We start from the raw sequence: 56048 nt of genomic DNA, 5'->3' as shown, positions 1-56048 counted from the left end.
GCAAAGAGCACTTTCGCTCATGCTTCACTTCTACCGGTGAGTGCCCGGGTCCCGCGCTTCCCGGTATCTTCGGAGACGATTGAAGCGCTTTGGAACGCGATTCCCAGATTAGGAGTGCCAGGTGAGAGCGGCAAGTTTCGCCGGGATAGGATGAAGCTACTTCTCTCGTGCGCGGAGCAGACAGGAGCACGACGTATCGAGTTGTCGCGTTTGACAGTGAAGGATATTGAAGAGGCTAAGCGCCGTTTGGAGGAACAGAGGCGCAGCCCCGAGAGTCAGCAGAGCGTCAGAGTTGCCATGACAGTCGCGAAGTCCGGCATCGTTAACGATGAGCGAGTTGTCGCTTTTGCACCGGAACTGATCATGCGAGCGATCCGCTGGATCAAGGGGCCGAGAAAGCGGGCGATCTTACGTGGCAAGACTAACGGTATCATAGATGCCGATCCCGGACTCCTTTTCGTCGCAAGCGATGGCCGGTCATGGGCGACGCGCTCGTTCAGCGATGAAGTGCTACAACTGAAGAAGCTGGCCGGGTTGCATGAGCCTGCGCACCTTCATCTGCTGCGCCATAACTGGATCGACATCCTGGCTTGCGCCTATGCCCTGGACACCCGGGGATCTGCGGCGGCCCAGGCCGGTATAGGCGTGCGGCTGATGAGCCAGACAGGCCACAAATCAATGCAGGGCGTAGCGCCATACCTGCATATGGCCCATGAAAAGGCAGGCTACTTCAGCAGTGCCGAAAGGATGGCCTATTTCGAGCGGCAAATTGCTGCCTTCTCTCACGAGCTTCAAGGCTTACGCAACGCTCTTGAGTCGGCTACCTCGCTTGAGGAGGCCAAGTTGCTCGGCAGGAATATTGATACATTACTGAGCGCTGCGAAAGAAACCCGCCCCATCGCGAGAATTAAAGACCAGAGAACGCCTGAGTTTTGAGGAGTGCTCGGGCTTGGTGCGGCTAATATACACGGCGTTAATTGCACATAGGTTGATCCAAGCGGGTTTCAGGCAGAACCGCCATAAATACCTGATCCCCTGTACGACACCGGCGGAGCTGGCTCAGTACGGCCGGCTTGGCCACTCCAGCGGCCAGCAGGAGGTGACCCATGGGGCAGCTTGAGCTGACCGTCGGGCGCTACCGCAGCCTGCGCCTGGGCGCCATCGCCGGCGGCCTCACCGCGCTGCTGGCTCAGGCCGAGGCTAACGAGGTCTCCTACCTGGCCTTTGCCGACATGCTGGTCGAGCACGAGCGCCAGACCCGCGAGGCGAAGCGCATCGACCTCTACCGGCGCCAAGCCGGCTTCCCCAGCGACAAGCGGCTGGAGGGGTTCGACTACCGGCACCAGACCACCATCACCAAGCGCCAGATCAACGCCCTGCTGGACTTCTCCTTCCTCGATAACCGCGAGAATCTGGTGTTCATCGGCCCGCCAGGGGTGGGCAAGACTCATCTAAGCATCGGTATCGGCCAGAAGGCCATCGAGGCCGGCTACCGGGTGCTGTTCCGCAACGCCCTGGACCTGGTCGAGGAGCTGGAGCTAGCGGAGATGAAGGGCGAGCTGAAGAAGACGCTGCACAAGCTCGCCAAGGTCGACGCCCTGGTGATCGACGAGCTGGGCTACCTGCCGATGAGCCGGCAGGCGCGCTACGCGCTGTTCCAGCTGATCAACCGGTTCTACGAGCACCGGTCGCTGATCATCACCACCAACAAGGACTTCACCAGCTGGGGCGAGTTCTTCCACGACGACAACGTGGCGGTGCCGATCGTCGACCGGATCATCCATCACTCGCACCTCTACCTGCTCGGCGGGGAGAGCTACCGGCTGAAGCAGAAGACGCTCAGCTGACGATCACGGGTGGGTCAGTTCTGATGGCCATTGACAATGCTCGTCCAACAGCGTTCTATGCAGACGTTCGACAAACCCGTTGCTCTTCGGCCGGTGTACCTTGTTCGTGCGGTGCTCTTCTCAAGTTGGAGGAACCGCTCATGCATGCGGGCAGATTGACGGGGTTACTCTCGAGCCTTTCGGATCAGTCGGTGACCCAATCAGATGTCGAGTCGAAAGGGGTACGTGGCAACACTGGGCAGGGGCCGCGTCATGAATGAATCTCTGGCCATGCCGGGGCCCGGACGTGATCGCTCGAACACGATGCCCATGATCGAATGGCACGTACTGAAACGGAGACAAGGTGCGCTTATGAATCACGGCAACGGCGGTCACGGCCATGCGGGGCACATGCCTTCCAGTGGATCTGGAATGGCGATTTCGGCCTGGCTGACGGGGATCTACTTCTTCATCGAGATGGGCATCGGTCTTTGGACCGGCTCGGTCGCGGTGATCTCGGACGCCTTCCACACCTTCTCGGCGGTGGGTGGCGTGCTGGTGGCCATCACCGCTGCCCGGCTCGCCCGCCGCCCGGCTGATGAGGACCGCAGCTTCGGCTGGTATCGCGCCGAGATCGTGGGTGCCCTGGTCAACGGCGGCTTTTTGCTGGGCATGGCGCTGATCGTGGTCGTGATGGCCGGCATGCGGATGACCGACCCCATTGATCTGTCCACGGCACCCATGCTGTGGGCGGCGGCTGGCGGCCTGCTTACCGAGATCGTCTCGCTGGGCCTGATCTGGAAACAAAGCCGCAGCGACCTGAACGTCAAAGGCGCATTGTGGCATATCATCCAGACTTTCGTCGGCAGCCTGCTCATCATCGTCACCGCGCTGGTGATTCGCTTCACCGGGTTCTTGCTGATCGACCCGCTGCTTGGCATGGCCTTCGGCTTCGTACTGTTGTGGGCGAGCTGGGGTATCCTGCGCGATGCCACCCATTTGCTGATGGAGGGTACGCCCTCCGAGATTCGACTGGCCGAGGTGACGGAAGCACTGATAGCGCTTGACGGCGTGGAAAATGCTCATCACGTGCACGCCTGGGCACTGACCAGCGGCCGTTACGTATTCTCCGGTCACCTGCGAATCTCCGACGGCACCGATCCACAGGCCGTGCTCAAAGCCGGCTATAGCATGCTCAAGGATCATTATGGCTTTTTCTTCGCCACACTGCAGGTGGAGACCACCTGTCTCGACGAGTCAGGTGCCGAAGTGATCGATGTCACGCGACCGGCGAGCAAGGGAGGGCAGGCATGAACACCCTCCTTCTGCTTGCGCTGATCACGGTCTCCGAGGCGACCATCGGTGTGTTCGTTAAGCTTACCGACGGGCGGATTCCGATCCAAACTTTGACCTTCTATGCCATGGCCTTCGCGGCGGCCTTCCTATTCATAGCGCGGGCCCTGGCAACTCGGCAATGGCCTCGGTTTCCCAAAGGCAACGTCAAGGATACCGCCATCATCGGCGTACTGATCGCCGCCCAGGGCGGCGTCTTCAACTTCGCCATGTCACTTGTGCCGATCGCCAACGCGGTGATCTTCTGGAGCATCGCGCCATTCTTCGTGTTCATCTTTTCGGCGCTGTTCTTGGGCGAGAAGGCGCGCAGGAGCTATGTCTTGATCTTCGCCATCGCCCTGATCGGTATCGCGCTCGCCAATCCGCTCGGCGGCGGCCATATGCTGGGCAACCTCGTGGCGCTGGCCACCGGGGCGATCTACGCCGCGATGGTTACCTACATGCGCTATGAGGGCAAGACCGAGACCGGGAATGACATCGCCTGGTCGCTGCTAGTCGCGGCGCTGGTGCTCTCGCCGTTCCTGTTGATCGCGGGTCCCGGCCAGGTGGCGATGACGATCGCCTATCCGGCACTCGGCGTGGAACTGCCGGTGATGCTCTGGGCCGCAAGCCTGGGCATCGTGTCCACGGGCTTCGCCTATTTCGGCATCTCCATCGTCTTGAAGTCGCTCAATGCCAACGTCTATGCCCTGGTCGATATCATCGTCTCGCCGGTGGTGGCCTCGAGCCTGGGTTTTCTGATCTTCGCAGAGGTGCCGGGCCGAGGCATGATCTATGGCGGCGCCTTGCTGCTCGGCGCCGGCTTCTGGCTGACCCGCGAGATGTCGCGGGGTCGGGAAAGCCAGGCCGTGCATCCCTGTCAGTGCGTATAGATTTTACCGAGGACGAAATACTTCGGCTGTTTGCCGCGAGCCTCGCCGGTGGGCACGCACCAACGGGTGCGTACCTGGGGATTCGGACGCTGCGGCACCAGCCCGCACTCGGTGAACAGCAACCCGACCCTGAAAGGGTCGAGCCCGATCGACTGTCGCGCCTGCAGGCTGAGTCCTACCGCGAAGGCCCCAAGGCCGAGCATCGCCAGCAGCGTCAGCGTCAGGAAGCCACCGATGAGCCGGCTGTTCGTGAACATGATGGTAGAGCAACAGCCACATCGCACCGGCGAGTCCTGCCGTGACCACGAAGGGCCAGGCCACGGGCCCGCCGAGCAGCCTCTCGGATTGCGGCATCACCATCGGTATGCTGGCGAGCCAACCGTTGAGCATGGGGCCGGACAAAAACCCCAGTGTGGAGGCGGCACTGAGCCAGGCAAATGCCACGGTCCATCAACGGCTCAGCCAGCTGGACCATGAGGATCAGCGAATGGCAGGACACCGTCATCGATTCCACGAAGCCCTCGGCCGAGCAATCGGTGAGGCGTCCATGCAGCTCCTCCTTGCGTGCCCAGGCGGTGGAGTGTATGAGGAAGTCCAGCCCCCCAACGCTGGTAGATCGCTTCGAATACCGCCTCCAGTTGCCTTGGCACCGTCCCGCCCTATGGCGGCCGCGGCGGTTGACAGCAGGGTTCCGTCCAAGCAATAGCCCACGCCGTGGACAGGCTGCGCCGGGTAGATGGCCGTGATCGCGTCGAGGGCCGCGTAGTGCACCAAGGTTCAGCCGTCGACGATGGCCAGACGGTCGTCCTGCTGGTCGATGCGGCCCGGCTCGGTGATGGATGAAGATATTTCATCTTTTCGACGTGGACTCATTCGACGCTTCCAGCAGTGCTGCCAGTTCGAGTCCCGCTTGTTGGGCCAATCGTTCTATCTCCCGGTAGTGACGACGATACTCGCTGGAATCCAGCGGGGCGTAGTTGAGGTTCTTCATCTCGCTGGCCAGGGCGGTGAAGTACTCGCGAATGGCGTCCTTCTCCTCGAAGGCGTATGTCGCGTTCACCAGCGGATGGATCAGTTCCAGGCTGCGCCGCTGGCGCGCCGGGGAGGTGCTGCCATCCACCGCATCGAAGGCATCCTGCTGGAGATAGACCAGATCGAGGAAGGCGGCCTTGTGGTAGGTGAGGAAGTCCTCGAGTGTGATGCCCTCGTCCCCGGTGACCTGCATCATCTGGTTGACGTCCTCCCCATCGTGAAGCAGCTGTAATAATTCGTCGATTCGCCCCGGCCACTCCTTGCCGAGACGCTCGGCGATGGCGGGTTCGAGCTCGGCTCGATAGCGTGACCAGGAGAGCAGGGGATCTACCGCCGGATAGAAGCGCTTGTAGGCGCGCTCGGATGACAGACCGAGAAACGCCTTGACCGTACTCAGGGTCGCCTGGGTCACCGGCTCCTCGAAGTTGCCGCCGGAGGGGGAGACGGTGCCGATCAGGGTCAGGCTGCCGCTGTCGCCGGCGTTGTTCCGAATCACGCCGGCGCGTTCGTAGACGCTGCGCACCGCCGAGTCCAGGTAGGCGGGGTAGGCCTCCTCGCCGGGAATCTCCTCCATGCGTCCGGAGGTCTCGCGCATCGCCTGGGCCCAGCGCGAGGTGGAGTCGGCGATCAGCAGCACGTCGAGCCCCATCTGACGATAGTATTCGCCGAGGGTGATGCCGGTGTAGATGGAGGCCTCCCGGGCGGCCACCGGCATCGAGGAGGTGTTGCAGACGATCACGGTGCGGTCCATCAGCGAGCCGCCGGTGGTCGGGTCGCTGAGTCGCGGGAACTCGGTGATGGTCTCCACCACCTCGCCGGCCCGCTCGCCGCAGGCGACGATGATCACGATATCCACGGTGGAGTAGCGGGCGATAAGGTTCTGCAGCACCGTCTTGCCGGCGCCGAAGGGGCCGGGAATGCAGGCGGTGCCGCCGGTGGCGATGGGGAAGAAGGTATCGATCACCCGAATGGTGGTGTCCAGGGGGCGGTCGGGATAGAGCCGCTCGCTGGCGTGGCTGGCGAGCAGGCGCTGCGGCAGCGGTGTGCGCACCGGCCAGCGCTGGGCCAGGGTGACCCGGCGCTCGACGCCCGCCTCGTCGACGAGGCGCGCCACCGGTACGTCCACGGCGAAGCTGCCCTCCTGGATCCAACTCACCTCCTGCTCCCCCCGGGTGTCGAAGGGCACCATGATGCGGTGGGTGAAACGCCCCTCCTGCACGGTGCCCAGGGTGTCCCCGGCGCGCAGTTTGGCGCCCATGCGCACCCTGGGGGAAAAGGACCACTTGGTGGTCCTGTCCAGGGCCGCCAGGTGTAGCCCCCGAGGCAGGAAGAAGCCGGACTGCAGGGCGATCTGCTCCAGGGGGTTCTGCAGGCCGTCGTAGATCTGCCCCAGCAGACCCGGGCCGAGGGTGACCGAGAGCATCTCGCCGGTCTGCTCCACGCCGTCGCCCACCTTGATGCCGCCGGTATCCTCGAAGACCTGAACGTCCGCCCGCTTGCCCTGGACTCGCAGCACTTCGCCCTTGAGGCGGACGTCCCGTTCCTCCTCATCCTGGGCGGGACGGATATAGACCACCTCGTTCTTCATCAGCCCCTTCGAATCTTCAAGAGCCTCGATGACCACGATATCGTCCTGGACATTGACCACCCGGCAATCCTTATCCATCACTCTCGACCTCCTGAAAAAGCACTCCGTAGTCGCCGAGCCCCCGCGCGATATCGGCTCGCAGACGACGCTGTGCCGCCTCGGCGTTGTAGCGCCGCCAGGCGGCGATCAGTCGCCAGCGCAGCCAGTAGATGACGACCTCGCGAAAGTCGAAGCGGTCATAGCGCCGCGCCCGCTCCAGCCGCCGCCAGTTCTCCTCGATGAGCCGTCGCTCCAGCTCCCGGGGACGGTCCTGCGCCAGATGCTCCCGGGCCTCGGCGAGCCAGGGAAAGACCGCTCCCAGGCCGAACAGCGCTGCCTGCCAGTGGGCGCCGATATGCGCCAGGCGCGGGCCGATTCCCCAGGTTTCGCCCAAGGCCGGAGCAGGGTCGCCGGACCGGCGTCGACGCAGGGCCGCCACCAGGGTGCACTGTTCGAGCTGGGCCTCGACGAGATCTTTCACACCCTGCTCCGCCAGCCGAGGCGCCGCCTGCCGGTAGCGATGAATATAGGCCACGGTGGACAACTCCAGGCCCAGATGCCGCCAGTCGAGCAGGCTCTCCAGCGCCTCTAGCGTGTCGCGATGGGCGTCGCTCAGAGTCTCCAGGCGACGCTCCAGACGAATCGCCGAGATCGGCAGGGGCTCGCGGCCGAAGGGCGTGGCGGGCAGGGCCGGCAGGCTGGCGAGCAGGTCGACGTACTGGTGGCGTTTGGACATCGTTGTTAATGACATCGCTACTTGACGATGCCTTCGAGCATGGCGCGAAAGCGCGGCTGCAGATGCTGCAATAGCAGCTCCGCCACCGCCTCGTCGCTGAAATCGAGCTCCATCTCGTGCTCGTGCAGGCGGATGCGCAGGCCGCTTGCGTGCTCGCCTGTGGTGAAGCGTACCCCCTCACGCAGCACCTCCCGGGCCTGGGCGGCCACGAACCAGGAAAGCGTGCCCTCCTTGAGCGCTTCCGGGCGGCGACGCAGCTCCTCCAGCCCCACCGCGTCCCGGGGCAGCATCACTTCGATGTCGTTCTCCGCCTCCAGCGGCGACTCGGCCCGGGTGCGGGCGGCGAGTTCGAGAATCAGCCGCTGCAGCAGGTCCTCCCGGGACAGGGCCTCGCCCACCAGCCAGCGTAGATGATCGCGAAAGCGGTGGGTCAGGGTGGCCTGCATCTCCAGCACCGCGTCCCGGGCGGCGACCCGCAGCGCTTCCCTGGCGGCGTTTTCCAGGCGCCCGGCTTCCTCTCGGGCCTCCCGACGCAGTTCCTCGGCGTCCCGCTCCGCCTGCTCGATCATCCAGGTGGCGCGACGCTCCGCATCCCCCACGATGCGCCGGGCCTCTTCCCGGCCCTGCTCGACCCCCTCGCCGCGCAGCCGCTCGATCAGCGCCTCGACGCCGGAGGAGGCGCCCTGCAGGGATTCCGCTTGACTCATGAGGATCTCCTCGAACTCATTGGGCCGGAATATTGCCGCCGATCACCAGGGCGAAGATGAAGGCGAACACCCCGAAGCCTTCGACGATGGCCGCCGGGGCGATGGACAGGCCGAAGATCTCCGGCTTGCTCTTCGCGCTGTTGATCGCCGAAGCACAGCAGCTGCCCTGGTAGACCGCACTCAGCAATAGGGCCACCCCGGCGAGGATGCCCACGGAGAACAGCCCCGCGGAGGTCTCGAGGGTGATCGGGCGCTGCAGGGTGAACATCACCACGATGCCATAGATGCTCTGGGAGGAGGGCATCGCCGAGAGCCCGATGAAGCGCCCGTGGCCGGACTCGGTCTCGAGCAGGGCACCGATGGCCGCCTGGCCGGCGATGGCGCAGCCGATGATGCTGCCGATGGCCCCCAGGGCCATGGGGCCGTAAAGGCCCGCCCAGCCCAGGGCGAGAATCAGTTGCTCCATGGTGTGGTCTCCGTTTTTGCGAATGCGGTAAAAGGGTAGCCCTCGTCCGAGATGCCCCAGTGGTAGAACTCGATCAGATTGAGCCGCAGTCCGTGCACCACGCCGCTGACCACCGCCAGCACGAAGTTCAGGGCGTGGCCGACGATCAGGATCAGCGCGTTGAGCAGGATGCCGAGCCCCGGAAAGGCCGCCGCCGCGTCCGCGGCGAGCTGGTTGAAGGTGACCGCGAGCGACGCGCTGGCGAGCCCCAGGGCGAACAGGCGCAGGTAGCTCAGCACGTCGCCGAAGGCCCGGGTCACGTCGGTCAGGGCGTAGAGACCGCCACCGACCCGCTTGAGCAGGTCCAGCGGTTCACGTATGGGGCGGGTATCGGTAAAGACGAAGACGCCGATCAGCCCCAGGGTCATGGCGACGGCACCGCCGGTCATGCCGTAGAAAAGCATGACACCGGCCAGCAGGGCGACAATCCAGCCCAGCGGCGCCAGCATGGCGGCTCGCCCCCGGTGGTGCCAGGCCACGGTGGCGTTGGCGACGATCAGGTGCGCCAGGCCGATGCCGATCGCCAGCTGCATCATCTGACCGAAGTCGTTGACGTCGAGGAGCCTCGAGTGAGAAAGCCAGCTTTCCGGTGGCGGGCTCCAGCCGAAATAGCTGCCCGCAAGCACGCCGTAGGCGAAGGCGAAGCCGACCAGGGCAAAACCCAGAGTGCGCACTCGCAATCCCGTACGACTGCGTTTGAGGCGTGGTGAGAAGAACAGCAGCGCGCCGAGCAGCAGCAGGGCGTAGCCGGCGTCCGCGAGGATCATGGCGAAGAACGCCGCGAAGGAGAAGAAGATCACCCGGGAGGGGTCCCAGCTGCGATAGCCGGGCATCTGATAGAAGTGCACGATCTCCGCGCCGCCGGCGGTGCGCTCGTCGTTGTCGAGCAGAGTGGGGGGCTGATCCTCGGGACCCACCGGCTCGTCGAGCAGGGCAAGCCCTTGCTGCTCGGCGAGGCGTCGAACGTCCTCGATCGCCGCCTCGGGCACCCAGCCCTGCACGGCGAAGATCGCATCCGTGTCGCGGGTGAGCTGCTGGGCCTGAGTCAGGCGGGTGGCATCCTCCGCCCGGGCCTGATGGCGATGGAGCAGATGAATCCAGCGGGTCAGCGCCTCTCGCTCGGCGGTGCACTCATCGAGGCGCACCACCAGGCGCTGCAGCTGCTCACGCAGCCGCCAGCGCGGCACGCTGCCGGTATGGGTGCGCGGCACCGGCAGGGCGTCCATGGCGGGCTCTTCCCGACTGATCACCGCGATATAGCGGTTGCGGTTGTCGCGATGCACTTCCTGCCAGGGCAGCTCGACTTCCGCGAGCTGGCGCGCCCTGTAGTGGGGTACCTCGTAGAACCACAGGCGATGCCCGGCGAGGCTTTCCAGGGGCGGGAAGTCGAAATCTCCCCAGGGCTCGAGATCCTTGAGACGCCGCCGGGCGAAGTCGATGCTGTCCTCCAGATCCCGCATCCGGCGCTGATTCTCCAGGGCGCGCTCGACGATGGCCTGATGATCGAAGTCCGGGTCGCTGGGCACCTGATGGCGCTTGGCCGGGCAGTCGAGCAGGTAGGCCAGCGCCTTGCGGGTGTCGCCGGCCACCGCGCCGGTGGGGGTGTCGCGCCTTGTCTCTCCCAGGTCGATCAGGTGCATGACGCCCAGGCGCTGCAGCTCGCGCAGCGTGGCCGGCTTGTCGCCGTGGCTGCCGACCAGGGTCACTCGGCGCAGGGACACGATGCTCATCGGCGCGCTCCCTGAGCCTGCTTGCGCTTGGCGAGCTTGGCCCGCACCACCGCGGAGCGCTCGCCGTCGGCGAGATGGATGCGAATGCGGCGGATATGCTCCCGGGTGCGCGGAATCAATACCTTGTCGAACAGGTTGACCCGCTGGGTGACCCGCCTGACCGCCCGCTCCAGGCGATGCAGCCGCTCCCACTCCACCTGCAGGCGCACCGTCAATGCGAGCGCGTCGCGCAGGACTTCCCGATAGCGATCCAACCAGTGGGGCGTGGTCAGCGCCGGATAGTCGGCGAGGTCGATATCGATACCCTCCAGCATCGGCAGATGCACGCCGAGCAGGTTGTGCTCGCGCAGCCGCACAGCCGTCACTTGGGCCAGATTCTCGATCTTCAGGGTGTCGTCCCCGGCCATGGGTAGCCGCTCGCGCACCCGGGCCACCAGGGCGTCCAGCTCCGCCTCGCTGGCCTGCACTGTTTCCCGGGCGCGCCGGCGCTCGGCGATCAGCTGGCGGCGCTTGAGGTCCAGGGACAGCAACAGCCGCTGGAACTGCCGGAGCCGGGACTGTTCCCGGTGCAGGGCGGTCTTGTTTAATGAGAGTCGTGCCACGCCACCACATCCTTTTTCCGATGACTACGCCATGCTATCGGCTGGCGTCTCCTCGCCGGGCTGTTGCTGCTTGCCGGGAAAAAACTTGTCGATCAGCTGCTGACGCATGAGCAGTTCCTGGGGCTCGAAGCATTCCGCCAGGGTCTTCCAGGCCAGGTCCAGGGCGCGCTCCAGGGGCAGGGAGACCGAGACATCCATGAAGCGGGTCTCGAACAGCTCACCGAAGCGCAGCAGCTTTTCGTCGAAGCGGGAGAGTTCGAAGGCCATGGCGCGCTTCTGCTGGGCGTCCCGTGCGCCGGCATACAGCCGGATCATGGTATTCATCAGCGCGCCGTGATCCTCCCGGGTGCTCTTGCCGATCACGTGCTGCTTGAGCCGGGACAGGGAGCCGAAGGGATCGATCCGGCCGTCGCGCAGGTAGAACTGGCCCTCGGTGATGTAGCCGGTGTTGTCCGGTACCGGGTGGGTGATGTCGTCGCCGGGCATGGTCGTGACGGTGAGCACCGTGACCGAGCCGGCGCCGTGGAAGTCGCAGGCCTTCTCATAGCGCCGCGCCAGTTGGGAGTAGAGATCCCCCATGTGGCCGCGATTCGACGGCACTCGCTCCATGCTGATGCCCACCTCCTTCAAGGCGTCGGCGAAGGCGGTCATGTCCGTGAGCAGCACCAGCACCCGCTTGCCCTCCTCCACGGCGAAACGCTCCGCCACCGCCAGTGCCATGTCCGGCACCAGCAGGCGCTCCACCACCGAGTCCGAGGCCAGGTTGGCGAACATCACCGTATGGGCGAACACGCCGGCGTCGAGGAAGCGCTGGCGAAAGTAGGGTATCCGGATTATCTGGTTGGTATGCGAGAGCGAAAGGTGGCCGACAAACTCAACCCACAACGGATTGGCTGGTTGATGGCTCGCTGAGTACGCTCACTTGCTAGAGAGCAGATACTTCACCAAACAGGCGATGCCCAGGACCAGTAGCAATAGTAGGGCAATTCCGATCACTGGCATTATCCAGCCCATCGCCCCCATCATCCCGCAATCTGGTAGTGTCGTGTTCATCGTGACAGGGCTCCCTGTGGTGTCCATGCCCAAAACCCGTGGTGCCGCCGCCCAGTGGCACCACGGTCGCGCTCATATCGTTCACCCGGCACAGCAGGACAACTGCGTCACATCCTTGGTGAAAGTCTGGGCACAGAGCTTGAGCCCTTCCACCATGGTCAGGTAGGGAAACAGCTCATTGGCGATGTCGTGTACGGTCATGCGTGCGCGTAGCGCCATCACCGCCGTCTGGATCAGCTCACCGGCTTCCCCCGCCACCGCCTGCACCCCCAGCAACCGGCCCGAGTCGCGTTCGGCCACCAGCTTGATGAAACCACCGGTGTCGAAATTCACCAGCGCACGCGGCACGTTTTCCAGGTCCAGCTCACGGGTATCGACGCTGAAGCCTTGCTCGATGGCCTCGGCTTCCGTCAGGCCGACGGTGGCCACCTGGGGGTCGGTGAAGATCACCGCCGGCATGGCGCTCAGGTCCAGGGTGGCTTCGCCCCCGGTCATGTTGACGGCAGCCCGGCTGCCCCCGGCGGCGGCGACATAGACGAACTCCGGCTGATCGGTGCAGTCACCGGCGGCATAGAGCCCCGGCACCGTGGTGTGCAGATGCTCATCGACCAGAATAGCCCCATGTGCGGTTTCCACGCCGAGGCTCGCCAGGTTCAGGGCCTCGGTATTGGGTGTCCGTCCGGTGGCCACCAGCAGTTGATCCGCCCGCAAGGTGCCGGCGTTGGTGTCGACAATGAATTCATTGTCGGTGTAGTCCACACGGCTCGCCTGGGTCTGCTTGAGGACCTCGATGCCCTCGCGGCGAAACGCCGCCTCCACCGCATCCCCTACCGCCGGGTCTTCCTGGGAGAGCAGGCGGCTGCGGGCCAGCACCGTGACCCGGCTGCCCAGCCTGGCGAAGGCCTGGGCCAGTTCCAGGGCCACCACCGAGGCGCCGATCACAATCAGCCGCTCGGGAAGAGTGTCCAGGGCCAGAGCACTGGTAGAGGTCAGGTAGGGGGTGTCGGCAAGACCCGGGATCGGCGGTACTGCCGGTCGGGCGCCAGTACCGATGAAGGCGCGGTCGAAGTGGACGACCTGCTCGCCGCCCTCGTTCAGCTTGACCATCAGGCTATGGGCATCGATAAACCGGGCCTCGCCGTGCAGGACAGTGATGGCCGGGTGGTCGCGCAGAATCCCCTCGTACTTGGCGTCACGCAGTTCCTCGACACGTCGCTGCTGCTGCTCGAGCAGCTTGGCCCGATCCACCACCGGCGCCTGGGCGCTCAGGCCTGCATCGAAGGGACTTTCCGTACGCAAGTGGGCAATATGGGCCGCGCGAATCATGATCTTCGAAGGCACACAGCCTGTATTGACACAGGTACCGCCGACGGTGCCGCGTTCGATCAGGGTGATCCGGGCGCCGCGCTCGGCGGCCTTCAGGGCCGCCGCCATGGCGGCGCCGCCGCTGCCGATCACCGCGATGTGCGGGGCGTCTTCATCACGGCCCTTGGACACCGATGCGCCTGCCGGGGAAGTGGGCCCACTGTTGGCCAGTCGAGCTTGGTAGCCAAGTCGGGTCACGGCAAACGTCAACGCCGAGGCCGGTGTCCCCGGATCAACGGCTACCGATGCCGTCCTCTGAGGATAGGATACCTCCACCGACTGCACGCCGGGCAGCTTCTCCAAGGCTTCCCTGACATGATCCGCACAGCGGTCACAGGTCATGCCGCTCACGTTGAGTTCAATCATCACGTTTCTCCGAGTCTTCATTAGTAAAGCCGGCATCCTGCTTCCGCTTGTGGTATCGCGCGTAGAGAGGTAAGCCGATGACGATGGCCAGGACGGCAAACAGCAGGTAATCGAGATAGCCTGCCAACGCGGCCAGGCCCGCCGTACCGAATAGCACCAGGGCGATTGGCCCGGCGCAACACAGCACCATCAACCCGGTGCCAAGCACGACGCTTATAAATTTCTGCGAATCTTTCACGCTTATTCCTTCACCGTGACGGACAAGCTCGTAAACAACTCACCCGATGACCGCGATGTGCAGCTGCTTGATGTCACTCAGGGGGCGTATTCCTTGATTTGATAGAGCCGTTGTCACAACAGGCGTCGAACTGCTTCTTACGCCAAATCGCATAAATGGTCAGGCCGATGAAGAAGGCCAGGGCCGGCAATAACACAACGTCGAGATAGCCCGTCAGCGCCGCCAGGCCCACCGTGCCAAGCAGGATCACCAGGATCGGCGTAAAGCAGCACAATGCCACCAGGACGGTGCCGATCACGCTCACGCGCAGCAGGGTCTTGGGATTCTTCATGATCACTCTCGATCCGCTTGCGAGGATGTCGGGGTTGATGGATACCCAGCGTTGGTGGTGGCCTCGGTCAATGCCTCCACCGACGTTCGGGCGTCGTCAAAGGTGACCACGGCCTCGAGATCCGCGTAGCTCACGTCGACTTGCGAGACGCCGTCCACCTTGTTGAGGGCGGCCTTGACGGTGATCGGGCAGGCGGCACAGGTCATGCCCGGCACCGACAGCTTCACGGTCTGCAAGGCCGCTAAGGCGGGCGTGCTGAGCAGGGCGAGTAGCGCGATGAAGGCGAAACGAGCTTTCATGGTAGATCTCCTTTTAATAGAACAAGGGCAAGACGTAGGGGAATACCAGGGCGATTAGCACCAGCAGCGATACGAGCCAGAAGATCGCCTTGTAGCCCGTCCTGACCCGTGGCACGGCACACACCTCTCCCGGCTGGCACTTTTCCACTGGCCGAAAGACGCGACGCCAGGCGAAGAACATCGCCACCAGCGCGACGCCGATAAAGAGCGGGCGATAGGGCTCCAGCGACGCCAGATTGCTGATCCAGGCGCCGGAAACGCCCAGCGTGATCAGAACCAGCGGGCCGAGGCAACACGCCGAGGCCAGGAGGGCCGCGACTCCTCCGGCGGCCAGGGGCCCTCGCCCCGTTTTAGGTGTCCGCATTGACGATTCTCCTTTCGGGATGGGGGGAGCTACGATAAGGTTACTTCCGTAGCTTGGTACGGAGTCAAGCATCATGAAGAGACATGCAGATAAAGTGGCGGACACCATGACCATTGGCGGCCTGGCCAAGGCGGCCGGCGTCAATGTCGAGACAATCCGCTATTACCAGCGACGAGGGCTATTATCGGAGCCCGAACGACCTCCCGGAGGTATTCGACGCTATAGTGCCGCCGATATCGACAGGTTGACGTTCGTGAAAACGGCGCAGCAGCTGGGCTTTAGTCTGGATGAGATCAGTGACCTACTTCGGCTGGAAGATGGCGCCCACTGTCAAGAAGCCAGTGCTCTCGCAGAGCACAAGTTAGGGGACGTTCGCGAGAAGATCGACAGGCTTGAAAGAATTGAGAAGGTGCTGAGCGAAATGGTCGACCGATGCCATGCACAACAAGGCAATATCACTTGCCCGCTAATTGCGTCATTGCATGAAGGGCTCAGAGAAGCAGAAGACCCAAGGGAGTAAATCACCTTCAGTTCGTAGAAAACAACGCGGTCAAAGAGTCGCAATCATCTATGGACCATGTCGACAAGGAAAGTTTGCATGACCAGCTTGCCTGACAACATCCTGCACCTTCCCGAGTACCACGTCCTAGCCACCAAGATGGAAGAGCATGATCTCCACTACCAGGTCGAAGCTCCTGAGCCTCTAGCTTGCGAGGAATGCGGCGTTGAGAGTGAGTTTGTCAGGTTCGGCAAGCGCGATGTGGCCTATCGCGACCTACCCATCCACGGAAGGCGGGTCACCCTCTGGGTGGTCCGTCGCCGCTACACCTGCCGGGCGTGTGGAAGGACGTTCCGGCCAGCTCTTCCGGAAATGGTAGACGATCACCGCATGACGCGGAGGCTTTACAACCACGTCGAGAAGGAAGCCTTCAATCACCCCTACGCCTACGTGGCTGATACCACGGGCCTCGACGAGAAGACTGTCCGCGAGATATTCAAGAAGAAGGCTGAGTTCCTGGCAGCCTGGCATCGCTTCGAGACACCCCGCTGCCTGGGGATCGACGAGCTGTACCTGAACCGCCGCTACCGCTGCATCCTGACCAACCTGGAGGAGCGTACCCTACTGGACCTGCTGCCCGGTCGCCAGCAGGACGCGGTGACGAGGCGCCTCATGAGCATGACCGAGCGCCACCAGGTCGAGATCGTCAGCATGGATATGTGGAAACCCTACCGCCGTGCTGTCCAGGCGGTGCTGCCGCAGGCTCGCATTGTGGTCGATAAGTTCCACGTCGTGCGAATGGCCAACGAGGCCTTGGAAAAGGTCCGCAAGGGGCTCAGGAAAAAGCTGACGTCCAACCAGCGCCGAACCCTCAAGGGTGACCGGAAGATCCTGCTGAAGCGCGCTCACGATGTCTCAGATCGCGAACGGCTCATCATGGAGACCTGGACAGGGGCATTCCCCCAGCTCTTGGCGGCCTACGAGCACAAGGAGCGGTTCTTCCACATCTGGGACGCCACAACCCGGCGTGACGCCGAGAAGGCGCTGACTGCCTGGATTGACGACATCCCACAGGGGCAAAAGGAGGTCTGGAAAGATCTCGTCAGTGCTATCAGTGGCTGGCATGAGGAGATGCTGACCTACTTCGAGACCGACATCCCGATCACCAACGCCTTCACGGAGTCAATCAACCGGCTGGCCAAGGATAAGAACCGCGATGGCCGTGGCTACTCATTCGAGGTGATGCGGGCCCGGATGCTCTACACCACCAAGCACAAGAAGAAGGTGCCGCAGACCAAGGAATCCCCCTTCCTGGGCAAGGCCACCATGACCTACAGCATGGGTCTTCCCGAGCCTGAGAAAAACTACGGCGTCGATCTATCAACCTTCTGGAAGAGTTAAGGGTTCGAAGGAGCAAGGGGCTCCATCTACCACTTAATCCGGATACCCCGAAAGTAGTGGTAGTCGTCGAAGATCAGCCCCATGCCGCCGAACACCACCACGTCCGCATCGGCGTGAATGGCGATGCGAGCAAGCAAAGCATTGTAGGGCTCCCCGGCCACCGAGAAGATGGGAATCTTCTGGCTCTCCACCAGGGTGTTGAAGACGTCGATCATCGGCACGTCGGTGCGGATCATGCGGCTCGGCATCACCCGGCGCATGGGATTCACCGAGGGGTCGCCGATGTCCACTCGACGATCCTCGCCGAGCGCCGGGCCGCGATCCATGGGCTCGCCGAGGCTGTTGAAGGCCCGCCCCAGCACATTCTGGGAGCAGATGACCCGCATGGGGTGACCGAGGAAGCGGATCGAGGCCTGGGTGGTCAGGCCGGCGGTACCGCCGAAGACCTGCAGCGAGACCACATCGTCATCGATGCGGATCACCTGGGCGAGCACCGTCTCGCCGTCGGCCTTGCGCAGGCTGGCGAGATCGCGAAAGCGCGCCGGGGAGGCTCGGTTTTCATCGCCTTGGGGCACACGTACTCGGACGATGCCGCCGACGATACTGAGGATATTGCGATAGTGACTGAGGGGTTGTGACATGCCGGGCCGATGACTCCACACAAGAGGGGGTTGTCTCGGCACGATGCAAGCGACGCTGCCGGGGACAACGCGAAATTCGTCGAGAGGGAAAGCCGCTGGTGGGAAGCGGTCCCCTTACTTTAGGCCAGTGATGCCATCTGCCCATTGACCCATATCAAGCTTGAAAAACACAGGAAACATTCCCCTTCAATCCTGACGCGGTGCGTGTTTAACCAGTGCTATCACGCGAGGATGATAGTGAACAACGAAAGTGACGATGGCAGTAACGAAAAGCACGACCGCAAGCCCCCAGTACGTGCCGAGCGCACTACCCACGAACAGCATCCCGGCGCCCGCAGACCCCACGGCTTGCCCGAGGCTGGCCAAGGCGGTCTGCTTGCCCAGCGCCGCACCCTGTGCCGGCCCGCTGGCCAGGGAGACCTGATAGGCCAGCAAAGGAATCAGTAGTCCCGATCCGGCGCCCAACAGCCCCACCACGACGAATGCCTCCCAGAAGCCCGAGGCGTAGGGGAGGCCGAGAATGCCCCCGGCCATCAGCAGGAAGGCCCCGCCGATCAGATGGCCGGGGGAGAGTCGTTTCGGTGGGTATGCCGACCACAGCAGCTGCACCGCCAGCATCACCAGGCTGCACTCCGTGAACAGCAATCCGACCCTGAAGGGGTCGAGACCGATTGACTGTCGCGCCTGCAGGCTGAGGCCCACCTCGAAGGCCCCCAGGCCCAGCATCGCCAGCAGCGTCAGCGTCAGAAAGCCACCGATGGCCCGAGGCGACGCCGGCTCACCGGCAGGCTCGTCGGCAGGCGGACGGTGTGCCGACTGTTCGCGAACGTGATGGTAGAGCAACAGCCACACCGCACCGGCGAGTCCCGCCGTGACCACGAAGGGCCAGGCCACGGGTCCGCCGAGCAGCATCTCGGATTGCGGCATCACCATCGGAATGCTGGCGAGCCAACCGCTGAGCATGGGGCCGGACAGGAAGCCCAGGGTGGAGGCGGCACTGAGCCAAGCGAAACGACGTGCACGGCGTGTCGCATCGTCACACTCGGCCGCCTGCGCCAGTGCCACCGGGATCACCGCCGCCGCGAAGGCGCCGGCAAGGGCCCGTACTCCATAGGCGAGTGGCAGGTTTCGAGTCAGGCTGAACCCCAGCATGGCCAGTGCAAACCCTGCCAGCCCCCACAGCAGGACGGGCCGCCGGCCCAGGCGGTCGGAGAGACTTCCCCATAGTGGGGCGAAGCCGAACAAGGCCAGCGTATACACCCCCGTCAGCAGCCCGGTGTGCAGCGATACGTCCCCGGGGGTAGTCACTGCCAGCACGCGGTCGAGGAACAGCGGCAGGATCGGCAGCACCGTGCCGTAGCCGAGGAAGACGACGAAAGTGGCGGCGAGCAGGGTATTGAAACCAGCGCTAGATTTTGCCACCACACCAATCGAACGGTCGCTCGCATTGCCGTTCGGGTCTCGCGGATGCCCGAGATCAAGGCTCACGTCGGTGTCGCCATTACTTAGCTTTCCGTTCTCGCTCATGCGGTACCGTACTCATGAGCCAGACGGCTGAAGAATGCCAAAAATACCATGAAGTCTCCTTACTCACCTCAGTGGAATCCGGCGAGCACCGCTCCCAACAGTAAAACCACCTTCCGACCCGACCCGCTCACGCGACTTCGTTGGCGTCGTTTTCCAGGGCATGCTCCCAATCCGCGATGTAGTTCCGGTGCGAGGGAACGGCGTCCCGCTGGCGTGTGAGCTGGATCTGGAAGACCATTATCGGTCCGTTGCGAAAGGCCATCTCGCACATGTTTAGATAGAATTCCCACATGCGACAGAAGCGTTCGTCGTAGAATGCACGCACCTGCTCGCGGTTGGCCGCGAAGCGTCGCGCCCACTCCCGCAGCGTCTCCGCATAGTCGAGGCGCAGCACCTCGATGTCCGTTACCCACAGGCCGGCCTTTTCCACCGCGGCCAGCACCTCCGAGAGCGCGGGGCAATAGCCGCCCGGGAAGATGTACTTGCGCAGCCAGGGATTGGTTTGCCCCGGCGGCTCCATGCGCCCGATGGCATGGATCAGGGCGACGCCGTCGGGCTTGAGCAGGCCCTTCAGGGTGCGGAAGAACCCCCCCATAGTGCGACACCCCGACGTGCTCGAACATGCCGACCGAGACGATCCGGTCGTAGACCTCGCGCTCCGCTCGGTAGTCGAGCAGCTCGAAGCGCGCACGCTCGGCCAGCCCGGAGCGCACCGCCCGCTGCTGGGCGACCTTCAACTGCTCCTCGGAGAGGGTGATCCCCTTGACACGGGCCCCGGCGCTCTCGGCGATATGCAGGGCGAGGCCGCCCCAGCCCGAGCCGATATCGAGCACGCGCATGTCCGGCTGCAACAACAGCTTGGCGGCGATATGGCGCTTCTTTTTCTCCTGCGCCTGCTCGAGGCTCTCGTTGCCGTCCGGGAAATAGGCGCAGGAATACTGGCGATCCCGGTCGAGGAATAGATCGAACAGCTCGGCCGAGAGATCGTAATGATGGGCGACATTCGCGCGCGAGCGGCCGAGCGGATTGTACTGCTGCAGATAACGCAGGGGCCGGCCGAGCCGCCGCCGCACCCGCTGAATCGGATGGCTATCGAGAGCCTCGCCGTTGGCGGTGCAGAGCTCGAGCAAGTCGCGCAGGCTCCCCTCCTCCACGGTCAAGGTCCCGTCCATGTAGGCCTCGCCCAGATACAGATCGGGGTTCATGATCAGTTTGCGATAGAGCGCCCGGTGGTGGAGCCGCACCGTGACCGCGGGCGCGCCACCCGGCCCGAAACGCTGCCGCCGCCCGGACGGCGTTATCACCGTGAGCTCTCCGACCCGAACGATGCGGCTGAGAAATGCCGACAACATCATGGAAGCCTCCTTGCTAGTTGCAGTGAAATGTCATGACTCAGTGAAATACCATGCCGGCGGCATGAAAGCCGGCGTCGACGTAGAGCACCTCGCCGGTGATCGCCGTGGTGTAGTCGCTGGCCAACACCAGCGCGGTGCGACCGACCTCGTCGGCCTCCACGGTGCGGCGCAGCGGCGCCCGCTTCGCGGACTCGTTGAGCAGTTCGTCGAAATGCTCGATACCGGAGGCCGCCCGGGTCTTGACCGTACCGGCGGAGAGCGCGTTGACGCGGATGTTGCGGGGGCCCAGTTCGTGGGCCAGGTAGCGCACCGAGGCCTCCAGCGCGGCCTTGACGGGCCCCATGACGTTGTAGTGATCGACGACCTTCTCGGCACCGACGTAGCTCAGCGTCATGAGGCTGCCGCCCCGGTCCATCAACGGCTCGGCCAACTGGGCCATGCGGATCAGCGAGTGGCAGGACACCAGCATCGACTCCGCGAAGCCCTCCGCCGAGCAGTCCGTGAGGCGTCCGTGCAGCTCCTCCTTGCGGGCCCAGGCGATGGCGTGCATGAGGAAGTCCAGCCGCCCCCAGCGCTGGCGGATCGCCTCGATCACCGCCTCCAGCTGCCCCGGCACCGTCACGTCGCAGGGCAGCAAGAGCCCGGCATCCACCTCCCGGGCCAGCGGCTCGACATGGGGACGGGCCTTGTCGTTGAGATAGGTAAGCGCCAACTCCGCGCCGGCATGGCGAAAATGCCGGGCGGCCGACCAGGCCAGGCTATGTTCGTTGGCGATGCCCACGACCAAGCCCTTGCGTCCTTTCATGTCAATGGTTTCCATGTTTGTTTTCTATCTCCCTAGAATTCCAGCGGCCGAGGATCCTGCCGCGACGCGGCGGCCCCCGAGTTGATATGACGCCCGCACAGGCAACGCAGGCAGGTGCAGGCGTTGTCGCAGCAGTCCGGATCGTGCTGGGGTATGCGTCCGTGGCGTCGCGCGAATGGGTACAGGACCCGGCCCAACAGGCTCGGGCGGTATAGCTTGGCGAGCATCGGGCGCGCATCTCCCGCCGCCAGCCGGCGAAACATGGCCCGTCGTCCTCGGTCACCGACCTTCGCGTACAGCAGTCGGTTGCCGATGCCCTGGCGGATGGCCGGCAGCAGCGAGCGTCGCCACAGCGAGTCGTAATCGCTACCCTCCAGCAGGCTGCGCGCGGCCAGGACGCCCGAGCGCAGGGCATAACGCATGCCGAAGCCCGCCAGTGCATCCTGAAAGCCCGCATGCTCGCCCACCAGCAGGCGTCCCTCGTGCTCGCCCCGGCAGGGCGGTCCATAGTTGCCGACCCCACCGAAAGGACGCGCGGCGCGCATGTCCAGCCCGGCATGCTCAATAAAGAAGGCGATCGTGCGCGCCAGGAACGCGTCGCTATGGGTGAACTCCCGGAACAGACAGGTGGCGACGGTACCCTGGCCATTCCGCACCAGCAGGTAGGCGTAGCCGCCCGGCGCCAGGCGGTCGCTGAAGCAGGCCCACTGGCCGTCCGGCATGGTGGTCTCGAACAGGTAGCCCACCGCCATGACGTTGGCGAGCACCGGCCCCGTGGCCACGACGGCGGGGCCGGAAGTACTCTTGATGGGAGAGGACAGCCTTACCTCCACGCCGCTGGCCTGGGCCTGTTCGAACAGCGCGTGATCCAGCGTATCCGTTCCCGACCCACGCCGCACCAGGTAGTACAACGGCTTGTCCGAGCGAACCTCGTGGCGACCGCCCCAGCCATCGAAGGCCGTGACCCGAGAGATGGCATGATGCTCGAAGCTGGGCCGGATTCCCGCACTCGTGAGCTCATCGAGTACATCGATGCCGTCGCTCCAGCTCTCGAGCCCCTGGAAGTCGCCGTGGAAGCGGGCGCCAACGCGGCCGCGGCGCTCGTGCACGATCACGCGCTGCCCGTCGCGCGCCAGAACGATGGCGCAGGCCAGCCCGGCGGGGCCCGCGCCGATCACGGTCACGGGCTCCCGGTGCGTGGGATCGGCGCAGACGGTCGGGGCCTGGATCACGGCTGAAGGGCCTCGACGTTCACCCACGTCTCGACCCATGCTGGCGGTGCGTACGAACATAGCGCGCGGGATCCGCGTCGAACTGTTCGCGGCAGGCCGTCGCACAGAAGTAATAGTGTTTACCGTGATAGTCGGACTCCGCGGCGGCGGTCTTGTAGCTGACCTGCATGCCGCAAACCGGATCCACGAAAGACTTTTGCTCCACGCGTTCGCGTTTCATTGCTGTTCACTCCTTTATAAGTCAGAACCACGCCTTCTTGCTGCGCCCCCGTCTACAAACGCAGCCCGCCATCCAACGCCAGGATGCGGCCATTGAAGTAGTCGTTTTCGAAGATGAACTGCGCCGCGTGCGCGACCTCTTCAGGATCGCCGAGCCGTCCCAGCGGGATCTGGGCCCGCAGCTTGTCGAGGATCTTGTCGGGCATTGCCTCGACCATGGCCGTGCGGAAGAATCCTGGAGCGATGGCGGCGACACGGATGTTGTGGCGGGCGAGCTCCTTGGCCCAGGTGACGGTCATCGCATCCACCCCCGACTTTGCCGCCGAGTAGTTGGTCTGCCCGATATTGCCCGCACGGCTGATACTCGAAATGTTAAGGATCAGCCCAGGGAATTGGCGGGCGGTGTCATCCGCTCGGGCCTCGATCATGCGCGCCGTCGCCTCTCGGGCGCACAGAAAGACGCCACGCATATCGATATGCGAGACCGCGTCCCAGTCCGCCAATGACATCTTTTTGACGACCTGGCCGTCCTTGGCCTTGACCAGCAGGCCATCCTGGGTAATGCCGGCGTTGTTGATCACCCCATCCAGTGTGCCGAAATCATTCGCCAACGCCTGGAAACACGCTTCCACCTGGGTTTCCTCGGTGATATCCACGGGATAGTACCGACTGCGCGCTCCTGCTTGCCCACAAGCGGCGTGGGTCTGCCGCAGGCCCTCCTCATCCCTGTCCAGCAGGGCGGGCTGTGCACCGCATTGTGCGAGGTGTACCGCCATGGCTCGACCAAGCCCCTGGGCGGCGCCGGTGATCGCGATCGTCTTGCCTTTCAACTCCATGCTTGTGCTCCTTATTCGCATGATCGATATTCAGCGGCCTCGAAGTGACCGTCATTTCCGATGAGGGTGAGCATCACTCGGCGGTCAGCAGCATCTTGATGGCCTGCTCCTTCGCCGCTTCGCTGAAGATATCGTAGGCCTTCTCGATGTCGTCGAGCTTGAAGCGGTGGGTCACCAAACCCGCGGGCTCGACGCCACCGGCCTCGACGATGCGCATCAGCACCGGAGTCGTGTTGGTGTTCACTAGGCCGGTACGCACCGTGACATTCTTGATCCACAGATCCTGTAGGCGGAACTCGACGCTCTTGCCGTGTACGCCGATGTTGGCGATATGCCCCCCCGGGCGGACGATGCGCTGGCAGATGTCGAAGGTTTCGGGAATGCCTACCGCTTCCATGGCCACGTCCACGCCTTCGCCATTGGTCAGCTCGTCGATGGCATCGATCGGCTCCCGGGCGATGGTGTCGGTGGCGCCCAATTGCTTCGCCATGGCCAGGCGGTTCTCGTCCGGGTCGACCATGATGATCCGCGCCGGGGAGTAGAAGCGGGAGGTCATCAGCGCTGCCAGGCCGATGGGGCCGGCGCCGACGATGGCCACCGTGTCGCCGAGCCCCACCTCGCCGTTCAGGGCGCCGATCTCATGACCGGTAGGCAGAATGTCGCTGAGCATTACCGCCGCGGCGCGGTCCATGTCCTTGGGTAAACGGTGCAGGCTGTTGTCCGCGTGCGGGATACGCACGTACTCGGCCTGGGTGCCGTCGATCAGGTGACCGAGGATCCAGCCGCCGTCGCGGCAGTGGGCATAGAGACCCCGCTTGCAATAGTCGCAGCGGCCACACGAGGTGATGCAGGAAATCAGCACCTCATCGCCGACCTGAATATGGCTCACGCCGTCGCCGACCTCCTCGACGACGCCGACGCCCTCGTGGCCGAGGATACGACCATCCTCCACGGCGGGTACGTCGCCCTTGAGGATGTGCAGGTCGGTGCCGCAGATGGTGGTATGGGTAATGCGCACCACCGCATCCGTGGGCTTGGTGATGCCTGGGCGCGGTTTGTCCTCCCAGCGACGCTGGCCAGGACCATGATAGACGAGTGCTTTCATGATGTTGCCTCCTTGAGTGGCGCGGCTCGGCACTTTCATAGCGAGCCGCGCGTACGGGTTGATTCGCGGTTACGCTAGGCGCTCCAGCGCCAGCGCCACCCCCTGGCCGCCACCGATGCACAAGGTGACCACGCCGCGGCGCACGTCATCTCGGACCATGGCGTGCAACAGCCGGGTGGTCAGCACCGCACCGGTGGCGCCGATGGGATGGCCGTGGGCGATCGCGCCGCCTTCCACGTTGACGATGTCCTCGGCTAGCCCGAGCTCCCGGGTCAGAGCAAGGGCGATGGCCGCGAAGGCCTCGTTGATCTCGATGCGCTCGATATCACCCATGCTCCAGCCGGCACGTGCCAGTGCCTGTTGCACCGCCGGCACCGGGCCAAGGCCAAAGTAGCCGGGCTCGACGGCGCCGATACCGTAGCTCACTAGCCGCGCCATGGGCTCGAGGTCATGGCGTTCCGCCCAGGCGCGATCAGCGACGATCATCGCCGCCGCGCCCGTGTTCAGCCCCGGGGCGTTGCCGGCGGTGATGGTGCCGTCCTTGCGGAAGGCCGGCCTGAGTTTGCCGAGGCCCTCGGCGGTGGCGTCCGGACGATTGTGCTCGTCACGTTCGAAGGCCACCGTGCCCTTGCGGGATTTGATTTCGAGCGGCACGATCTCGACGTCGAAGCGTCCTGCCGCCTGCGCCTCGCTGAAGCGCTGCTGGCTGCGCGCCGCCCAGCGGTCCTGATCCTCGCGGCTGATGCCGAAGCGGCTGACCAGATCCTCGGTGTGCCACCCCGAGTGCTGATCGGAGAAGGCATCATTGAGCCCGTCGCGCAGCATGCTGTCGTAGATTTCGGCATTGCCCATGCGATGGCCCCAGCGTCCGGCGAGATCCAGGTAGGGCGCGAGGTCCATATTCTCCATTCCGCCGGCGATGGCACAGTCGAGATGCCCGAGCATCACCTCCTGGGCGGCGCTGGCCACGGCTTGGGCGCCGGAGCCGCAGACCCGGTTGACCGTCATCGCCGGCACCGACACCGGCAAGCCGGCATGGATCGCGGCCTGGCGCGCCGGGTTCATCTTGGCGCCGGCCTGGACCACCTGACCCAGCACCACGCTCTGCACGTCCTCGGGGGCCAAGCCCGAGCGGCGCAGGCTCTCGGCGATGGCGGTAGCACCGAGCTCGGGTGCCGGCATGCCCTTGAGTGTGCCACCGTAGGTGCCGATGGCCGTGCGCACCGGGGCGCAGAGAACGACGTTGGATTCCTTCATGGTTGCTTACCTCGCTGACTATGGCTTTGGCCGCGCCCTTCGGCACGGCTGCTCTGGGGGTCTTCGATTGCACCGACCCCCTTCCAGGCCCGTGGGACGGGCTCACTGCTCCAGGACATAACGCCCCGGGGCCTCATTCAGGGCCGGGTAGCCTGCCGTCGCGCCGGGCTCCCGGGCCGGGACGCGCTCGCCGCTGTGCGTCTCCAGCCAGCCCTGCCAGCAGGGCCACCAGGAGCCCTCGTGGTGCAGCGCCTCGGCCTGCCAGCCATCCGGGTCCACGAACGGCTCCCCCTGGTGGATGGTCGAGATCTGGTGAACGCGACGGGGGTGGTCGGGCGGGCTGACGATGCCCGCGTTGTGCCCGCCGCTGGAAAGCACGAAGGTCACCTCCGTCCGGGTCAGCCACTGGATCTTGTAGACCGAGCGCCAGGGGGCGACGTGATCCTTCCGAGTGCTGACGGCGAACACGGGGATACGGATATCGGTCAGGGACACGGGGCGGCCGTCGACGCTGTAACGCCCGCCGGCGAGATCGTTGTCGAGGAACAGCTTGCGCAGGTACTCGCTGTGCATACGCGCCGGCATCCGCGTGCCGTCGGCGTTCCAGGCCATCAGGTCGAATATCGGGGGGCGCTCGCCGGCCAGGTAGCTGCGCACCATCGCCGACCAGATCAGGTCCTTGGAACGCAGTAGCTGGAAGGCCCCGGCCATCTGCCGGGTGTCCAGATAGCCCTTCACGGCCATGATGTCCTCGAGAAGGCGCACCTGGTCCTCGTCGATGAACAGCATCAGCTCGCCGGCCTCGCTGAAGTCGGTCTGCGCGGCCAACAGCGTGAGGCTGGCGAGGCGCTCGTCCCCGTCCCGGCCCATGGCGGCGGCGGCGATCGACAGCAGGGTCCCGCCCAGGCAGTAGCCCACCCCATGGATACGCTGTGCCGGGTAGATGGCCGTCACCGCGTCCAGCGCCGCCATGACGCCTAGCCGGCGATAGTCGGCCATGCCCAGGTCCCGCTCGTCGCTACCCGGGTTCTTCCAGGAGACGACGAACACCGTGTGGCCCTTGCTCACCAGATACCGCACCAGGGAGTTCTCCGGGGAGAGGTCGAGGATGTAGTACTTCATGATCCAGGCCGGCACGATCAGTACCGGCTCGGCATGGACCTCCTGCGTGGCGGGGGCGTACTGGATCAGCTCGATGAGCCGGTTGCGGTAGACCACCTGGCCCGGCGTCACCGCCACCTCCTGGCCGACCCGATAGTCCTCCACCCCCGCCGGGCCTTGCCCCGCCAGCTGGCGTTGCCAGTCCTCCAGGAAGTTGGCGGCGCCTCGGACCAGGTTGGCGCCACCCTCGCGCAGCGTCTGCTCGATCAGCTCCGGATTGGTGGCGAGGTAGTTCGACGGCGAGAACACGTCGAGGCACTGCCGGGCGCCGAAGGTCACCATCGCCTCGTGATGGCGCGAGACCCCCGGCACGCCGGTGGTCGCCGCGTGGCACCACTGCTGCTGCAGCAGGAAGCCCTGGTAGAGGGCGTTGAAGGGCCACCGTTGCCAGGCGTCGCCACGAAAGCGCTTGTCCTGGGGCAGCGGCTCGATGCAGCGTTCGCACCCGGGGTCTTGGCAAGCTCGCTCGGAGTAGGCCCGGAAGCGCTGCCACTGGCGGGCCGCCTTTTTGGCAAGCCTGGCCTGCGTGTCCAGTGAGGCGGCGAGATGCTGTGCCCAGTCCCACCAGGCCTGCTGGACGGCGCTAGGTGACAGACCGCCGGAGAGCATGCCGATCATCGCGTTCAGCTGTTGGTCGACGGTCGCTTTTGATGCGGTCGTTGTCGACGCGTCGGTGGTATTCGCCTTGGTGGTGGCATCGTTCGTCTTGACGGTGGCGTCCATCAGCACACCTCCTTGGGGCAGCAGGCCGACTCGGGCTGCGGCGCGCAGTGGAAAGCGGATTCCGTCTCCGGTACGGTTGGGGCCGGCAGGCGGATGCCCGCCCGGTACATCAAGGCCGCGACCCCCAACCCCGCCAGGCGTGCCTTGGGCGGGTCGGCCCGAGAGCTCAGCACCACCGGCACCATCAGCCCCATGACCACGCCCGCCGCGGTGGCGCCGGAGTGGTACTCCAGGTTCTTCGCCAGGACGTTGCCGGAGACCAGGTCCGGCATCAGCAGGATGTCCGCCTGGCCCGCCACCGGGGAGTCGATACCTTTCTCCCGAGCCGCATGCTCGGAGACCGCGTTGTCGAAAGCCAGCGGGCCATCGACCTCGGCGCCGGTGATCTGTCCGCGCCGGGCCATCAGCGTCAGACAGGCGGCGTCCAGGGTGGAGGGGAGCGCCGGGTTGACGGTCTCTACCGCCGAGATCACCGCCGCCCGGGGCGTCTCGACGCCGACCATCTGCATCAGCGCGATGGCGTTCCGCAGGATCTGTGCCTTGGCGTTGAGGTCCGGCATGATATTCACCGCCGCATCGCTGATGGCGAGCAGGCGTGGGCAATTGGGTATGTCTACCAGAAAGGCGTGGCTGACGCGGCTACCGGGCTGACGCAGGCCGCGTTCACCATCGAGTAGGGCACGCATGAACGCATCGGTGTGGATGTGCCCCTTCATCAGCGCATCGGCATGGCCGCTGTGCACGAGTTCCACCCCACGGCGGGCGGCATCGGCCTCCGAGCCGGCCTCGATCACCGATGCCGGGTCGATGTCCCAGCCGAGTGCCGACGCAACCTCGGCGATCTCGGCCGAACGCCCGATCAGCAGGGGCTCGGCGATCCCGAGTCGCACCGCGTCGTGAAGCGTTTCCAGCACCGAGGCCTGGGCCGCGTTGACCACGGCGACCCGGATCGGGTCCCCGTCCCGGGCCTGTTGAACCAGGTCATCGAGCGTGGCAAGTCGTTGAACTGCTCTGTGAGTCATGTGTCCTCCCGTCTGTCGCCATACAAGCGCTGCACGTGCGTGGCGATCATCAGTTCTTCATCGGTGGTCACGGCTTCCACCTGGACCGAACCATCGGCGGCGGAGATCAGCGGCTCCGACTCGCGGTTGCGCTGCGGGTCCAGCGTGACGCCGAGGTACGCCAGGCCATCGCAGATCTGCATGCGGATGGCCGGCGCGTTCGCGCCGATGCCGCCGGTGAAGATCAGCCGGTCCAGTCCACCGAGCGCGGCGCTCAGGGCACCGATGAAGAGGCGGGCACGATGGCAGAAGAAGTCGATCGCCTGGGCGGCCTCCGGGATGTCATTACGGCGCGCTAAAAGTTCGCGCATATCGGCGCTGACGCCGGAGAGACCCAGCAAACCGGAGCGCCGGTAGAGCAGCGTCTGTAACGCCTGGGGATCGAGCCCCTGCTGCCCGGCTAGATACAGTAGGATGCCGGGATCCAGATCGCCGCTGCGGGTCCCCATGGGCATGCCGCCAAGGGCGCTGAACCCCATCGTCGTCTCGACGCTGTGCCCACCGCGAATGGCTGCCAGGGAAGCACCATTGCCCAGGTGAGCGACGATCAGACGTTCGTAAAGTGCCGCAGGGCCGTGGCGACGCACCAGGTTCTCGACGATGAATTCGTAGGAGAGCCCGTGAAAGCCATAGCGACGCACGCCCTGGGCCTCGTACTCGCGCGGCAGCCCGGTGTGTCGGGCGACCGCGGGTAGGCCATGATGGAACACCGTATCGAAGCAGGCGAGTTGGGGCACATCGGGGAAATGCGCACGCATGGCGGTGATGCCGGCCAGGTTGTGCGGCAGATGCAGCGGGGCCAGCGGGATCAGCGTTTCTAGGCGGCGTAGCAGCGCGTCGTCGACGCGCTGCGAACAGTCGCAGTCCGGCCCACCATGAACCACTCGATGGCCGATACCCACCAGGTGGAGTCCTTCGCCTTGCTGATGCAGGACCTCGCCGAGGTGGGCGATGGCCGCCGCATGATCCGCGAGCCGCACATCGCTATTTGCGAGTACTTGCCCCCGGGCTTCCATCACGCGAAGCCGTCCCTGCTCGGTACCGATGCCACTGGCCGCTCCCCACCACTGACGGTTGAGGCCATTAGCCAGACCAAACACGGCAAACTTCAGACTGGATGAGCCACAGTTGACCACCAGAATGGCTGGCATCGTCGACATTGACTGACCTCCTGATAAACGATTGCTCTGTCTTGGACGAGACAAGGATCAATGACAACTCCAGGGATCCTTGGCGGCATTGTCCTTGATGTTTTGGTCGACGAACCGGTAGTGATCTTCCTTGAAGCGGTTCCACCAGCCGTGGCTGATGTCGATCGAATGTCTTGTCAGAACCTCTTCGACGCATTCGATACAAATACGCGATGCATCGTAAGCCAGACGAAGCATTCGCTTATTTTCATCGAAAGCCACGCTGTCGAGTCCATAAAGCTGATCGATTTCCTGGAGCGCTATCTCGAGCTCTCGTTGGCTGCAGGGCTCGAGCTTCAGTTTCCGAGTAACTAGGTTGGCTTCGCTGACGCCAAGACGATGTTCCTGATGCATGGTAGGCCTCCCGACCTTTCGTGAATGAAGATCTTTCTCTCAATCGTTGCTTGTCTTTACCCATGCCATACCTGCCCAGGGCCCGGCATAGAGCGTTCCAAATGCCATCTCGAAAACGCTATCGCGAGTCGTGCCGGCCAGTTCCAGCGTCGAGGCGATTGAATCGCTCATCAACGTCTCCCATTGCCGATAGGGGCTGCTGCTATCGACCGGCGTCGGCATGGTCTCCGCCATCTCGGCCAGCCACTTCACGCCTTTCATCCAGGGAGCGAAGCGTTCCGAGAACATCAGCCGACTGGTCCGCGCAGGATGCAATTGACGCAGCATCTCGGCCGTCCAAGGGGTCGTGTACAGCCGCACCCAGGGGCCGACGAAGGTCTCGTAGAGGGCCACATTGTGCTCGGAAAGTGCGCGCACCTGCTCGAACGCCGGTGCCTGAGAGGGGTAATCTAGGTCCTCCACCCGGCGTTCCTCGAACCGCACCTGGAACTGGGGCTTGTGGCAATCGGGATCGCCGGTGGGGTTGTCGATCTTCATCTCGTAGAGCCCGGGGGCAAGATCGTTGAGATCGCCTACACTCTCGAGGATCGCTCGGTGCTCGAGGCGCGCCACCTTGGAGGAGACGAAGATGCCCAGATGCCCGACGTGGGGATTGAGCAGGTAGACGATGCGCTGGTCGGCGGCCTTGAGTGCCGCGGTATCGGGATAGACCGCGGGGATCCAGTTGAGCGCCTGATGGGGCGGGGTGATGTTGTCGCCGCCGGAGGCGAAGATCACCAGGGGGTTGCGGATGCGCTTGAGGTCGACGCTACAGCCGGGGCAGACCTCGAGCTCGCCACGCTCCAGCTTGTTGCCGACGAAGAAGTTCTCGACGATGGCAACGATCTCTTCCTTGCTCAGGCTATAGAAGCCCGTCCACCAGCGCTCGAACTCGAGGAAGCGTTCGCGCTGGCCGTCGATGTCGGCGAACAGCTGATAGTCCTTCTGCCACAGGGTATTCGCCGGCTTGAGGGCTTCGAAGTTGGTGGCGAGGTTCGCACCGTCGAAGCGCCCGTCTCCCAGGTCGGCCATCAGGTGCGTCAGCCAGGCACCGCCCAGCAGGCCGCCGGCGAGGCGCATGGGATTGACGCCGGATTCGCCGGACCAGTAGGAGAGCGGCGAGCCGTTCAGCACCGCCGGCCCGACCAGACCCTCGCAGTCGGCGGAGAGCAGCGCGATGGCCCAGCCCGCCTGGCAGTTACCGTAGAGCACCGGCGGCTGGCCGGGGTGGCGCTCGGCCAGCGTCTCGACGAAGCGCCGCAGGACGTGCTGCACATCCTCCAGCGTCTGCCCGGGCATGGGCTCGGGGAAGAAGATCACGAAGTAGACCGGGTGCCCCTCGTGCAGCGCCATGCCCACTTCGGAGTCTTGTTTGAAACCGCCGATGCCCGGGCCATGGCCGGCGCGCGGGTCGACGACCATCACCGGTGGTTTGGTCTCGTCGAGGCAGTCTTCCAGACAGTCCTCGCCGACCCGAGTGATGCGCAACAGGGCATAGTTGGCGGGGCGTTCCAGTCGGCGGCCGTCCAGGATTATCTCGTAGTCGAAGTCGAGCAGTGGCGGCTTGCCCATCCGTTCATGCTCGAGCATGTTGTCGGCGCGCTCGCGTAGGGTATCCAGGTAGCGCACGCCACGCCGCCACAGGTCGGTCTGGTAGGCGAGCAGCTCCGTCGCCGGGTTGCTCGGGATGGTGGCGTGTTCGAGTTCGGGCGCGGCCATCTGGTCGGCCGCCTCCTGGGAAGGAGCCGATTGACTCTTACGCGGGGCTTTACGCGCCGTGGGTGCCTTGGCTGTCGATGTCTTGGTATTCATAGTGGTTTACCTCTCGGTGTCAGGATGATGTTGGCTCGGGGTCGGTACCGATCTCGACCCGGGACTCGGACAGGAAACGGTAGGGTGGAATCTCCAGGTTGGTTGGCGCCGGTACCGCCTTGAATACGCGGCCGGCGAAGTCGAACTTGGAGCCGTGGCAGGGACAGAAGTAGCCGCCCGGCCAGTCGTCGCCGACCGAGCCCGGTTCCGGCCGGAATGAGGGTACGCAGCCGAGGTGGGTGCATATCCCGATGACCACCAGATACTCCTCCTTGATCGCGCGTAACGGCCCGCTGATATAGCCCGGCTGTTGGGTTGCTACCTTGGCGAGCGGATCGCGAAGCCGACCGGATTCGGTTAGCGTCGCCAGACGCTCGAGGATCGTCGGGGTGCGGCGTAACACCCAGATGGGCTTGCCGCGCCATTCCACGGTCACTTGTTGCCCCGGCTCCAGCTTGTCGATGTCGACCTCGACGGGGGCGCCGGCGGCCCGGGCGCGCGCGCTGGGCTGCCAGGAGGCGATGAAGGGCACCGCCGTGAATGCCGCTCCGACTGCGCCGACCACCACCGTCGCGCCGACGAGAAAGCGTCGTCGTTTCATGACTGCCTCCTGGAATCAATAGTCTTATCTTCCGTTGGGGGCTTGGGCGACGCCACCGAGCGGAGTGACCGTTCGGTAGTCGTTTCGACCCGGTGCCGCCGGGGCAGCGTTGCCGCCAGCAACGCACCGCCGAGGAGTGCCGCGATGGCCGAGGCGAGTAACACGCCCTGGCGGGCCGCGGTCAGGGCCCCCGGGTCGTCGAAGGCCAACCCGGCGATGAACAGGCTCATGGTGAAACCGATACCCGCTAGCACGGCCACTCCGTATAAGTGCCACCAGCGAACCCCGGCGGGCATCCGCGCGAGGCGCAGCCGGATCGCCAGCCAGGCGAAGGTGAACACCCCCAACTGTTTGCCCAGCAAGAGACCGAGGGCCACCCCGAGGAAGACGTTGCCGAAGCCCTCGCCTCCTGCTCCCACCACGATCCCCGCGTTGAAGAAGGCGAACACGGGCACGATGCCGAAGGTGACCCAGCGCCTCAGGTCATGGTAGGTGCGATTGAGTGGGGAGCCTTCCCGGTGGCCATCCCGTGTCTTGGCGGGAATGGCCAAAGCGATCACGACCCCGGCCAGGGTCGCGTGAACCCCGGACTTGAGTACCGCAAACCACAGCACCAGCCCCAGCAGCACGTAGGGCAGGGCGCGCATGACCCGCAAGCGATTGAGAACCATGAGGCCAGCGACGGCAATGCCGGCGACGAGTAGCGCCTCCCCGGCGAGGCGCTCGGTATAGAACAGCGCGATGATCACGATGGCGCCGAGATCGTCGAACACCGCCAGGGCCATCAGGAACACCCGCAATGCGGGGGGCACGCGCTTACCGAACAGCGACAGTACCGCCAGGGCCAGCACGATATCGGTGGCGGTGGGCACGGCCCAGCCGTGGGCGGCGATACCCTCGGTGCCATTGACCAGCAGATAGATCAGTGCCGGCAGTAGCATGCCGCCGATCGCGGCGATGCCGGGGAGTGCCACCTGTTGGATCGAGCCCAACAGGCCGCCGAGCATCTCGCGCTTGAGCTCGACCCCCATCAGCAGGAAGAAGAACACCATCAGCCCGTCGTTGATCCACAGGATCAGCGGCTTGTCGATGCCCAAGGCGCCCACCTGCACCGACACGGGGGTATGATGCAGGAATTGGTAGAACTCACGTAGCGGGGTGTTGGCGAGCACCAGCGCCAGGAGCATGGCGCCGACGGTGACCAGCCCCGCCGCCCGTTCCTCCGATCCCTGCTGTGCCGCCGTCGTCATGCTGTAGCCTCCCGGCATTCGCTCCTAGATGCGCCCTTTGCTTGGCCGCCGGTCTAGCCAGCGCTGGTTGTCGGCCATGATCAGATCCTCACTCGGCGTAGGCGCAGCGCATTCAAGACCACCGACAGGGACGACGCGGTCATCGCGAAGGCGGCGAACATCGGTGAGATCAGAATGCCGAGGAATGGATAGAGGATCCCGGCGGCGATGGGTACGCCGGCTCCGTTATAGATCAGCGCGAAGAACAGGTTCTGCTTGATGTTGCGCATGGTGGCCAGCGACAGCTTGCGGGCGCGTACGATGCCGTCGAGATTGCCCTTGACCAGGGTGAAGCCCGCGCTTTCGATCGCCACGTCGGCGCCGGTGCCCATGGCGATGCCGACATCCGCCTGGGCCAGCGCCGGGGCGTCGTTGACCCCGTCGCCAGCCATTGCCACCTTGCGGCCTTCGGCTTGCAGTTCCTTGATGATGCGGGCCTTGTCCTCGGGCATGACATCGGCGCGGATTTCATCGATGCCCAGGCGTCCTGCCACCGCCTTCGCCGTGCGCTCGTTGTCGCCGGTGGCCATGATGATGCGAAACCCCAGCCGGTGCAGCGCCTTCAGGGCATCGGGCGTGGTTGCCTTCACTGGGTCGGCGACGCTGACCAGGCCGGCGATCTGGCCATCGAGCACGACGAACATCACCGTTTCGCCTTCATCGCGGCGGGCGTTCGCGGTCTCGGAGATCCGGCCGCCATCGAGGCCCAGTTCGGCCATCAGCTTGGCGTTACCGAGGGCCACCGACTTGCCGTCCACGACCCCCTTGACGCCCATGCCAGTCACGGCTTCGAAATCGGTGGCATCGGCGAGGGACACGCCGCGCTCCTCGGCGCCGGCGACGATGGCCTCGGCCAGTGGGTGCTCGGAGCCTTTCTCGAGGCTGGCCGCCAGGCGCAACACCTCGGCCTCGTCATGCCCTTCCTCGGGCAGCACCGCCACCAGCTTCGGCTTGCCTTCGGTCAGGGTGCCGGTCTTGTCGACCATCAGCGTATCGACCTTGGCGAAACGTTCCAGCGCCTCGGCATTCTTGATCAGTACGCCGGCCTGCGCGCCGCGCCCGGTGGCCGTCATGATCGACATCGGCGTGGCCAGGCCCAGCGCACAGGGGCAGGCGATGATCAGCACCGCCACCGCCGAGACCAGCGCATAGGACAGCGCCGGCGCCGGACCCCAGATCGCCCAGCTAATGAAGGAGAGAATGGCGACGCCGATCACCGCGGGCACGAACTTGCCCGCCACCTTGTCGGCGAATTTCTGAATCGGTGCGCGCGAGCGCTGGGCAGCGGCCACCATCTCGACGATCTGGCTGAGCATGGTGTCGGCGCCGACGCGGGTGGCTTCCATGACCAGGCTGCCGGTGCCGTTGATCGTGGCCCCCGTGACCTGGTCGCCTTGGACCTTCTCCACCGGTACCGGCTCGCCGGAGATCATCGACTCGTCGATCGAGGAGCGGCCCTCGACCACCATGCCGTCCACCGGTACCTTGTCGCCGGGGCGCACCCGCAGGTGATCGCCGACCTGCACGTCTTCCAGCGGTATCTCCTCTTCGCTGCCGTCGGGCCGGATCACCCTCGCGGTCTTGGCGGCCATGTCGAGCAGTGCCCGGATCGCCTTGCCGGTGCCCTCGCGAGCGCGCAGCTCCATCACCTGGCCTAGCAGGACCAGGGTTACGATTACCGCTGCGGCCTCGAAGTAGACTCCGACGGAGCCGTCTTCCCGGCGAAAGCCGTCGGGGAAGACGCCCGGCACCAGCACCGCCACGATGCTGAACAGATAGGCCGCGCCGACCCCCATGCCGATCAGGCTGAACATGTTGAGGTTCATGGTGCGGAAGGAGTTGTAGCCGCGCACGAAGAACGGCCAGCCCGACCACAGGATCACCGGCGTGCTGAGCACCAGCTCGATCCACATCGCGTTGCGTTCACCGAAGAAGTCGCGAATGGCCCCGAGGCCCAGGTAGGGGCTCATCGTCAGAATCAGGACCGGAAGCGTGAGCACGGCCGCGACCCAGAAGCGTCGGGTAAAATCGACCAGCTCGGGATTCGGCCCCTCATCGCCGACGGCCGCCGATTCAAGCTCCAGTCCCATGCCACACAGCGGGCAGGCACCGGGGTCGGTTTGCCGCACCTCGGGGTGCATCGGGCAGGTGTAGATGGCACCGGCATGCCCGGCCGGCACCTTGTCGTACTTGCCGCCGTGGGCCGGCGCGGAGGCCCCATGACCATGCCCGTCATGCGTCTGCGAGTCGTCGCTTCCCACGGGCACGAGGTGCATGCCGCACTTGGGGCAGTCACCCGGCTGGTCGGAGACGACCTCCGGGTGCATCGGGCAGGTGTATTGGGCGCCACCCTGGCTGCCGGCGGCGTGTTGGTCCGTATCGCCGCTGCCTCGTGTCGGTGCCTCGTGCGAGGCATGCCCGTGACAATGGTCGTGTTGGTGTTGCGTCATGGAATCGTCTCCGTCGCTTCCGCGTCTTGATTCAACCTCGTGGCCCTATCTCGATAGGGTCGAAACTAATAGTGCCGTATCCAATAATCAGGAGGTGCGATCAAAGCAGAAGATCGCGCTTGCGTTGCTCGTACTCCTCGCGGTCGATTTCTCCCCGGGCGTAGCGTTCTTGAAGAAGGTCCAGGGCCGTTGGCCGCCGTTGAGAAAATGGCTCGCCCCGGCCTCGGGTCAGGCCACGCACCAGGAGAACGGCCAAGGCAATGACGGCGCCCCAGAACAACACCATCATGACCCCGCCGAAGAGCATATGTCCCCAGCCGTAACTCCCCATATACGCCGTCATGTCGTCCCACATGGTCGGATCTCCTTTCAAGTTGAATCATCCTGATATCAGGCTAAAACCTGTGGGAGACCCAAGGGTCAAGATAATATGAGGTGAAAGCATGCGGCTCTTGATCCCGGTCAACGTTCGGCATCTTCAGTGGGATGAAATCAACGCCGCCCGCGTGTGTTGATGTGTGAATCCAGGATGTCAGTGAACCCCCGGCTCATCGTGAGTATTGCGTGAGCTACCCGCTAGCTTCCGCCACTGTCCCCAGCGAGGAATGAACATCGGCACCCGCCGCTGGTAGGCGCGATAGGCGTCACCGAACCAGGCCAGCATCTGCCGTTCCTCGCGGTGGGCCAGCCAGGTATAGGCAAGCACGATCACTGGAAACAGGCCGATCGAGAATAGTGTCGGCCAATGCACCACACCTTCGCCGAACAAGGCGATGAACAAGCCGGTGTATTGGGGATGCCGTACCAGGGAATAGAGTCCGCCGGTCACCAGGTGGTTCTCGCGCCGTGCCTTGTAGACTTGCCGCCAGCCCTGGATAAAGATCCCGATGCCGGTAAACGCGAGCCCGTAGCCAAGCAGCATGGAGACAAGCATGCCGGTTTCTCCCAGCCCCACCAGCGTCGACCAGAGGCTGGCGCTGACATACTCGCTATCCAGACCGAAGAAACGCACCAACAGATAGATAGTGAGCGGAAAGCCATACATCTCGGCGTAAAGCGCGATGATAAAGGCCTGCACCGCGCCGGCACCGGTCCATTCGCGCCAGTTCTTCGGTGCGAAATAGCGATAGAAGAACCAGGACACCAAGACGATGACGATCAGCGCGAGGCCCCAGGCGCCGGTATGGTTGAGGGATTCGTTCATGGCCTACGCTCCGCTGCGCCGGTTGAGGCGTGTGACAAAGAAGTTGTAGAGCGGGCCGAAGACCAGGGCCACGTACCAGCCGTAGCCGAAGCTTTCAGCCAGGCCCAGGAAGAAGCTTGGCCAACTCAACCAGGTGAAGCCAGGCAGCAGGCGCAGCCAGCTCTCATACATCGCCCGGTCGGGAAACAGCAGGCCGAAGCCGACGCACAGGATGAAGGTCACGGCCAGAAACAGCCCCAGGCTCATACCCAGTGCGATCACCGGGATCCGCGGCACGGCTTGAACCGGCAAGCGGGTTCCGTAATGCGGCTTGGCTGTCGGCGGAACATCGGCATCAGGCATGTTCATTCTCCGGCTGGGCGGGCGGGCTCATGGCTTCAGCGGCGAGATATTGCTCGGGCGCGGCCTCGAAGCGTTCTCGGCAGTCACGTGAGCAGAAGTAATAGACATGGCCCTCGTGGACGCTCGACTTGGCCTTTTCGGTGCTGACGGTCTTGCCACAGACGGGATCGACGTCCTCGGCTGGCGGAATCCAGCGCAGGCTCTCGGTGGTCGCCTGCCTCTCTGATGCCCCCTCGCCATGCTTGGCCTTGCCACGACCATGACCCATCACGTGAGCACCGCAGCCGAAGCGCATCATCAGAAAGATGATTCCCGCCCAGAGCATGAAATATACGAGCTCGTTCATGGACTCTCTCCTGCTATTTCATTATCGGGACCCGTGTCATATCGGCCGCCTTCTTCGTTATGCCGAGAAGCTGTCCAGAGAAAGGCTAGAGCCTATGTGTGACACAATGGTCAAGGCCGGAGTCGCTGCCCTACGCCTCTCGGTTTCGCGGAGTGTCTCAAAGCATACGCAACGAAACTGAATTGACGCTGAAAAGCGAAGCACCCCGACGCCTGGCAGTGGTTTATAGCTCGAGATGCTGATAAGTCTGGTGGGAAGAGTCTCTGCACGCACAGCGGCCACTCCGGCAGTCGCCTGGTTCGATACGAGGGCGGGCACGAGTTATCTCCCCGCGTATCCGTCTGGAGTCGTGGGGCTGGGGAAATGGGGATGACTTAGACTCTGAAGCGTTGGCTCAACAGGTAGACTGCAACCGGAGAAGGGGCGGGAAGGGCACGTGGCGTGCCGCTGGCGGTGACAACCCGGGGCGCTATGGTCGGGGCAGCCATGCTCAAGGGAAGAAGCTTGCACTCGAGGTCCTGGCGTTCCAGGCGCAACAGGGCACTGCCGGCATGGCGAGCGCCATGGTGGCAGCGCGGCCGAGGGTGTTCCGTGTCGATGCGTTCGGCGCTCGAGTGCGTGTCCGAGAGAAACTCGACGCCAACCTGGCCAAACGCGGTCGAGGAAGGCACAGGCGCCGCCGTGGCGGCACTGAAGAGAAGCACCAGCACCATGCCCAGCAGGATGCCCATCCCAAGGCGCGGCCAGGCGACGTCAGGCCGCGTGGAATGCTTGGGAAAGAGGGCATGCCTGGCCATGTTGCAGGGCTCCTGTGGCAGGTTATGTCCCCACCATATAGCCCAGAACCGGATCCTGTCGATTGATCCAGATCAAGTCAGATGGCGCTGCAAACCTCGGTTGCAGTATCCTCAGATCGATCCGGTTGCCATCGCCATCGGGCCGGTGCAGATTCACTGGTATGGCCTGATGTACGTTGTCGGCTTCGTGGCGGCATGGCATCGCTTCCTTCGCATCAAGCTGAGCTGTACCTTGGACCTCATCGATTCGCAATGACAGGGATGACTGACCCCATGCTGACGAGATACACCACGCTTCCCGACCCTCGCGTCTGGCGGTTTGTCCTTGTGCTGATCATGGCGATGCTGTTGACGGGTTGCGGCGTCAACAACATCCCCACCTATGACGAACAGGTGAAGTCGGCCTGGGCGCAGGTGGAGAACCAGTACCAGCGACGCGCGGACCTGGTGCCCAACCTGGTCGAGACGGTCGAGGGCTTTGCCCGCCAGGAGCAGGAGACCCTGACCGCCGTGGTGGAGGCGCGGGCCAAGGCCACGTCCATCCAGATCGACGCCGAGTCGCTCGACGACCCGGAAAAGCTGCGCCAGTTCGAGCAGGCCCAGCAGCAACTCACCGGGGCACTGAGCCGCTTGATGGCGGTGTCCGAGCGCTATCCCGACCTGAAGTCGAATCAGAACTTCCTGGCCCTGCAGTCCCAGCTGGAGGGTACGGAAAACCGCATCGCCGTGGCGCGGCGCGACTTCATCACCGCGGTCGAGCGCTACAACACCGAGATCCGCACCTTCCCCGGGCGGTTGTGGCACAGCATCCTCTACAGCGACATGCCGCTGCGCGAGACCTTCGAAGCCACGACCGAGAACGCGGACCAGGCCCCCCAGGTGGAGTTTGAATGAGCGATCTTCTGCGCATCCCGCTATTGGCGCTGCTGCTGTCGGGGGGCCTCGGCCTTCAGGCACAAGGCCTCCAGGCCCAGGAGCTTGAGGAACAGGAACTCGACTTTCCCGAATTGACCGGTCGTGTGGTGGACCAGGCCGGGCTGCTGGATCCGGCCACCGAATCACGCCTGAGCGAGAGGCTCGCGGCCCACGAAGAAGCCACCACCGAGCAACTGGTGGTGGCCACCCTGCCGGACCTGCAGGGCGTCACCATCGAGGAGTATGGCTATCAGCTGGGGCGCCACTGGGGCATCGGCCAGCAAGAGGAGGACAACGGCGCCCTGCTGATCGTCGCGCCGAAGGAGCGCAAGGTGCGCATCGAGGTCGGCTATGGCCTCGAGGGTCGACTGACCGACGCCCAGTCCTCGGTGATCATCAACCAGACCCTGACGCCGGCCTTCCGTGAGGGCGACTACGCCCGCGGCATCACCGAGGGCGTGGAGGCGATGATCCAGGTGCTGGGTGGCGAGCCCATGGACACCAGTGCCACCGCCAGCGCCCCGGCTCGGGAACAGGGACCTGAAGGACCGGCATCGATTCTCTTCTTCGTGATGTTCGTCATCGTCATGACGCTGGTACGGGGCGGTCGCGGCGGCCTGCTGGCCGGCATGTTGCTGGGCGGTGCGCTCGGCGGCAGGTCGCGCGGCGGCGGCGGGGGTGGTTTCGGCGGAGGCGGCGGCTTCGGCGGTGGCGGCGGCGGCTTCGGTGGCGGCGGCGCTTCCGGCGGCTGGTAAGCCAGCCTTCCCGCCGGTGGCGACACCGACATGACAATCAGGATTCGGAGATCACAACCCCCATGGCCTTACTGAGTGAAAACGAGCAACGCCAGGTAGCCGAGGCGATTCATCGGGTCGAACGCGACACCGATGCCGAGCTGGTCACCGTGCTGGCTCCGCGAGCGGACAACTATGCCTATATCCCGCTGCTCTGGGCCGGCCTGCTGGCCCTGGTGGTACCGGGTGCGGTCAATTACTTTCCCGGCTGGTTGACGGCCTACGAGCTGACGCTGGTGCAGTGGGCGACCTTCATCGTGCTGGGACTGGTGTTTCGCATCCCCGCCATCACCACCCGGCTGATCCCGCGATCGGTTCGTCATTGGCGGGCGGCCAACCTCGCCCGGCGGCAGTTCCTGGAACAGGAGCTGCACCACACCGAGGGGGGAACGGGGATGCTGATTTTCGTCTCCGAAGCCGAGCGGTATGTGGAAATCCTGGTTGACCGGGGCATCTCGGCACGTATCAGCGACGAGACCTGGCAATCCATCGTGGCGGCGTTCACCCAGCAGGTGAAGGCAGGTGAGACCCTGCGGGGTTTCCTGGCGTGCATCGAGGCATGCGGCGAACATCTCAAGGAGCAGGTACCAGCCACCCACGAGCGCAACGAACTGCCCAATCATCTGATCGTGCTGGATTGACCCTCATCTGCCCATGCACCGGGGCATGACGAGTGCTTCTCCCCGGCAGAGGTGCCGCCGTCTGACACGGAACACGTGGGGCGATACGTTGAGAAGTCGCAGGAGACTCGACGGTTGGATGTCGATCAACGCCCTCAGCCGATTGTGGCCAGGGCCGGAAACCAGTCCACCAGGATGCTGGAGAGCCGGGTGAGCGTCCCGGAGACGATCAGCAACCCCATGAGGATAAGGATCACTCCGGCGACTGGTCGGGCATAGGCACTCCACTTACCGAGGCGGCCCCGGTAGTGGCTGAACCTGTTGAGCAGCAGGGTGCTGGCCAGGAAGGGCAGGGCCAGGCCCAGGGAGTAGGTCGCCAGGTAGAGCATGCCGGCCTGGGCATTGGCGGTGGTCGAGGTGGCCATCAGGATCGCCCCCAGGATCGGGCCGATGCAGGGCGTCCAGCCGATGGCGAAGGAGATGCCGAAGAAGGTCGCCGCCATGGGAGAGCCCCCTCTCAGCTCGGGCGACCACTGAAAGCTGCGCTGCAGGACGGGCAGCCGGAACACGCCCGTCATGAATAGGCCGAGCACGATGACGATGCTGCCGGTGATCCAGTTGAGCTCCTGGCGATAACCACGCAGCAGCTGGCCGATGCTGGTGACCCCCAGGCCCATCAGGATGAAGACCACGCTGAAGCCGAAGACGAAGAAGGTGCTGAGCAGCAACGCCTCGAAGCGCCGATCCGCCTTGCCGGCACTGCCGCCGGTGACCACCGACAGATAGGCGGGCAGCAAGGGCAGGGTGCAGGGCGAGAAGAACGACAGCAGCCCGCCGAAGAGGGCGCCGATCAGGCCGATGGAGGAGAGCGTTTCCACAGAGCTTCTACCTGGGTGAAATGAAGGGAATGGCTATCGGCCGGCGATCGTCAGGGTCGCCGGCCTAGGTGCGGAAGCAGACTTCGCGGTCACCAACTCATTGGTTCACCTGGAAGGCGATGCCCCGAGAGATATCTGGTGACCGATGCCCCCCAGCTCCACGGTCTGCAACACCTCGAGGGTGTCCGGGGCGATGATCCACAGGTGGGGTTCGTCGCGGCTGGTGACCAGCACCCGCCCATCGGTGGGCGAAACGGCGAGATGGTAGGGGGCCGGTGCCAGCTCGGCGGCATGCCGTGTGCCCTCCTCGAGGGAGATCCTGACGAGGCGGTTGTCGCCCTGACTCGTCGCATAGAGCGTCTGGCCATCCGGACTCAGGTCGATGCCGTGAGGCGCCGTGCCGATCTCATAATCCTCCGCCACACTGCCTGTCGTCAGATCCACCGCCAGGACGCGGCCCCCGGCATGATCGTTGACGTAGAGGGATTTACCGTCCTTCGAGAGCACCATGTGTTCCGGGTTCCCGCCGACGCGCATGTTGCGCCGCACGAACCAGTGCTGAGGATCCACCTCGCTGATGGTGCCGTTACCGGCGTTGCTGACCAGTATGCTACCCCCCTCCTCGTGCTGAACCAGGTAGTTCGGATTCGGCCCCGTGGCCAGGGAGGCGATGACCTGGCCGCTATCCAGCGACACCATGCTGATGCCTCCGCCCGTGGGGTGGGTCGAGACGGCATGACGCCCGTCTCGCGTGACCAGCACATGATGCACGGCCCCTGGCACTTCCAGGGTTCTGACGATGCGGCTCGTGGCCGTGTCGACGACGTAGAGCAGGCCGGTACTCGCTTCCTCCGGGGAGGTCGTTGCGCCATCGCCATGATGGGCCGCGTGCTCGTCTTCCGTCACCCCCTCGGGACGAACGATCTCGCGACCGGCATCCTGCGGGGAAAGGCTCCCCACGATGAGGTGTCGTCCGTCAGGAGTGAGGGCGGAGCCGTGCGTATTGATCGTATCGGTCACGGTCGATATCACCTCCTGACGCTCCAGGTCGATGATACCCACGGCATCTGCCGTCCCCATCGGCACGAAGGCCCGGTCGCTCGCCGCCAGGGCGGTCGTTGAGGCTGCGAGGGCGATGCCGGCCATGAGACTAGCCAGCCAAGAACTGTGCAGAGAGTTCTTCATGAGAGACATGTCCTAAGTATTGAGGCCCCTGTGGGGCGTGGGCGACCGTCAGCAGACGGTCGGGGCTATGGAAAACGTCGATGAGATCGACATCGATCAATAGCCATCGACAGACCTCGTGGTCAGATCCTCATTTGGCTCGAGCGCAGGGAGTGTCGTATCACCGATACCGAGCCGAACGACATGGCTGCGGCGGCGATGAAGAGAGCAGTCAATGGCAACTCCATGGCTCCTTGCTGGCATTGTCCTTGATGTTCTGGTCGACGAACCGGTAGTGGTCTTCCTTGAAGCGCGTCCACCAGCCATGGCTGATCTCGATGGCGTGCCAGGCGAGGATCGCCTCGATATGGTCGATGCACAGCCGCGTCGCATCATAGGCCATACTGAGCTTGTGCTTCTCGGTGTCATAGGTGACTCGCTCGAGCCCGTATAGCCCATCGATCTCGTCCATGGCGACGCGTAACTCATCCTGATCGCAGGGCTCGAGCTTCAGCTTGCGAGTCACTAGATTGACCTCGGAGACGCCGAGGCGGTGTTCGTTCTTTGACATACGAAACTCTCCCTTCTGCCATTTCGTCATGCACGGGTAGATCCACATCTGGTGGAAGTGCGGAGCATTGCCCGCCACCGACACCGAGCTGATCGCAATGACGATACTGATCTACTCCCCCTTCGGCCCAGGGCATCCTTGATGCCGTCGCCGGCCCTAGGCCTCTGGCGATACCTGGACGCTGGGAAGCCGCCGATTTGCTCGAAGCCTAAAGCCCTTGGGTAACGCAAAGGTCAAGCGAGTGGGGAGCACCAGGGTTGCGGATAGCTCCGAACCTTGATCGATGTCATGCAATTTCCGGTTTTGTGAGGCTCACCCCTAGCCTAGGGTCTGTTGACGTTTCACGAGAACGGCATTGCTGAATAAGAGCAGTCCCGCAGAATTGAGGTTTCCACACCGACACTCTGCGAGTCTGCAATGCCCCGATTGATGCTCAGTGACGAGCTCTGGTCGAAGCTGGAGAAAATTCTGGTTCAACAGGCCATCTACCGCAAGCCTGATCTGCGAATGACGGTGGAGGGAATTCTTTACCGGATGCGCGTAGGCTGCCCATGGCGGGACCTGCCCTGCGCCTTTGGGTACTGGAATTCGGTCTATAAACGCTTCAATGCCTGGTCGGCGGCAGGCAAGCTGCTCAGGGTATTTGATGCGCTGATCGAAGAGCCTGATTTCGAGTGGATGTTCATCGATGGGACTTACGTCAAGGCTCACCAGCACAGTGCCGGCGCTGCCAGCAGTCAGTCTGAGGCCATCGGCAAGAGCCGTGCTGGCCACACGAGCAAGATTCACTTAGCTGTTGATGCTTATGGATTACCTGTCGCTTTCAGACTTACGGGAGGCAACATCAACGACAGTACCGAAGCCCCCGGCTTGATAGCCCAACTGCCCTGTGGCGAGGCGATTGTGGCTGACAAGGGCTATGACAGTGAACGCATTCGTGAGCAGATCAAGGGCCAGGGGGCCCATCCGGTGATTCCGAGAAAACGTAACTCGCTCAGGGGCAATGCCGATCTGGATAAAGGACTGTATCGCTATCGGCATCTGGTCGAGAATGCCTTTGCGCGGTTAAAGCACTACCGCGCAGTGGCGTTCCGCTATGACAAGCTAAAGCGAAATTACGAGAGCATGGTGGCCATGGCGTGTGGGTTTCTCTGGCTACCGATGTGAAACGTCAACAGCCCCTAGATGGCAAAGCTGAACCAACCCTGAATGGGCGGAGCCTGTTGGGGCGTCATGTCATTGGGATGTCGGCTAGGCATGCCGGGTTAGGCGTCCCCGTACCCCATGCCAGAACCCCATCATTGACGCTTCAAGCAGGGCGCTTGGCGGGGCTGAGACTCGGCTACCCGAGATGCAGCCAGCGCCTTACGGTCGCGCGATAGCGCGCCGGAGCCGCCTTCCAGGCCAGGGGGAGCAGGGTGATGGTGCCGAGCGCGAGCACCGTGAGGCCCGCGCGGCGCAGATCGCTGGAGGCGAGCTCGTCACCGAAATGCGCCAGCAGGAAGCTCGCCGGAATGATCCCGAGCAGCGTCGCGACGGCAAAGCGCCAGGCCTTGAGGGGGGTGAGGCCGGCCGCGTAGCTGAGGACGTCGAAGGACAGGAACGGCATCAGCCGGGTCGCGAAAACCGCGACCATCAGGGCATTCTGCGAGCCGATGAAACGGTGTAGCAGGTTTGGAGTAGGGCGCACGCCCAACCAGGTCCTCAGGGCGTCATATCCCAGCAGGCGGGCAATGGAGAAGGCGATCAGCGCCCCCGTGCCGGAGCCGATGGCGACATAGAGCGTCCCCCAGGCATGGCCATAGGCCGCGCCGGCGGCAAGCGCTATCGGGGCGCTGGGAATCGGGCTCATGACGATGGCCAGGGTCATCAGGCCGATGACCAGGACCGGCCCCAACGGGCCAAGCCGTATCACTGCCTGCTCGAGGGTGTCGCCGGTCAGCAGGGTTTCCAGCGTCCCGGTGCGCCACAGCAGCAGGGTGGTGGCAAGGAAGGCGGCAAGCAGCCCAACGCCACACAGGATGCGCCGCCTCGAGGCTTGGGATAAGCGGGAAGGGGCGCCGTCTTCCGGCTTCTTCTGCCTGGCCATGTTTTCCAATCCCGATCTCCCACGCTTGTCGTTGCACCCACTCGGCCTCCTTGGGGATGAATGACAGCCGGCTGGCAGATGCCATCAAAGCCCGAGCGCTTTCCTCATGCTGTGCCTGCTTCAGTGGACGAAGCCCCAGGGCGGTGGCAATCGCCAGTGGCACCTTCACGCCGAGCACCCACAGCGGCGCATGTTTTGTCCTGCTCGTCCTCAATGGCAGTCACGGGAGCAGAAAAAGTAGTCATGGCCATCGTGAACACTCGGCTTGGCCTGTTCGGTACTGACGGTTTTGCCACACACGGGATCCACGTCTTCGGTGGGTGGAATCCAGTGCGGCCCCTCGGTAGTCGTCTGGCTCTCCTGCCTCTACCGTGTAGTCAACGGTGCTGCGGTGATTCTATGAGCCCAGGCACTATAGCCTGTGCAGCTCAGAAGAGGGGGCTTCAGGTGATTCCTGCCTGTGGCATGAACAGCACCAGCCTGTTCATCGTCGCTGTCCTTTGCCGTCTGCCGTCAACCTATCGCCACGTTGCGAATGCGAGCTTGTTATCAGGATACAACCTATGGGTTGCTCAAGGGTAAAGTGAGGAAGTGGTTAAGGATTCTTTTCTTGACCCTTGTCAGCTGTCAGTCTGCGCAGCCAAGCTGAAATGGCGCTGAACATTGGGGGGTTGATTGTTGTTGGCCTAAAGGGTGTGGAAGCACAGCCATTTTCTGAAGAAGGGTAAAGGGGGAAAGTGGGACGTCTTTATGCTTGATTCATGGCGGTAGATTGTGGGAATATTTTGACTTTTGTTCAGTATTGATATTGGTTAATTGCGTGAAAGGAGTGAAAGAGATGCGAATGACTAAGAGTGCCTTTCAAAACCTTGAAAACCCCTTCAGTCATTCCTAGATTTTCGGTATGGCTAAGAAAATCGTATCCGACGAACTCTGGTCCATTGTCGAGCCACTGCTGCCACCACCGACGCCCAGGCCACGCGGTGGCCGGCCTCCCATCTCCAATCGCGCAGCCTTGACGGGCATCCTGTTTGTGCTGCGCTCGGGCATTCCCTGGGAGATGCTGCCCCAAGGCTTCGAGGGGAGCACCACATTGGAGCTGGCTGATTACGGTATCGATATGAGCCAATTCCCCGAAGTCATGCATGAAGTCGAGTTATATGTTGTGCTTGAAGGTATTCGCCAATAAGCCTGGTTAGGTACTTTATATCTTCAAGACTGAGCTACGGCATCAGCCGATAGTTCATGCAACAAGAGCCAGCTGACAGTGTCGGCTGGTTTTTCTTGGTTTCATACTCTCACCAATAGCGAACCCTGAGCTACTCAGAAGTTAGGCGGTACAGCTGAATCTGGATGTTGCAAAACATTACCAATTGCGATTGCAGTATTCCCTCCACCTTCTGCGTCCCAGCAGCTTACGAAGGCGAGAGTTGATGGAACGTGGTGCGGGACGTAGGTAGTAGGTGCACCTGTCTAACTGATACCAAGTGGCTTCGTTCTAAATGACAGACAGGAGGCCTGGTTGGGGCGCTCCGGCAAAAAACCTCAAGCACTTGGGCTGGAACAACGGCAAGCACCTTGCCACGGTCGCCGGGATCATGCAGGGAGCGGATCTTTGGGCCCTTCAAGAAGTGATGGACACAGGCGCGGTCCAAACGCTTGAGCGGCAACTGGAGCAGCAGACCGGAGAATCGTGGAGCTCCATGGCATCACACGCGGTGGGGCGTAACACTTATCAAGAAAGCTATGCGTTCCTGTGGCGCGACAGCGCGGTCGATTACACCCAGGGCGCCGTGGTCTATCTCGATCCGGGCGACCTTTTCGCGCGGGAGCCTTACCTGGCGGAATTTCGCGATAAGGACAGTGGGGAGACGGTCGCCATGGCAGTAGTGCATATCGTCTACGGCGATAGCCGCACCGACCGCACGCCAGAAATACAAGAACTGGCCAGCATCTGGGAGTGGATGTATGAGGTCTATCCCGGCAGCGCTCGGCTGATCGTCGGCGACTTCAATCTGCCTCCTAGCGATCTCGCCTGGCAGCCGCTGCGCGATGCCGGCGCCCAGCCAGCGATTACCACCGGCGCCACGACGCTCAGTGAACGCGATGGTCGATATGCCAGCCTCTATGACAACTTCTGGATTGATGCGAACTCACTCGACGTGACCGAGGCTGGTATTGTTCATTTCCCGCAGATGTTAGGGATTGACCATCAGACTGCGCGAGCCTCCGTCTCGGACCATGCGCCGATTTATTTGACCACGGGCAATGCGAGTCCCGCGTTCACCGAGATAAACGACTCAGTGACCGCACGCGGTTTGTCTGATGGTCGTGGCTATCACTGCATCGATCTCAATAGGGCGCTGCCAAGCGAGCTCGATCGGCTCCCTAACGTCGGTCCGGCACGTGCGCAGGACATCATCGGCGGTCGGCCCTGGGCCAGCGTCGATGATCTTACTCGCATCAATGGCATTGGCTCGGCGCGCGTTGAGGAAATCCGGCAAAGCGGACTGGTGTGTCAGGGATAGCTCGCTACGGGTTACCTGCGAAACAGGTGCTCCCGATGATATCCCATGTAGGAGCGCTGATCCTCTGTCAGGGCTATTGACGCTTCGGTCAGCATTAGCCTGCAGACCTGACGGACTGATTCTGAAAGCTGATTGCCAATCTGAAGTCGCGCGGCAATATCGAACGTGATGTAGCGCTTTTCGAAGAGATAGCCGCCAGGTTGCGTACGAAAAATCTAGCTTTGCTCAAGTTTACAACGCTACCTACCGATACTGTTTAGTGTGTGATGCCTTTTTACTCGTTCCTATCAAGGATCGTCTGCGGTATGCGTCACACAGCTAACCCTGCCTCTAGTCAGGCAGGGTTTATCTAAAGCAGTACGGAAGGAAAAATGTATATGTCCGCTGAAAACACCCTCCGCTGAGGCTCGAATTCCAGGACACTAGGTATCGACTTGAAATAGGTCGGCATCTCGCTTGAGTGAATCAAGCTACCGGAAGCCCCTCGCAAGCGGCGCTATGCGAAACGCTAAAAGCTAAAAGCTATAAGACCAAGCTGAGTCGGGGATGCTGCCTCCCGAACAAGGGAGCAATTGCAGTCACTTACCCTTGGAAGAGAGTTTCAATGAATAAAAATCACTACCTTAGAAAACATCTGTGGAAATCGGCTACGGATTTCGGCGTGATAGCGATTCCCGTGGCGGTTTTCCTACTTATTAGCGGTTACGGCGAAGTCTGGAAAGCAGTTGTTATCATCGGTATGGGGATGGCCTTGATTGTTTTGAGTGTCGATCGTCGGGCGCGGATCGAAGCGGCAGAAGACGTCGAGAGGAAAACAGCTAAGAAAGGTGGCCAGGTTACGTAGTGTTTGTTGATGGAGCAGCATTAGGGCTTGGCAATGATAGAAAAGTCGCTCGCCTATACCACATACATAGTAGAACAATGATAATAGACGTATAGGGGCGTAGGGCTTGCCAGAAAAAGAATACTGGGCGGAATATCCATATTGAACTGATGGTCTTAAAGCCTTCGAACGTATAGAAACTTCAGGAAAACATGTCTTGCTATCGATTTTGAAGTGATTAAGCGGATCGTTTATGACGGTAATGGACCAGCTTATAAGCTAATGAAGGCGATGCAATCAGTAGAACGGCAAGAGGACATAGCGGGTTATTAGGGCCCACCGAGAATTAAGCTGGCCCTCCTAGCTTAACTCGCTGCGCGGGGCCGAGGTGAAGAGGCCTTGCTGGACCAGCTAGAAAATCAAGGCGCTGCCGATGCAGTGGACAGGGAAATCACCTATGTGCTTAAGAACCCTGCAATGCTAGGTCTGGTTAAGCCCTGGTTAAGTGTGGCTGTTCCTCACAAGCAGCCGTGATAATGCGTATGAATCAGTTACATATAAGCGGGGTTACCGTGCCGTTCGAATGTGTTTGTGCCGTTTAAGTCAATTGTTTTTAAACATCAGTCGGTCGAAAAGGACAATGATCAGTCTATGCTAATGCTGGTATTACCTCAATAAGTCGATTATAATTTAACATCAGGATCATACGATGCTTAAAGGTGTGTAATGGGAATACCTGCTTTATATTTAGCCATCCCTCTTTCAGCTTTATTCTTATATATTGCCTATCTACATTACAAAATCCATAGAATCAGTAATACTTACAAAATAAGGCAGGCAAAGTCTTTAGAAGAATACAGGTTGTCAAAAGTGCTTCACCAGGTTGAGGTAAAAAAAATACAAAAAGAATGGCGTGACTATTTGGAAAATGAGTTTGCTAGATTTTCAAAAATTAGGAACATAGAAGAGCATGAGAAGGAGCTTGAAAAAGAATACCAAAATAAAAATAAAAATCTAGAATTGGAGTATTACAAATTTAAATCCAGAATAAGTAAGTTGTCTAAAAATTACAAAAACTATAAAATTACATATGATGAGCTTAGGAAAAGAATTTCAGAGCAAGAGGAGGATTTGGAGTGCATGACATACGGTGTTTATCGCCCACATTTCACCTATCAGCATTCTGACGAGTTCAAAGAAGCGCTTCTTGATATTAGCAGGGAGCAAAAAGAGGATATTAAGTATGACTTGGCTTGGAGCTGTAGTACGGTCTGGAGCGTGGGGGACAGCCTAGTAAAAGGAAGAACCATGACAAAGCGCCAAGCAAAGCTTATGCTCAGAGCGTTTAACGGTGAATGCGATGCTGCAATGGTGAAAGTAACATGGAATAATGCCACCATCATGAAGCAACGCATACAGAAGTCATTCAATGCTATTAATAAGCTTGGTAAATCAAATGACATTGAGATAACTGAGACATATCTTGAGCACAAACTTAAAGAATTCCAGCTTCATTATGAACTGAAGTTAAAAATACATGAAGAGAAAGAAGAACAGCGTCAAATTCGTGAGGCTATGCGTGAAGAGGCCAAGCTTCAAAAGGATGTAGAAAAAGCAACGAAAAAGGCTGATCAGGATAGAGCAAACTACGAGCGAGCGCTTCGTAAAGCCAGAAAAGACCTAGATGAGGCTGGATATATCGAGAAGGGGGAAGCCGAGCGAAAGGTTTCTGAGATACAGGCTCATTTGGATGAAGCGATAGCAAGGAAGGAAAGGGCGCTTTCACAAGCACAACTAACACGGGCAGGGCATGTTTACATTATCTCAAATATTGGGTGTTTCGGTGAAGAGGTATTCAAAATAGGAATGACTCGCCGCTTAGATCCATCAGACCGAATACGTGAGCTTGGGGGTGCATCTGTACCTTTCCCATTTGATGTGCATGGCATGGTGTACTCGGATAATGCGCCGGGACTTGAGAATACATTGCATCGCAAATTTTCAGACAGGCGCATAAATATGGTTAACCTCAGAAAAGAATTTTTTAATGTAACTCTCTCTGAAATCCAGGATGTTGTTCAGGATTTAGGCTTGGAACTTAAGCTAACTAAGAAAGCTGAAGCACAACAGTACAGGGAAACCTCTGCCATTCTTGCAGAGATGAGTGACCAGGAAGAATATCTCGCTAGGATGGAAGTGGAAGAATTCCCCGCAGAACTTTTAGAAAATGAAGAATAATCACGCAAACTATATCCCCTTTGGCCTCGGGGTTGAGGATGGGCGCGTCTGGCATGCTTCTGAGTTGGACCGTGAAAATCAACGAGGTAAGTCTTGTGAATGTATCTGTCCTGGATGCAGGATGCCACTGTGGTCTAAGCTAGGTGACAAGAAAGAGTGGCACTTTGCGCACGCACCTAACTACACAGATTGCGGCTCGGGGGCGGAAACTGGGATTCATTTAGCAGCTAAACAACTAATCCTAAACGAGTCCGCCATTGCAATCCCCGAATTATCGGTTAATTGCACGCTGAATGACTTGAATGGTAAAGAGCACACAAAGCATAGAAAGCTATTAGACAAGTCACAGCGATGTGATGTGTACAATGCACAACCAGAAGTACGATTGGCGACTATTGTTGCCGACCTCTGTGTGGAAGATAAAGAGGGACAGCTGCTAATAGAAATTGCGGTAAATCATTTCGTCGATTCTGCTAAATTTGATAAGATAGCTAGTCTCGGCATCAGGTGTATTGAGATTGATTTAAGCAAAGTGAATAGAAACTGTACGTTACATGAGTTGAAGGCCCATATCTTTGATCCAGATAATTCACTCTGGGTGTTTCATCCTGAGTGTGTACGCTGGACGCGCTTACTGTCGATGGATCTCAAGGCTGAAGTGAACGCTATAAACAAGCAGATCGAGAAATTCATGAGGCTAGCGAAAGATAAAGGATCGTCCAGATACGCTAACCATGCGGCTGATGATGCAACCCAATACCACACGCCGACAAACGCAGATGAGTTAGCGGAACAGATCTGGCGTAAGAAATTCTACAGACATTCTTGGTATCGTCGGAGATAAGGTACTTAGAATCACTGAACAATTCGTACTGGGCAGTAAGTGCCTATTCAAAATTAATCGTGTTATCAGCTCCGTAGCCACCAAGCAGGCGGTGCACCTCATTACATAGGCGATCAAATGAGAGATAGGCGCTCAAAGGCAACCAGGTGTACTTCATCTGCCGCCACAGAATCTCAATCAGATTCAGCTCCGGTGAGTAGGCAGACAGATAGACCAGATGCACACGCTGCGACATCCAGTCCACTATCTTGCGCCTGAATGCCTTGGAGCGATGCATGCTGGCATTATCGAGCACCACGACGGCGAAGGTGCCTGGATCCTTCTGAGCCACAAACTGGTCAAACGCTTCGATGACCGTTTCCGTGGTTACGGTCTCGGTTGTCGTATGGTAGACCAGCTTCCCGGCTCGACTGAGGAACCCCAGCACGTTTAGCCTCCGGCTGTGAGTGTAGGCAGCTACCTCCCAAGGCTTGCCGATCGGGCTCCACGCATACGGCACCGATGACGCTTGTGAAAAGCCTGACTCATCAAAGTAGTAAAGCTCGTGCCCTGGTCTTCCCGCTTGTGAAGCGCCTTCATCAAGCCCTGTGTATTGCGGAAGTCCTTTTCGTCACGGCGCGCTTTCAGTGAGTACCGAATGCGCTTGAAGCTATGGTCGTTTTTTTTCAACGCCCGTCGGAGGGTTACCGTGGCGACCGTCTTACCGGTCTCTTCCTGAAAGCGAGCCTGCAAGGCTCGAATCTGATGAGGATGCTCGGCCACCAACGCCTGCAGTCGTTTGTGATCGTGTTCGTCGAGGGCGGGTGTTCGCCCACTGCGCGGCTTATCAATGAGCCCGTCGAGGCCGGACACTTCCCATTGCTTGAACCATCGTGACACGGCATCACGACGAACCTGTAGTATCTCACTGATTTGGTTGATGGTATGGCCTTGGTCACTCAGTAGAATGGCATGCGCTCGGCGACGGAGGGCGCGCTTCTCGCCATGGTGATAGGCTGAGGCCTGCGTCTGGTGTTCAGATTCAGTGAGAGGGGCAACGAAGCGCTTTTCCATGGTTCCGTCCGTGTCAGAAGACCTGACATGGATATTACTCGAAGACTTTAGGTCAAGCACTTAGCTTCGGTGTCGTCGCTTGTTTATGCAGCTTGATGTCCATGAACCTGTTCCTGAATGAATTGCCGAAGAAGCTCCTTGGCTGTCAGCAGAGGATAACTTCTATAGGCGATCTGATCATCCGAGACACTACATAAGGTACTGAAGCACCTTTTTTCGCCTATTCGAAACTGCTATTTCAGCCTGGATTTAACGTTTATTAGCAGCGGCTTTTTTTTTATAAACATGCAAAAAATATAATATACCATCTTGTGTAAGATATTTTTCTCGGTATTTTCCACTATTTCGAGATTGTGTTTGCGATGACAAGAACTTTAGTCAATCATCTAGTTGCGCTTGCTTTTGCGCGCCGATGGATACAACAGAAATGCGGGAGTGAGGGCTATGGCTTACCTTAGAACGACGTGTAAGGCTCATGTAGCAGGGTTGAAGAGCATCAAAGGCTTCCCTTTAATTCTTACTGAAGACTATAGAGTAAACTGGTTGACATTGCATTTTATCTTTTATCTTGCCAGGAAAAGTGCTGTGAGCTCGGTAAAAACATATGCTGTCCATTTGACAGATTTTTATAGCCAGCTTGAAGTTGATAAGCTGGATGTTTTTGATGTGGACGATGACTGGCTGTCAGCTTACAAACAGTACTTGATCCGCCGGAATGATGAGAGACCTGAAAATACTCAAAACTATGCTAGCCAAGTAATTAGAACAGTGGTCCTTTACTGTAGCTGGCTTACGGAGCAGGGTTTCAGTGATGTCCTATGTGGTGAAGGGATTGGGTATAACATACAGATTTCAGCAGGAAGGAAGGGTGGCATAAAGCACCCTTTGATTAAAAATGAAAATAGCGACTCCAAAGCCATTTCAGCACCTTGGACCCAGTGGATCGAAGTTATAAAAAAATATGGACCGAAGAGAGAGGACTTGGCTAGGAGGTTCGAGCTAATGATCGATTGGGGCCGTCTTGGAGGCCTCAGGGCCCATGAAATATGTGGGCTAAAGGTCTGGCAGTTGCCGGACAAAGAATCAGCCTTTAAGAAACTGGAAAAAAAACGAAAAATAAAAATTAAGCTCTTCGTTACTAAAGGCGGAGAGGAGGGATGTATTTACGTGCCGCCGTTGCTTGTGATTAAAACTTGGGAGTATGTTGAAATTTACAGGCGAGATGTGGTCAGGAAGCATAAAAAAATCCAGAAAAAAAAGCGAGAGAATTACTTAGAGCCAGATTATATTTTTTTATCAGATGCAACGGGCGGGCCTAGTACTCCTAGAGGATTTTCGAACACTGTTAGAAAAGCATTCCTAACAGCAGTAGAAGATAAGCAGCTTTCAACAGATGAGAGAGTATGGCTTCACGGGTTGAGACATAATTTCATAAGCCTTAAGTTTAAGGCGGCAGATGATATGAAGATCAAACATTCAGAAAATTATGTTCGGCAATCTTCAAGGCATAAGTCAGTGGATTCGCTAGGTGGCTATTCATCTGGACGGTTTGATGAGGATTTTAGTTGATGGCCAGGCTTTCTAGGGAAAAATTAAAAGTAAAAAAATCAGCAGATATTATCGATGTTGTCCCTTATGTGGGCTGGGAATTAGAGGTTGAAGCTGGAGATCCTATAGACGTATCTTTTCTTTATAATGTTGCCGGAGGAAGATTAATTCAAGAGCAGCTTTCTTTGCAATTGAGAGGGCAAAGGAAAAAAAGAGCTGTTGGCAACGTGATTCTAAGGTTTTTGAGGTTCATGGCAAAAGCAAGTGGTAGAGTCGACGCGAATAGTCTTTTGGAATATAAACTATATCTTGATAAAGATCTTTATGTCAGCGTCCACACGAAAAGCCAAATGTATTCAGCCGCTGCAGGGTTTGTTAAACGTTTGATGGCTGCAGAGGTTATTGCGCATGAAGCCATACCCAAAAACTTTGATAGAGTTAAGAAAAAAACATATCCGAGCATCTTTGAATTGTCTGCTATCGAAATGGAGCGATTCGCGAAGGAGAAAGAGCTGGAAATTGAAAGTCTCCAGAAAGAGTTGGGGGTAGGTAAGAAAGAAGCTGTTATTGTTAAATACGGAAATGAGGTTTTGTCCGCTTTCCATCATGGAGCTATAAAGAAAATAAAGGAGTGGGAGGAAGACTGCGAAAAAATAGATAAAGCAATAAGAAAATATGGGAGTGATGATGTTGTTGCGCTTGGAGGAGTAAGTGATTTTCGCGAACGCGAA

58 protein-coding genes and 3 pseudogenes (2 of these 61 cut by a window edge) are annotated in these 56048 nt (G+C 61.4%); 19 read left to right on the top strand and 42 right to left on the bottom strand.

Annotated elements, in window-relative coordinates; genetic code table 11:
* The 4 genes from H7850_RS14925 to H7850_RS14910 form a co-directional block, all read left to right on the top strand.
* Positions 1–936, top strand: partial view of a tyrosine-type recombinase/integrase gene (locus H7850_RS14925; RefSeq protein WP_177223442.1) — the 3' portion only. It extends 477 nt beyond the left edge of the window; only the last 936 of its 1413 coding nucleotides appear in the window; the start codon falls outside the window, past its left edge; it ends in the stop codon at positions 934–936.
* Positions 937–1106: 170 nt separating this feature from the next.
* Positions 1107–1847, top strand: a complete 741-nt coding sequence (gene istB / locus H7850_RS14920) for an IS21-like element helper ATPase IstB (protein WP_092848808.1) — start codon at positions 1107–1109, stop codon at positions 1845–1847.
* A gap of 252 nt (positions 1848–2099) precedes the next feature.
* Positions 2100–3140 (top strand): cation diffusion facilitator family transporter, encoded by a 1041-nt coding sequence (locus tag H7850_RS14915; RefSeq protein ID WP_227370337.1) that lies wholly within the window; start codon positions 2100–2102, stop codon positions 3138–3140.
* A complete protein-coding gene (locus H7850_RS14910) occupies positions 3137–4051 on the top strand; it encodes a DMT family transporter (RefSeq protein ID WP_092848813.1) in 915 nt (304 codons plus the stop codon). The genes H7850_RS14915 and H7850_RS14910 overlap by 4 nt, the downstream gene beginning before the upstream one ends.
* Here the strand turns inward: H7850_RS14910 and H7850_RS14905 are convergent.
* From H7850_RS14905 to merT, 14 genes are all read right to left on the bottom strand, one after another.
* Positions 4039–4335: a hypothetical protein gene (locus tag H7850_RS14905; protein WP_227370388.1), complete on the bottom strand. Its 297-nt coding sequence runs from the start codon at positions 4333–4335 to the stop codon at positions 4039–4041. The two genes, H7850_RS14910 and H7850_RS14905, sit on opposite strands and share 13 nt — an antisense overlap.
* Positions 4272–4754: an SDR family oxidoreductase gene (locus H7850_RS18350; RefSeq protein ID WP_218155408.1), complete on the bottom strand. Its 483-nt coding sequence runs from the start codon at positions 4752–4754 to the stop codon at positions 4272–4274. Before H7850_RS18350 ends, H7850_RS14905 begins: the two co-directional genes overlap by 64 nt.
* Before the next feature lie 147 nt (positions 4755–4901).
* A complete protein-coding gene (locus H7850_RS14895; protein ID WP_227370336.1) occupies positions 4902–6749 on the bottom strand; it encodes a V-type ATP synthase subunit A in 1848 nt (615 codons plus the stop codon).
* Positions 6742–7446: a hypothetical protein gene (locus H7850_RS14890; RefSeq protein WP_092848819.1), complete on the bottom strand. Its 705-nt coding sequence runs from the start codon at positions 7444–7446 to the stop codon at positions 6742–6744. The genes H7850_RS14895 and H7850_RS14890 overlap by 8 nt, the downstream gene beginning before the upstream one ends.
* A gap of 17 nt (positions 7447–7463) precedes the next feature.
* Positions 7464–8153, bottom strand: coding sequence for a hypothetical protein (locus H7850_RS14885; protein ID WP_092848822.1), 690 nt, complete (start codon positions 8151–8153; stop codon positions 7464–7466).
* A 16-nt stretch (positions 8154–8169) separates the two neighbouring features.
* Positions 8170–8619: an ATP synthase subunit C gene (locus H7850_RS14880; protein WP_035557755.1), complete on the bottom strand. Its 450-nt coding sequence runs from the start codon at positions 8617–8619 to the stop codon at positions 8170–8172.
* Positions 8607–10388 carry a V-type ATP synthase subunit I gene (locus H7850_RS14875; protein WP_035557752.1) on the bottom strand — a complete coding sequence of 594 codons (1782 nt, stop codon included), beginning with the start codon at positions 10386–10388 and terminating at the stop codon, positions 8607–8609. The genes H7850_RS14880 and H7850_RS14875 overlap by 13 nt, the downstream gene beginning before the upstream one ends.
* Positions 10385–10990, bottom strand: coding sequence for a V-type ATP synthase subunit D (locus H7850_RS14870; RefSeq protein WP_035557749.1), 606 nt, complete (start codon positions 10988–10990; stop codon positions 10385–10387). Before H7850_RS14870 ends, H7850_RS14875 begins: the two co-directional genes overlap by 4 nt.
* Before the next feature lie 24 nt (positions 10991–11014).
* Positions 11015–11875, bottom strand: coding sequence for a V-type ATP synthase subunit B (locus H7850_RS14865; RefSeq protein WP_227370335.1), 861 nt, complete (start codon positions 11873–11875; stop codon positions 11015–11017).
* A gap of 249 nt (positions 11876–12124) precedes the next feature.
* Positions 12125–13774, bottom strand: a complete 1650-nt coding sequence (gene merA / locus H7850_RS14860; RefSeq protein ID WP_008957401.1) for a mercury(II) reductase — start codon at positions 13772–13774, stop codon at positions 12125–12127.
* Positions 13767–14012 carry a mercury resistance system transport protein MerF gene (gene merF / locus H7850_RS14855; protein WP_008957402.1) on the bottom strand — a complete coding sequence of 82 codons (246 nt, stop codon included), beginning with the start codon at positions 14010–14012 and terminating at the stop codon, positions 13767–13769. The genes merA and merF (H7850_RS14855) overlap by 8 nt, the downstream gene beginning before the upstream one ends.
* 73 nt (positions 14013–14085) lie before the next feature.
* Positions 14086–14343 carry a mercury resistance system transport protein MerF gene (gene merF / locus H7850_RS14850; RefSeq protein ID WP_008957403.1) on the bottom strand — a complete coding sequence of 86 codons (258 nt, stop codon included), beginning with the start codon at positions 14341–14343 and terminating at the stop codon, positions 14086–14088.
* A 2-nt stretch (positions 14344–14345) separates the two neighbouring features.
* On the bottom strand, positions 14346–14642 hold the full coding sequence (gene merP, locus H7850_RS14845; protein ID WP_006911918.1) for a mercury resistance system periplasmic binding protein MerP: 297 nt from the start codon (positions 14640–14642) through the stop codon (positions 14346–14348).
* 13 nt (positions 14643–14655) lie between these two features.
* Complete coding sequence (merT, locus tag H7850_RS14840; RefSeq protein ID WP_008957404.1) at positions 14656–15006, bottom strand: mercuric ion transporter MerT; 351 nt, start codon at positions 15004–15006, stop codon at positions 14656–14658.
* A 73-nt stretch (positions 15007–15079) separates the two neighbouring features.
* Here merT and merR point away from each other — a divergent pair, with 73 nt between their 5' ends.
* On the top strand, positions 15080–15526 hold the full coding sequence (gene merR / locus H7850_RS14835) for an Hg(II)-responsive transcriptional regulator (protein ID WP_006911920.1): 447 nt from the start codon (positions 15080–15082) through the stop codon (positions 15524–15526).
* A gap of 78 nt (positions 15527–15604) precedes the next feature.
* Positions 15605–16906, top strand: a complete 1302-nt coding sequence (locus H7850_RS14830; protein ID WP_008957405.1) for an ISL3 family transposase — start codon at positions 15605–15607, stop codon at positions 16904–16906.
* Between the two features lie 26 nt (positions 16907–16932).
* Here the strand turns inward: H7850_RS14830 and H7850_RS14825 are convergent, their stop codons facing one another.
* The 4 genes and pseudogenes from H7850_RS14825 to H7850_RS18345 all read right to left on the bottom strand — a co-directional run.
* Positions 16933–17547, bottom strand: coding sequence for a hypothetical protein (locus H7850_RS14825; protein ID WP_227370334.1), 615 nt, complete (start codon positions 17545–17547; stop codon positions 16933–16935).
* Positions 17548–17733: 186 nt separating this feature from the next.
* On the bottom strand, positions 17734–19074 hold the full coding sequence (locus H7850_RS14820) for an MFS transporter (protein WP_179916623.1): 1341 nt from the start codon (positions 19072–19074) through the stop codon (positions 17734–17736).
* A gap of 127 nt (positions 19075–19201) precedes the next feature.
* Positions 19202–19669, bottom strand: a complete 468-nt coding sequence (locus H7850_RS18155) for a class I SAM-dependent methyltransferase (protein ID WP_264477423.1) — start codon at positions 19667–19669, stop codon at positions 19202–19204.
* Between the two features lie 64 nt (positions 19670–19733).
* Positions 19734–20147, bottom strand: a pseudogene (locus H7850_RS18345) (SAM-dependent methyltransferase); the annotation flags it as partial.
* On the opposite strand from H7850_RS18345, the gene H7850_RS14810 reads away from it, so the two are divergent.
* Positions 20064–20465 (top strand): hypothetical protein, encoded by a 402-nt coding sequence (locus tag H7850_RS14810; RefSeq protein WP_227370387.1) that lies wholly within the window; start codon positions 20064–20066, stop codon positions 20463–20465. The pseudogene H7850_RS18345 and the gene H7850_RS14810 overlap by 84 nt on opposite strands.
* Position 20466: 1 nt before the next feature.
* Here H7850_RS14810 and fabI read toward each other — a convergent pair whose 3' ends face one another.
* The 19 genes from fabI to H7850_RS14715 form a co-directional block, all read right to left on the bottom strand.
* A complete protein-coding gene (fabI, locus tag H7850_RS14805) occupies positions 20467–21249 on the bottom strand; it encodes an enoyl-ACP reductase FabI (RefSeq protein WP_072825514.1) in 783 nt (260 codons plus the stop codon).
* A gap of 17 nt (positions 21250–21266) precedes the next feature.
* Complete coding sequence (locus H7850_RS14800) at positions 21267–22418, bottom strand: NAD(P)/FAD-dependent oxidoreductase (protein ID WP_319799289.1); 1152 nt, start codon at positions 22416–22418, stop codon at positions 21267–21269.
* Between the two features lie 67 nt (positions 22419–22485).
* Positions 22486–22671, bottom strand: coding sequence for a YHS domain-containing protein (locus tag H7850_RS14795; protein WP_227370333.1), 186 nt, complete (start codon positions 22669–22671; stop codon positions 22486–22488).
* A gap of 67 nt (positions 22672–22738) precedes the next feature.
* On the bottom strand, positions 22739–23521 hold the full coding sequence (locus tag H7850_RS14790) for an SDR family oxidoreductase (protein ID WP_072825518.1): 783 nt from the start codon (positions 23519–23521) through the stop codon (positions 22739–22741).
* A 73-nt stretch (positions 23522–23594) separates the two neighbouring features.
* Positions 23595–24626 (bottom strand): zinc-dependent alcohol dehydrogenase family protein, encoded by a 1032-nt coding sequence (locus H7850_RS14785; RefSeq protein WP_023004656.1) that lies wholly within the window; start codon positions 24624–24626, stop codon positions 23595–23597.
* Positions 24627–24695: 69 nt separating this feature from the next.
* Complete coding sequence (locus tag H7850_RS14780) at positions 24696–25883, bottom strand: thiolase family protein (protein WP_072825520.1); 1188 nt, start codon at positions 25881–25883, stop codon at positions 24696–24698.
* A gap of 102 nt (positions 25884–25985) precedes the next feature.
* The gene (locus tag H7850_RS14775) at positions 25986–27767 is read right to left on the bottom strand and encodes a PHA/PHB synthase family protein (RefSeq protein ID WP_084671823.1); all 1782 of its coding nucleotides are present in this window, start codon (positions 27765–27767) and stop codon (positions 25986–25988) included.
* Entirely contained in the window at positions 27767–28789 is a 1023-nt protein-coding gene (locus H7850_RS14770; protein ID WP_072825522.1) for a bifunctional enoyl-CoA hydratase/phosphate acetyltransferase, read from the bottom strand. Before H7850_RS14770 ends, H7850_RS14775 begins: the two co-directional genes overlap by 1 nt.
* Positions 28786–29988 carry an acetate/propionate family kinase gene (locus H7850_RS14765; protein WP_227370332.1) on the bottom strand — a complete coding sequence of 401 codons (1203 nt, stop codon included), beginning with the start codon at positions 29986–29988 and terminating at the stop codon, positions 28786–28788. The genes H7850_RS14770 and H7850_RS14765 overlap by 4 nt, the downstream gene beginning before the upstream one ends.
* Positions 29989–30036: 48 nt before the next feature.
* On the bottom strand, positions 30037–30372 hold the full coding sequence (locus tag H7850_RS14760; RefSeq protein WP_035557720.1) for a hypothetical protein: 336 nt from the start codon (positions 30370–30372) through the stop codon (positions 30037–30039).
* A 39-nt stretch (positions 30373–30411) separates the two neighbouring features.
* The gene (locus H7850_RS14755; protein WP_227370331.1) at positions 30412–32223 is read right to left on the bottom strand and encodes a DUF3141 domain-containing protein; all 1812 of its coding nucleotides are present in this window, start codon (positions 32221–32223) and stop codon (positions 30412–30414) included.
* 19 nt (positions 32224–32242) lie between these two features.
* Positions 32243–32824 carry a ubiquinol-cytochrome c reductase iron-sulfur subunit gene (gene petA / locus H7850_RS14750; RefSeq protein WP_072825606.1) on the bottom strand — a complete coding sequence of 194 codons (582 nt, stop codon included), beginning with the start codon at positions 32822–32824 and terminating at the stop codon, positions 32243–32245.
* Positions 32821–34074 (bottom strand): Na+/H+ antiporter NhaA, encoded by a 1254-nt coding sequence (gene nhaA, locus H7850_RS14745; RefSeq protein WP_072825608.1) that lies wholly within the window; start codon positions 34072–34074, stop codon positions 32821–32823. The genes petA and nhaA overlap by 4 nt, the downstream gene beginning before the upstream one ends.
* An 80-nt stretch (positions 34075–34154) precedes the next feature.
* Positions 34155–36563: a copper-transporting P-type ATPase gene (locus tag H7850_RS14740; protein WP_175547012.1), complete on the bottom strand. Its 2409-nt coding sequence runs from the start codon at positions 36561–36563 to the stop codon at positions 34155–34157.
* Between the two features lie 100 nt (positions 36564–36663).
* The gene (locus H7850_RS14735; protein ID WP_082072699.1) at positions 36664–36918 is read right to left on the bottom strand and encodes an SHOCT domain-containing protein; all 255 of its coding nucleotides are present in this window, start codon (positions 36916–36918) and stop codon (positions 36664–36666) included.
* A gap of 177 nt (positions 36919–37095) precedes the next feature.
* Positions 37096–37767 (bottom strand): methyltransferase family protein, encoded by a 672-nt coding sequence (locus H7850_RS14730; protein ID WP_035557707.1) that lies wholly within the window; start codon positions 37765–37767, stop codon positions 37096–37098.
* A 3-nt stretch (positions 37768–37770) separates the two neighbouring features.
* A complete protein-coding gene (locus H7850_RS14725) occupies positions 37771–38109 on the bottom strand; it encodes a DUF5676 family membrane protein (RefSeq protein ID WP_035557704.1) in 339 nt (112 codons plus the stop codon).
* Positions 38102–38455 (bottom strand): YHS domain-containing protein, encoded by a 354-nt coding sequence (locus tag H7850_RS14720; protein ID WP_035557701.1) that lies wholly within the window; start codon positions 38453–38455, stop codon positions 38102–38104. Before H7850_RS14720 ends, H7850_RS14725 begins: the two co-directional genes overlap by 8 nt.
* A 374-nt stretch (positions 38456–38829) precedes the next feature.
* Positions 38830–39252, bottom strand: a complete 423-nt coding sequence (locus H7850_RS14715; protein WP_072825610.1) for a hypothetical protein — start codon at positions 39250–39252, stop codon at positions 38830–38832.
* A 100-nt stretch (positions 39253–39352) separates the two neighbouring features.
* Here H7850_RS14715 and H7850_RS14710 point away from each other — a divergent pair.
* From H7850_RS14710 to H7850_RS14695, 4 genes and pseudogenes are all read left to right on the top strand, one after another.
* Positions 39353–39451: pseudogene (locus H7850_RS14710) on the top strand (prolipoprotein diacylglyceryl transferase family protein); the annotation flags it as partial.
* Between the two features lie 74 nt (positions 39452–39525).
* Positions 39526–40146, top strand: a complete 621-nt coding sequence (locus H7850_RS14705) for a LemA family protein (RefSeq protein WP_035557690.1) — start codon at positions 39526–39528, stop codon at positions 40144–40146.
* Complete coding sequence (locus tag H7850_RS14700; protein ID WP_035557687.1) at positions 40143–40922, top strand: TPM domain-containing protein; 780 nt, start codon at positions 40143–40145, stop codon at positions 40920–40922. The genes H7850_RS14705 and H7850_RS14700 overlap by 4 nt, the downstream gene beginning before the upstream one ends.
* A 62-nt stretch (positions 40923–40984) precedes the next feature.
* A complete protein-coding gene (locus H7850_RS14695; RefSeq protein WP_035557684.1) occupies positions 40985–41602 on the top strand; it encodes a TPM domain-containing protein in 618 nt (205 codons plus the stop codon).
* Positions 41603–41736: 134 nt separating this feature from the next.
* Here H7850_RS14695 and H7850_RS14690 read toward each other — a convergent pair whose 3' ends face one another.
* From H7850_RS14690 to H7850_RS14680, 3 genes are all read right to left on the bottom strand, one after another.
* Positions 41737–42459, bottom strand: coding sequence for a cytochrome c biogenesis CcdA family protein (locus H7850_RS14690; protein WP_035557681.1), 723 nt, complete (start codon positions 42457–42459; stop codon positions 41737–41739).
* Between the two features lie 105 nt (positions 42460–42564).
* A complete protein-coding gene (locus H7850_RS14685) occupies positions 42565–43644 on the bottom strand; it encodes a YncE family protein (RefSeq protein ID WP_035557678.1) in 1080 nt (359 codons plus the stop codon).
* 211 nt (positions 43645–43855) lie between these two features.
* Positions 43856–44194 carry a hypothetical protein gene (locus tag H7850_RS14680; RefSeq protein WP_035557675.1) on the bottom strand — a complete coding sequence of 113 codons (339 nt, stop codon included), beginning with the start codon at positions 44192–44194 and terminating at the stop codon, positions 43856–43858.
* Between the two features lie 417 nt (positions 44195–44611).
* On the opposite strand from H7850_RS14680, the gene H7850_RS14675 reads away from it, so the two are divergent.
* Positions 44612–45361, top strand: a complete 750-nt coding sequence (locus H7850_RS14675) for an IS5 family transposase (protein WP_084671835.1) — start codon at positions 44612–44614, stop codon at positions 45359–45361.
* Positions 45362–45536: 175 nt separating this feature from the next.
* Here H7850_RS14675 and H7850_RS14670 read toward each other — a convergent pair whose 3' ends face one another.
* The gene (locus H7850_RS14670) at positions 45537–46283 is read right to left on the bottom strand and encodes a TVP38/TMEM64 family protein (RefSeq protein WP_052703828.1); all 747 of its coding nucleotides are present in this window, start codon (positions 46281–46283) and stop codon (positions 45537–45539) included.
* A 904-nt stretch (positions 46284–47187) separates the two neighbouring features.
* Here H7850_RS14670 and H7850_RS18340 point away from each other — a divergent pair.
* The 5 genes from H7850_RS18340 to H7850_RS14645 all read left to right on the top strand — a co-directional run bounded on the left by H7850_RS18340 (position 47188) and on the right by H7850_RS14645 (position 52716).
* Positions 47188–47472 carry a transposase gene (locus H7850_RS18340; RefSeq protein ID WP_084671837.1) on the top strand — a complete coding sequence of 95 codons (285 nt, stop codon included), beginning with the start codon at positions 47188–47190 and terminating at the stop codon, positions 47470–47472.
* A gap of 364 nt (positions 47473–47836) precedes the next feature.
* A complete protein-coding gene (locus H7850_RS14660; RefSeq protein ID WP_227370330.1) occupies positions 47837–48811 on the top strand; it encodes a helix-hairpin-helix domain-containing protein in 975 nt (324 codons plus the stop codon).
* Positions 48812–49415: 604 nt separating this feature from the next.
* A complete protein-coding gene (locus H7850_RS14655) occupies positions 49416–49655 on the top strand; it encodes a hypothetical protein (protein WP_072825612.1) in 240 nt (79 codons plus the stop codon).
* 705 nt (positions 49656–50360) lie between these two features.
* Positions 50361–51872, top strand: coding sequence for a DUF4041 domain-containing protein (locus H7850_RS14650; protein WP_227370329.1), 1512 nt, complete (start codon positions 50361–50363; stop codon positions 51870–51872).
* Entirely contained in the window at positions 51862–52716 is an 855-nt protein-coding gene (locus H7850_RS14645) for a competence protein CoiA family protein (protein WP_139249155.1), read from the top strand. The genes H7850_RS14650 and H7850_RS14645 overlap by 11 nt, the downstream gene beginning before the upstream one ends.
* Before the next feature lie 43 nt (positions 52717–52759).
* On the opposite strand, the pseudogene H7850_RS14640 reads toward H7850_RS14645, so the two are convergent.
* A pseudogene (locus tag H7850_RS14640) lies at positions 52760–53769 on the bottom strand (IS630 family transposase).
* A 444-nt stretch (positions 53770–54213) separates the two neighbouring features.
* Between H7850_RS14640 and H7850_RS14635 the strand changes: the two are divergent.
* Together H7850_RS14635 and H7850_RS14630 are read left to right on the top strand one after the other, a co-directional pair.
* Positions 54214–55338, top strand: a complete 1125-nt coding sequence (locus H7850_RS14635) for a site-specific integrase (protein ID WP_139249154.1) — start codon at positions 54214–54216, stop codon at positions 55336–55338.
* On the top strand, positions 55338–56048 hold the start of the coding sequence (locus H7850_RS14630; protein WP_139249153.1) for a hypothetical protein. It continues 1131 nt past the right edge of the window; the window shows 711 of its 1842 coding nt (coding positions 1–711); it begins with the start codon at positions 55338–55340; its stop codon lies off the right edge, out of view. The genes H7850_RS14635 and H7850_RS14630 overlap by 1 nt, the downstream gene beginning before the upstream one ends.

The organism is Halomonas sp. M20, from assembly GCF_020622265.1.
In the GTDB taxonomy this organism is placed as follows: domain Bacteria; phylum Pseudomonadota; class Gammaproteobacteria; order Pseudomonadales; family Halomonadaceae; genus Modicisalibacter.
This window is presented reverse-complemented; position numbering and strand designations above follow the sequence as displayed.

Excerpts from the sequence above, each read along its gene's own strand:
- istB (WP_092848808.1), top strand. The coding sequence starts at position 1,107 with ATGGGGCAGCTTGAGCTGACCGTCGGGCGCTACCGCAGCCTGCGCCTG.
- H7850_RS14915 (WP_227370337.1), top strand. The coding sequence starts at position 2,100 with ATGAATGAATCTCTGGCCATGCCGGGGCCCGGACGTGATCGCTCGAAC.
- H7850_RS14910 (WP_092848813.1), top strand. The coding sequence starts at position 3,137 with ATGAACACCCTCCTTCTGCTTGCGCTGATCACGGTCTCCGAGGCGACC.
- H7850_RS14895 (WP_227370336.1), bottom strand. The coding sequence starts at position 6,749 with ATGGATAAGGATTGCCGGGTGGTCAATGTCCAGGACGATATCGTGGTC.
- H7850_RS14890 (WP_092848819.1), bottom strand. The coding sequence starts at position 7,446 with ATGTCCAAACGCCACCAGTACGTCGACCTGCTCGCCAGCCTGCCGGCC.
- H7850_RS14885 (WP_092848822.1), bottom strand. The coding sequence starts at position 8,153 with ATGAGTCAAGCGGAATCCCTGCAGGGCGCCTCCTCCGGCGTCGAGGCG.
- H7850_RS14880 (WP_035557755.1), bottom strand. The coding sequence starts at position 8,619 with ATGGAGCAACTGATTCTCGCCCTGGGCTGGGCGGGCCTTTACGGCCCC.
- H7850_RS14875 (WP_035557752.1), bottom strand. The coding sequence starts at position 10,388 with ATGAGCATCGTGTCCCTGCGCCGAGTGACCCTGGTCGGCAGCCACGGC.
- merA (WP_008957401.1), bottom strand. The coding sequence starts at position 13,774 with ATGATTGAACTCAACGTGAGCGGCATGACCTGTGACCGCTGTGCGGAT.
- merF (WP_008957403.1), bottom strand. The coding sequence starts at position 14,343 with ATGAAGAATCCCAAGACCCTGCTGCGCGTGAGCGTGATCGGCACCGTC.
- merP (WP_006911918.1), bottom strand. The coding sequence starts at position 14,642 with ATGAAAGCTCGTTTCGCCTTCATCGCGCTACTCGCCCTGCTCAGCACG.
- merT (WP_008957404.1), bottom strand. The coding sequence starts at position 15,006 with ATGCGGACACCTAAAACGGGGCGAGGGCCCCTGGCCGCCGGAGGAGTC.
- merR (WP_006911920.1), top strand. The coding sequence starts at position 15,080 with ATGAAGAGACATGCAGATAAAGTGGCGGACACCATGACCATTGGCGGC.
- H7850_RS14830 (WP_008957405.1), top strand. The coding sequence starts at position 15,605 with ATGACCAGCTTGCCTGACAACATCCTGCACCTTCCCGAGTACCACGTC.
- H7850_RS14825 (WP_227370334.1), bottom strand. The coding sequence starts at position 17,547 with ATGTCACAACCCCTCAGTCACTATCGCAATATCCTCAGTATCGTCGGC.
- H7850_RS14820 (WP_179916623.1), bottom strand. The coding sequence starts at position 19,074 with ATGAGCGAGAACGGAAAGCTAAGTAATGGCGACACCGACGTGAGCCTT.
- H7850_RS18155 (WP_264477423.1), bottom strand. The coding sequence starts at position 19,669 with ATGGGGGGGTTCTTCCGCACCCTGAAGGGCCTGCTCAAGCCCGACGGC.
- H7850_RS14810 (WP_227370387.1), top strand. The coding sequence starts at position 20,064 with ATGATGGGCGACATTCGCGCGCGAGCGGCCGAGCGGATTGTACTGCTG.
- fabI (WP_072825514.1), bottom strand. The coding sequence starts at position 21,249 with ATGGAAACCATTGACATGAAAGGACGCAAGGGCTTGGTCGTGGGCATC.
- H7850_RS14790 (WP_072825518.1), bottom strand. The coding sequence starts at position 23,521 with ATGGAGTTGAAAGGCAAGACGATCGCGATCACCGGCGCCGCCCAGGGG.
- H7850_RS14785 (WP_023004656.1), bottom strand. The coding sequence starts at position 24,626 with ATGAAAGCACTCGTCTATCATGGTCCTGGCCAGCGTCGCTGGGAGGAC.
- H7850_RS14780 (WP_072825520.1), bottom strand. The coding sequence starts at position 25,883 with ATGAAGGAATCCAACGTCGTTCTCTGCGCCCCGGTGCGCACGGCCATC.
- H7850_RS14775 (WP_084671823.1), bottom strand. The coding sequence starts at position 27,767 with ATGGACGCCACCGTCAAGACGAACGATGCCACCACCAAGGCGAATACC.
- H7850_RS14770 (WP_072825522.1), bottom strand. The coding sequence starts at position 28,789 with ATGACTCACAGAGCAGTTCAACGACTTGCCACGCTCGATGACCTGGTT.
- H7850_RS14765 (WP_227370332.1), bottom strand. The coding sequence starts at position 29,988 with ATGTCGACGATGCCAGCCATTCTGGTGGTCAACTGTGGCTCATCCAGT.
- H7850_RS14760 (WP_035557720.1), bottom strand. The coding sequence starts at position 30,372 with ATGCATCAGGAACATCGTCTTGGCGTCAGCGAAGCCAACCTAGTTACT.
- H7850_RS14755 (WP_227370331.1), bottom strand. The coding sequence starts at position 32,223 with ATGAATACCAAGACATCGACAGCCAAGGCACCCACGGCGCGTAAAGCC.
- petA (WP_072825606.1), bottom strand. The coding sequence starts at position 32,824 with ATGAAACGACGACGCTTTCTCGTCGGCGCGACGGTGGTGGTCGGCGCA.
- nhaA (WP_072825608.1), bottom strand. The coding sequence starts at position 34,074 with ATGACGACGGCGGCACAGCAGGGATCGGAGGAACGGGCGGCGGGGCTG.
- H7850_RS14740 (WP_175547012.1), bottom strand. The coding sequence starts at position 36,563 with ATGACGCAACACCAACACGACCATTGTCACGGGCATGCCTCGCACGAG.
- H7850_RS14735 (WP_082072699.1), bottom strand. The coding sequence starts at position 36,918 with ATGTGGGACGACATGACGGCGTATATGGGGAGTTACGGCTGGGGACAT.
- H7850_RS14730 (WP_035557707.1), bottom strand. The coding sequence starts at position 37,767 with ATGAACGAATCCCTCAACCATACCGGCGCCTGGGGCCTCGCGCTGATC.
- H7850_RS14725 (WP_035557704.1), bottom strand. The coding sequence starts at position 38,109 with ATGCCTGATGCCGATGTTCCGCCGACAGCCAAGCCGCATTACGGAACC.
- H7850_RS14720 (WP_035557701.1), bottom strand. The coding sequence starts at position 38,455 with ATGAACGAGCTCGTATATTTCATGCTCTGGGCGGGAATCATCTTTCTG.
- H7850_RS14715 (WP_072825610.1), bottom strand. The coding sequence starts at position 39,252 with ATGGCCAGGCATGCCCTCTTTCCCAAGCATTCCACGCGGCCTGACGTC.
- H7850_RS14705 (WP_035557690.1), top strand. The coding sequence starts at position 39,526 with ATGCTGACGAGATACACCACGCTTCCCGACCCTCGCGTCTGGCGGTTT.
- H7850_RS14700 (WP_035557687.1), top strand. The coding sequence starts at position 40,143 with ATGAGCGATCTTCTGCGCATCCCGCTATTGGCGCTGCTGCTGTCGGGG.
- H7850_RS14695 (WP_035557684.1), top strand. The coding sequence starts at position 40,985 with ATGGCCTTACTGAGTGAAAACGAGCAACGCCAGGTAGCCGAGGCGATT.
- H7850_RS14685 (WP_035557678.1), bottom strand. The coding sequence starts at position 43,644 with ATGAAGAACTCTCTGCACAGTTCTTGGCTGGCTAGTCTCATGGCCGGC.
- H7850_RS14680 (WP_035557675.1), bottom strand. The coding sequence starts at position 44,194 with ATGTCAAAGAACGAACACCGCCTCGGCGTCTCCGAGGTCAATCTAGTG.
- H7850_RS14675 (WP_084671835.1), top strand. The coding sequence starts at position 44,612 with ATGCCCCGATTGATGCTCAGTGACGAGCTCTGGTCGAAGCTGGAGAAA.
- H7850_RS14670 (WP_052703828.1), bottom strand. The coding sequence starts at position 46,283 with ATGGCCAGGCAGAAGAAGCCGGAAGACGGCGCCCCTTCCCGCTTATCC.
- H7850_RS18340 (WP_084671837.1), top strand. The coding sequence starts at position 47,188 with ATGGCTAAGAAAATCGTATCCGACGAACTCTGGTCCATTGTCGAGCCA.
- H7850_RS14655 (WP_072825612.1), top strand. The coding sequence starts at position 49,416 with ATGAATAAAAATCACTACCTTAGAAAACATCTGTGGAAATCGGCTACG.
- H7850_RS14650 (WP_227370329.1), top strand. The coding sequence starts at position 50,361 with ATGGGAATACCTGCTTTATATTTAGCCATCCCTCTTTCAGCTTTATTC.
- H7850_RS14645 (WP_139249155.1), top strand. The coding sequence starts at position 51,862 with ATGAAGAATAATCACGCAAACTATATCCCCTTTGGCCTCGGGGTTGAG.
- H7850_RS14635 (WP_139249154.1), top strand. The coding sequence starts at position 54,214 with ATGGCTTACCTTAGAACGACGTGTAAGGCTCATGTAGCAGGGTTGAAG.